The sequence below is a fragment of the Nostoc sp. NMS2 genome, from assembly GCF_017115105.1.
Taxonomy (GTDB): domain Bacteria; phylum Cyanobacteriota; class Cyanobacteriia; order Cyanobacteriales; family Nostocaceae; genus Nostoc.
This window is the reverse complement of the sequence record NZ_JABXKH010000054.1, coordinates 1-57671: the sequence shown is the minus strand read 5'-3', so window position 1 is coordinate 57671 and position 57671 is coordinate 1. Positions and strand designations below refer to the sequence as shown.

Here is a 57671-nt window from a genome sequence, read left to right as displayed (position 1 = left end):
AGATAGTCGTCTCAACTGTGAGTTACAGTATCGGCGAAACAAAGCGTTACAAAATAAAGTTTTAAAAATTGCTGTTCTGGAGGAAAATCCAATGTTACACCTGCTTTACATTCTGGCTTTTACAATCCTTGCATTTATGGCTGTTGGCAACTTAATTCGTAACCTGATAATGTTCAGTTTTGATCGGGAGCGAACTTACCCAACGAATTCCTCGCCAATGAATAATCAAGGTAAATACGGTTATTATTCATCAAAAAAACAGTTTGTACCCCATCCAGAGTTATTAGATAGCGCGGGGAACTTAATTAAAGAGCCGCTTTTGGTAATGCGTTCCATTAACGTTGAAGATGCACGTCAACATCTTGATGCACTTTACGAAGCATCCCCAGGACGTAAGAGTGAAAATTCAGAAGAAGCATAAAATTTAGGACTTAGGAGTTTGGGTGTAAATTATTGTTGTTTTACATCCTTAACCCTTTTTTGAGTAGAAATTTATTACCATCCTTGAATTTGAAGCGATCGCGTAGTTAGGCTAGTAAGTTGATATTTTGTTGTTGTTTACTTGACACAGGTTTAAGTTGTTATTGCAGCTATACGGGAAGGGTTTAACCAGATTTACTAAGGGCAGAGGATTCCAATTGAGCAGGTTGAGCAGATAATGGATACATAGATTACCAAGTAATTCTGTCACTAAAATCACTTGGAAATTTACAAAAAACTGTATTGACAACGTAAATACATCTTGCCTAGACTATTAGGTATGGATGTATTTTTCATGCTTAATGGTGTCACCTTCGTTTGGAACGAGGAGAAAGCTAGGATTAATCCTAGCAATCATGACGGCACAACATTTCAGCAAGCCGTAGAAGCTTTCTTCGACGCTAAGTTAACATTATCTTGTCCACTTGGCACAGTTTTAAGGCTTTTTTGGTTAGAATTCATTCTGACTCCTGAATTCTGCTCGATAAAAAAAGGAGCCTGACTCAGACTCCTTAATATAAAAATTGGTAATCGAATTGTGACTACTTGATAGTCACCTTACCGCCAGCTTCTTCAATGCGCTTCTTAGCATCTTCAGCAGCATCCTTAGCAATACCTTCTTTAACTGCCTTGGGCGCAGCTTCTACCAAGTCTTTCGCTTCTTTCAGACCCAAACCGGTCAATTCTCGGACAATCTTCAGCACGGCAATCTTCTTATCAGCTGGGACTGAATCGAGAATCACTTCAAACTCAGTTTGCTCAACAACTTCCTCAGTAGCAGCAGCACCACCAGGGCCAGCCATCATCATCATGCCGCCAACAGGTGCAGCAGCACTTACGCCAAAAGCTTCTTCAATTTGCTTGACTAACTCAGAAGCTTCTAGCAAAGAAAGGGTTTTTAGTTGTTCTAAAATTTGATCGGTTGCAGCAGACATTGATATAACTCCTGTAATTTTGATTATTTATTTGTCATTGGTCATTAGCTTTTGACTGTTGACTGTTGACTGATAAACCATGAAGTCTATTCAGCAGCAGTTTCAGTACTGCTATCAGCTTCAGTAGTTTCGCTACTGCTATCTTGGACAGCAGAGGTTTCGGTGCTACCACCACTTGGTTCTTGGTCGGACACAGCCTGCAAAGCACGAGCCAGTGAACCAGGAACTTCGTTGATACCCACAGCAATCTTGGTAGCCAAGGCGTTGATAGCCCCAGCAATTTGCGCGATGAGTTGTTCCTTAGATGGCAAGTCTCCCAGTACCTTGACATCAGGTTCTTTGAGTAGGCGACCTTCCAGGACACCACCACGAAGTTCTGTCTTCTTGCTGACTTTTTGGAATTCTTGGTATGCCTTAATTGCTGATGAAAAATCTTCTTTTACCAGCAAAAAGGCGGAAGAACCATTGAGCAATTCCGACAAAGGCTGCCATTTTTCATCATCTTTAATGGCAATGCCCATCAGGGTGTTCTTTGTCACCTTACAAACAGTGCCACTCGGACGCAGCCGCCGCCGTAAATCTGTGATTTCCGAAACTGTTAGCCCCTGATAGTCAATTACCAGTGCCAGAGTTGACTGACTCAAAGTTTCTTTGAGGTCAGCTACTATTTCTTTTTTATTTTCTAGTGTTCTACCCATTCCAATCTCACCTCCTTAAAATAATCGGTGATTACCCTACTTGTACGTTTCTTCTAAACCTGAACCCCAAATAACAAACCCCAGCTAATTTATTTAGCCGGGGTCGAGTATTAAGACTCATGATGCCATAGTTATCACGCCTTTAGGGGTGGTAATTTTGACAATTAGAAGTTTTAACCTCGGCAGGATATTTAAGCTATTAGCACCTGCTGTCTCCGGCTTTGCCTATTTGATTTTGTCATTTGTGTTTTGTCATTAGTCATTTGTCCTTTGCCTTTACAAATGACTAATGACTAATGACCAAAAATTAACCTACTTCGCTCAGTTTTAAATCTCGTAGGGCGGTGACATCAATTTTAATCGATGGCCCCATTGTGGCTGACACATAAAATGTGCGCCAATAACGACCTTTAGCTCCTGAAGGACGGTTACGGTCAATCGTCTCCTGCAATGCCTTCAGGTTGATTAACAAATCTTCAGGCGAGAAGGTTGTCTTACCAAACATAACATGAACAATACCAGTTCTGTCAGCTCGGAATTCTAGTTTACCAGCTTTGAATTCTGCGATCGCACTTCCTATATCAAATGTTACGGTTCCACCTTTGGGCGATGGCATCAAACCACGTGGACCAAGTAACTTACCCAGCTTTGCCACCTGTGGCATCACATCTGGTGTGGCAATCAGCTTGTCAAAATCCATTCTACCTTTCTGGATTTCGTCAATCAGTTCTTCTGATCCGACTATATCAGCCCCAGCGTTGCTGGCTTCGTTTACCTTTTCGCCTCTGGCTATCACCGCCACCCGAACGATTTGCCCTGTACCTTTAGGCAGTGCTACTGTTGTCCGCAACTGTTGGTCTGTATATTTGGGGTCAATTCCCAACCTGATATGCGCTTCCGCAGCTTCAACAAATTTAGCTGTTGCTGTGTCTTTGAGAAGGGCTAAAGCTTCTAAAGGATGATAATCCTTATCTTCTACTTTTGCTTGCAGCGTCTGCAAACGACGCGATATTTTTGCCATTTTTTTCTCCTGGGGTAATTCCGAAGCCTCGCCTCTCCCCCGATAATTTTTTTATGAGTCCTTTGTCATCTGTCTTTTGTCATTTGTCATTTTCTATTTTTTTACGAATGACCAATGACTAGTCTTTGACTGTTATACCCATATTCTTAGCCGTTCCTGCCACAATCTTCATTGCCGCGTCGATGTCGTTGGCATTGAGGTCGGGGAGTTTCGTTTGGGCTATTTCTTGCAATTGGGCTTGAGTAATTGACCCAACTTTCTTTTTGTTGGGTTCATTCGAGCCTTTTTCAACTTTCGCCGCCTTCCGAATCAGCACTGATGCTGGTGGCGTTTTGAGTACAAATGTAAAACTCCGGTCTTCAAAAACCGAAATTTCTACAGGTATCACCATTCCAGCTTGGTCTGCTGTTTTGGCGTTGTACTCCTTGCAGAACATCATGATGTTAACGCCATGTTGACCCAAGGCGGGCCCCACTGGCGGTGCTGGGTTGGCTTTTCCAGCATTCAGGGCCAGTTTAATGACCGCCACTACTTTCTTCGCCATTTGTATTTAACTCTGTTTCTCTACCTGATTAAATTCCAATTCTACTGGTGTATCCCTGCCGAAAATTGAGAGTAAGGCTTTAAGTTTACTCCGTTCTGGAGAGACTTCAATTACCTCGCCTTCAAAGTCTTTAAATGGGCCAGAAAGCACCATTATCTTATCACCAGTAGCCATGTCAATTTTGACAACAGCTTCTTGTTCACTGGTTTGTTTGAATATACGTTCAACTTCCGAAGAACTTAGTGGTATGGGGTGGACATGACCGCGACCCTTGCTGCTACCACGTTTTTGTTCTGAACCGACAAAGTTAATTACATGAGAGGTGTTTCGTACCACCTGCCAGGTATCATCATCCATCATCATCCGCACCAGCACATAGCCAGGAAAAACTTTTTCTTCTGTATGCTGGCGACTGCCATCTTTGCGGATTTTCACCGCCGGCGTTTGCGGAATTTCTACCTGGATAATTTTGTCAGCCACATCAAAAGTTTGAATGCGTTGCTCCAAGTTAGTCTTTACACGCTTTTCACAGCCTGAAGCTACTTGCACCGCATACCAGCGTGCTTCTTTTGACGCTGCTTCTGCTGTTTCTCCTGTTTCCTCCGACTGCAACGTGGAGTTGCGAGGTTCGTCTGTTGCAAAAGTCATCAGAACACCTGTTTTGCTGCCCAACCAAACAATCCATCGACCAAGTATATCAAAGATGCGGAGAGTGCCACCATTAACAATACAGCGGCGGATTCGCTCACTATCTGTTTCCGACTGGGCCAAACTACTTTGTCAAGTTCTTCTTTGGTTCCCTGTATGAAGTTGCCTAAGCTAAACCCATTTGTATTTTCTGGCAATTCTGCTTCATTTTTTTTGGCCACGACCCTTTACCCCCCGTTTCTTACTCAATTTTAGATTTTGAATTTATCCCATGCCTTAAGGCAAAGGCACTCAATTTTAGATTTTGGTTTGTTGATTTTAGATTTTTTCTGAATCTAAAATCCAAAATCTAAAATCTAAAATTCGGTCATCCAGTTTTGCAGTTTCGACTCTATTTTACTTAACTGAAAGCAAAACTACTGCAAATACAATAATTTTACCCGAAATTATTATCGCTAACTGCTAATATAGCAACTGCGTAATTATTTCGGGCTTTATTTTTTGCTCTTGAGCGCGCCCTGGAGGACTTGAACCCCCGACATCAGGTTTTGGAGACCTGCGTTCTACCAACTGAACTAAGAGCGCACAAGCTGTTTTTCACTTATTGCGCTGAACTAAATTTTAGTTTAACGCAACACGCGATTTCTATCATACTTCAATTTCGTTGAGAAAACAAGTTAGCGGCAGATGCCGCTTGAGATTTCTCCCATAATGAAAGAAACACGAATCACAAAGGGCGGTCAAACCGTTGCTTAATCCGGGTTGCTTTACCTACGCGATCGCGGAGATAATACAGTTTAGCACGGCGGACTTTACCGCGACGTAATACCTTAATGCTGTCAATCCGGGGAGAATGCAACAGAAATACGCGCTCAACGCCTACACCTTGAAAAACCTTACGGACTGTAATAGTTTCGTTGATGCCACCATTGCGTTTGGCAATCACTACTCCCTCGTAGGGTTGTACCCGGTATTTTTCGCCTTCTTTAATTTTCACTCCGACTTTTACGGTGTCGCCCACATAAATGTCGGGCAAATTTGATTTTAGCTGTTCCGCTTCAATGGAGCGGATAATCTCTTGAGCGCTCATAGTCTTTCTGTCTACTTAAAAAAAACTCACGATCATCAATCATAAATCGATAATCCTATTTCAGTCTACTTCTACTTATTGGAGATTGATAATTTTACTGAGACAAGACTCCGTAGATCGAAGCTATATTGCAAAATGCTGTACCACAGGTGGAAATTTATGAAATTTAGCGTCGTCATCAGTACTTATAATCGCTTGAACTTGTTGCAAAGAGCAATTGAGTCGGCTCGGAACCAAACAATTGAGTGTGAGGTGGTTGTTGCCGATGACTGTTCTTCTGATGATACCCAAACATATCTCAAAAGCTTAGGGGATAAGGTTGTTTACCATCGGAATGAAGTGAACCTTGGCCATGCAGCAACGGTAAATGCTGGAGTTGCCAAAGCTAGCGGCGACTGGATTAAGTTTTTAGATGATGACGACTATTTAGCGCCTAACTGCATAGAAGAGATGGCAAAGGCGATCGCACTTCGTCCCGATGCTGTAATCTGCTCTTGTGTGGCGGCTCAGGTGGATGGCAATGAAGTTGAACTCTCTCGTACCCCGCAAGTTGGCCCTGGTTTAGCTTTTTATATCCCCCAAGCTGATATTCACTACGGTATGCTTTTAGAGCTTGTACCCTTTGGCACACCTGTACAAGTAGCTTGCCGACGTGATGCTTTTCTACAAACTGGTGGTTGGGATTCCACACTTGATGCTAACTGTGATGACATCGATTCGTGGATTCGGATTGCTCAGTTTGGCGATGCTATTTTCTTCAACCAGTGTCTAGCTTACCGGACTATTTGGCCGGGTGCGTATAATCAAAAGTTTTCTTTGTCTCGGCGGTTGGCGACAAATATTTTGATGAAAGAAAAAATTTACGCTTTGGTAAATGAGCAACATCGCTCAAAGATTCCCGGATTTCAAGATATAAAAAATTACTTGAAACTTCATTGGATTTTAGTAGCAGTGAAGCAAAAAAATCTCAAGAGTTTTCTGTCAATGATAGATTTTTCTATACTTTCTCTTCAGTCGTGGAAGTTTTTGCTAAGTGCTGCCTCATCACGCCGCTCTCAGGGAAACAATTCTCAAGTTCGTAAACTTGTGTTGATTGAGTCGTAATTTATGATGTCTGGCAAAATACCCAGAATAAAAGCGCCAGTCGCCAGAATTTAGAATTTAATTCTGGCGACTGGTGGACTTCGGCGTGAGCGCTCAGTCGAACTCTGATTGCTAGATGAGGACGTTACTACCAACTACCAGATTTGTCGCGGTGAAATTATCCAAAGTAGCGAAGGTGTCAAAATGAGAATACTCAAAGACTTGAACTAGTGTAGAGGTATCTGATTGCACAAACTGTAGGTAGCCATCTTTCATCGGATTGCTGCCGTTGTAACCCAGACTCTTAAACAGGTCAGTCAAGACTAACTTATCCTCGTTCTGATTAAAGTCAGTGATTGTATCACCGATATAGCTATAGGTTTGGCAGATGAACTGGTCATTGCCGCTACCGCCAGTCAAGGTATCGTTACCTGCACCACCAACAAGGGTATCATCGCCAGCACCACCAATCAGGGTATCGTCACCTATACCACCGCGTAGTAAGTCGTTGCCACTCTTGCCATCGATACGGTCATCACCACCTTGACCATTAATAACATCCGCAGAGTTGTCAAAGCCATTGACATTGTAGCTTAGGTCATTGAGAAAGGTGACTGTGTTTTTGTTGAAGATGGTGCTTTGGGTGGAGTTAGCATTAAAGACATCAAAGCTGTCACGAATGCTGCTTTGCCCATCAAATAGGATATTGCCCAGTTTTGATATGTTGTCTAGGTTCTCTAAGGCAAAGTTTTGTAGGATAACTTTGTTATCAGCCGCTCCTTCAAAGGTGATTTCCAGATTGTTACCATTCTGGGTGAGTAGGAGATTTCGAGCAGTCAATCCAGCACCTTGGAATTTCAGGGTATCCAATTCGCCAATAACTGCTGCTGATGGATTTGAGCCTTTACCTAACCCACCGAAATCGGTGATGGTATCAACACCGTCACCTAAATTGTAAACAAATTTATCTTTGCCCCCGCCACCAGTGAGGATGTCGTTGCCTTGATTACCTGTGATGGTATCGTTTGCGGCTTTAGCGTCAATTATGTCACCATAGCTTTTGCCCACTAGATTATCAGCGCCATTGGTTCCATTTAGCCCGTTGAACTCTAAGGCACCAATATCAACTGTACCCTCAGATATTCTGTCAAATCCAGCGCCGCGCTGGTCGGTGGTGATACCTGTTGGAATCAGAGCATTATTACCAGCGTTAATGGCGGGACTATCTTCAAGTAAGGCATTAGTAAAGGTTGTACCACCGTTATTTTGCAGGGGGCTAAGTTTGGGGTCAATGGGGTTGACGCTAGTACCAACAAGGGTACTGGTGGTAAAACCAGTGCTGCCTGTGTTGTCGCCAATCAGGTTGTTGCCGGTGTCGGTGAAGTCGCCGGAAACGTCGGGATTGATATCGCCGCCGTAGACATCCCTGTCGTTGAAGTTGCCTGCAATGATGGTATTCGCAACGTTGACAGTACCACCAGCAGAAACACCTCCACCAGTGCCACTTCCCCAGTCGTAAAGGTATTCTGCGGTGTTATTGGTAATCGTGGTGCTATTCAGATTGAGGATGCCTGAGCTAGAGATGCCGCCACCTTCCCCTCCGCTTGCCCTATTGCCAGAGACAGTACTGTTAGTAATGTTAAGGATGCCTCCGCTATAGATACCACCTCCAGAGAGTGACCCGTTACCAGAGATAGTGCTATTAGTCAAGCTGACACTGCCAGAGTTAAAGATGCCGCCACCGTAAGAGGGGTAAGGGTCAGGTTGATAACGATTAAGACCACTGGCGTAAGCCCCATTATTAGAGACAGTGCTTCCCGTTATGCTGATAGTACCTGTGTTAAATATGCCTCCACCGGCGGCAGAGGAGTAGCTGCCAGATGCACTATTATTAGAGACAATGCTGTTAACGAGGCTGAGATTGCCTTTGTTAAATATGCCTCCGCCTAAGGATGACCCACTGTTATTAGAGACAGTGCTTCCTGTCAGGCTGAGAGTGCCTTTGTTAAAGATGCCGCCTACCGCCCCGCTATTATCAGAGACAGTGCTTTCTGTCAAGTTAAGGCTAGTATTGTTATTAAGCAAAATACCGCCAAAGGCATCATTAGCATTAGCAATCTTCAAGCCATCAATGTTCGCATCTGTCCCTGTTCCTGATATCTCAAACACGCCAAAGGCATTATTTCCACTCACGGTGAGGTTTGCTGCCCCAGTCCCCAGAAGGCTAATATCATCGGTAATTGTTAGTTTGCCGGTGGTGAGGGTGATGATATCTGGAGTTGTATCACCAAAAACTCCTGCAAAAGTAATAATATCTGCTCCAGCAGTAGCATTAGCATTGAGGATAGCTTGCCGCAACGACCCATCTCCAGAATCGTTGGTATTAGTCACGACTAAATCATTGGCTGCGATCGCTACTGTAGCGGTATAATCCACATTATCGATTTGGTAAGCTGAATCTGCTGCCAAGCTAAGGGTAAGTTTTTCTGCCGCTTCTGCCTGAATATCATTGACAGGTGTCAGGGTGATATCTACATAGTTTTGCCCATCAGCAATCACGATACTGTTGCCGTTGACAAGCTTGCCACCCACGCTTAGGTTGTAGTCTGCGATACTCGCATTGCCGTTGGCAGAGAAATTGACTGTTAATGCCCCACTGCTGTTACTGCGGCTAATGCGGTAAGTACCAGTCTCACCACTGTTTTCATCAGCAGTGTTATCAGTGGCGATGATGCTGATGGTGGGGGCAAGGGGATTAGGATTATCAGGTGGCGTAATTATAATAGTAGGCTGGACTTCATAAGAACCAATATCAACTGCAACGCTGGATATCCGATCAAATCCAGAGCCTCTTTGATCGGTAGTTACACCAGGAGGAACTAGGGAATTATTGCCAGCATTAATGGCGGGGCTATCTGCAAGCAAGGCGTGAGTAAAGGTTGCACCACTGTTATTTTGCAGTGAACCGAGTTTTGGGTCAATGGGGGTGGTGGTTGTGCCAACAAGAATGCTGGTGGTAAAGTCAGTACTACCAGTAGTATCGCCAATCAAGTTATTGCCAAAGTCAGTGACACTACCGGACACGTCAGGTTGTATATCACCGGAAGGGGACTTGTCAAAGTTGCCTGCAATGATGGTGTTACTAATCTTCATAGAACTAAACCTATACTTGGCAACACCCCCACCATTGCCAACACCATTGCTATCTGAGTCAGCTATGTTGTTAGTAATTGTGGTGTTGATCAGAGTCAGGTTGCCGTTATTGCCGTAGCTGCCCGAATCAAAGATGCCACCGCCTTCGTCATTGGCTGTATTACCAGAGATGGTGCTGTTAGTTAGAGTAGTTGAACCACCAACATAGCCACCATCATCTCCGTTAACGATGCCGCCACCGTTATAGTTTGCCGTATTGCCAGAGACAGTACTTGCCGTTAGGTTGAGAGTACCGCCTTTATTGTAGATGCCGCCACCGTAGTTTGCCGTATTGCCAGAGACAGTACTTGCCGTTAGGCTGAGAATACCGACGTTTGCAGTGGAAGCGTCGTTATAAATGCCACCGCCGAAGTCACCCGTATTTCCAAAGACACGACTTCCTTTAAGGCTGAGGATGCCACCGTTATAGATTCCGCCTTTTGTGTTACCAAAGACACTACTTTCCGTTAGACTGAGGATGCCGTTATTAGAGATGCCGCTTTCCTCTGTATTGCCAGTAATACTGCTTCCCGTCAGGCTGAGAATGGAATTTAAATTGACTTGAATACCGCCGCTAGCGATCGCCAAACCACCAATACTAACACCTGTTGCTAGTCCCGATATCTCGAATACTCTGGAAGTATTATTCCCACTGACAGTAAGTTTAGATGCTCCAGTTCCCAGGATGGTAACATCATCGGTAATGGTCAGTTTTCCAGAGGTGAGGGTTATTACATCTGGCGTGGTATCAGTAAACACTCCCCCAAAGGCGATCGCATCATCCCCAACAGTAGCATTCGCTAAGTTAATAGCCTCGCGTAAGGTAGTGACATCATTATTCGGATTGCCATCATCTGCATCCTTGGTACTATTTACCGTAAAGGTTGCCAGTACTCCTGCGTAAGCTTCTCGCGTCGTTTCTGCAAACGCTAGAGTTACTTCCATATCAGCAGTGCGGACTTCCAGATCCCAATTGCCGCCTAATGCTGCATTGCCTGTACGCTGACGGGAAGCGGCAATATTTGCTCCTGTAAGTTGGTGCAGTTTAGCAATAAATTCTTCCCCTGCATCACCGTCAGCTACGTTACAACCATAGATGAGTAATTTAACTGGAGATTCTGTAGCAGATTCAACGAAGAGGCAGGGGGACAAGGGGAAGAACTTCACCCTGCCCCCGGCTCCCTGCTCTCTGCCCCTTTTCTTCTTCTTCAACCGATAACCCAACGGTTTTTGACGAGGCGGTAAATATTTTCTGCCACTGTTGTAGTTGCTGACTATATTCGTCTAGGGTATCAAGTCCCAAGCGGGTGTTACCCAGTTGCAAGCTACCGGGAAGACCGTGGCAAACAATATGGACGCTATTAAGATTTTGGTTAGCGCGAGTTGCCAAAACCTCCGTAATTTGCTCAACACCGTTCTGTGTTGGATCGATTACGAACACCTCAGTGTTGGAGATAACACCTTTGACTAAACTCTGATAGCCTTCCACTGCCATGTCGATAAAGACCAGGCTGCGTGTGTAATGTGTGGAAATTAAGGAATTTACTTGGAAGTATGGGGTATGTAGCGTTGCCATTTTTTTACTTCAAGCTAAGGTTTAAGGTTATAAGCTCAACTCAAACTGACTGAAGCCTTGTCACTACAGAGTTTTCACACAATTATTGACAGTAACAGTGAACTATTTTTTACTATTAATTTCTTTCTTATCGTCACGCAAGTTGCTGCTTTTGTAAAGCTATACAAAGTATGTAATTTTACTCAGAGGAAAAACATCTAATTTGCATAACCAAATTAAACATAACTCTTGCAGGGCAGGCAACATAAGCCCCCTAATTATGTAAGTTCAATGTGGAACAGCCTACTGTCCTAGCCATTGGGGAATCGAAAAATAAGGGTATAAGGCAATATGGTTGAGTTAAGCAAAGCGCAACCCAACAAAGTCCCGGAAATGTTGGGTTTCGTTCCTTAACCCAACCTACATAGGTTTAGATTTTTGGCGCTAACTGAACTGTATTGCGGTATAACGGCTGAAATAGCAGATTCAGTCTTCAGAATTTTGGAGTTTTACCCCGATTTATTGAGCCGTTACTGAATAAGTCTTTAAGCTAAGTAACTAGTTAGAAGCGCTATTGGTCAATTTTTCGCGCTGCTGACTACTAGACATCTCCGAAAAAGAATGTAGAGACGTAGCAGTGCTACGTCTCTACAAGGGTTCTGGGTACCGCATATTTAATTTCTGGAGATGTCTACTCTTGAGTAGTCACTGAAGATTTCAAGAATTATCTTGATTTACACTCAGTTGCTTATCTTGATTTTTTATACATATCTCAAAGATTATGCGAATTATACATATTTTGAACCACGTTCAAGAAATAGGTAACGGTATTGTGAATGTGGCTGTGGATCTGGCTTGTTTGCAGGCAAAATCTGGTTATGAAGTAGCGGTTATTTCTGCTGGAGGTGAATATGAGAAATTACTAAATATATGTGGTGTTAAACACTACCAATTAGACCAAACTAGAAAACCGAACAGTATTATCAAAGCGGCTGTGCGTTATCGGGCGATCGCAGCAGAATTTCAGCCGGATATCGTTCATGCTCACATGATGACGGGAGTTATTCTAGCACGCATTTTTAAAGGAAATAAATATACTTTAGTTTCCACAGTCCACAACGAATTTCAGCGTTCCAGTCTGCTGATGGGTTTAGCTGACAGAGTAATTGCGGTCAGCAAGGCGGTGCGAGATTCTATGGCAAGGCGTGGTATCCCAGAAAACAAGTTGCGGGTAGTATGCAATGGAACTTTGGGCAGTCCCCGCACCCGACCAATCCAAGATTATCAACCTTTAGGGTTACAACGTCCAGCGATCGCTACTGTAGCCGGTATGTATCAACGCAAAGGTATTGCTGAGTTAATTGCTGCCTTTGAACAAATTGCCCCAGATTTTCCCCAAGCGCATCTTTATTTGGTAGGAAATGGCCCGGATAAACAGCTATTTGAGGCACAGGCAAAAGCAACTTCTGTAAAAGAACGGATTCATTTTGAAGGCTTCCAGCCAGAACCTCAACGCTACTTGATATCTAGTGATATATTTGTGTTGGCTTCCCATCGCGATCCTTGCCCTCTGGTGCTTTCAGAAGCTAGAGAAGCTGGAATTGCGATCGTTGGCACTCAAGTAGATGGGATTCCTGAAGCTTTGGACAATGGGCAAGCAGGTCTTTTAGTGCCAGCAAAAGATAGTAATGCTTTAGCCGGGGTTTTAGTGCAATTACTGAGTAATACCGATATGCTCCATGAGTGGAAAAATCGGGCAAATCAAAACCTACAGTGGTTAAGTGTTGCCCGCGTTCATCAGGAAACACTGGCAGTATATCGTGAGTTAATTACAGGTTAAAGAACATGGGGAATTGGGCATGGGGCACTTGTACTGAGCGAAGTCGAAGTATTGGGAATTGGGCATTGGGAATTGGGAATTGGGCATGAAGAAGAGACAAGGAAGAGGCGGGAGACAAGGGAGAGACTTGTTCAATAATTCCCCCTGCTCCCCTGCTCCCTGCTCCCCATCTTCCTCATCCCCCTCATCCCCAATCACAGAGGATGATAGAAAGAATTAATAGTGTAGCGATCGCTTTAATTTTAAAGCTACACCTAAAGCACCAAGGACTAATACACCCAAAACGTTAGTTGATTCAGGAATGGCGGTGGTGTAATAAGCAGCCACTCTGATCGGCCCATCTTTATCCACTTGCTCTGCTGGTATTGCTGGAATGATTCCACCACCTGGTGTTAAATCCGGCTGAGTAGCAAATCGATTGAAAAACACGGTTCCGTCTGGGATTACGCCACCATTATAAGTAAGAAGGCTGCCTTCGACAGAAACGTTTGTAAAGATATCCTTGAGTTCAGGAATACTAGAGAAACCAATCTTTCCATCTCCATCAACATCTCCCCACTGCACCAATTCATTATCAAATGAGGGAGTAGAATCTGGATTACTATAAGACAGCGTTTTTAAGTCAAAAACCAAGCTTCCTATATTATTCCCAGTGCCATTTAGCAAGTTGTTAGCTCGATCTGGTACACCATATTCTATTATTTCTCCGGGTAAAATAGCTGGCCCAAGGGTTCTTGGATCTCTCGTTTTGAATATATCTTCATTCACAGTCGTTACAATGGGTTCTACCAAAATAACGGCTTTCGCTGGTGTCAAAGACAAAAAACTAATTCCTGCTGCTCCTAGAAAAGACAAGGCTATTTTGGTTACGATTTTAGTCATATTTCTGTCCTCTTCATATTGATTGAGAGAATGCTTACCGCGTGGGTTAAATCAAACAGCAAAACCTCATTTTTAAACTGCTATGTATTTGCTAGATAAATAGCGGTTAATGTGTGCTTGCTCAGTGAGTTTACATATACCCATAGGTTGATTTATAAAGCAATTCTTGTAATGCTTTATCACAATAATTAGTAATTTCACGCAATCTTTATCAAAAATCTAAGTTAGAACTTATTCATTGACAGATTAGACAATGTGTGTACTTAAATACAAGAATCTTTGCAACACAATGAATAGTAGGGGCGTACATCTGTACACCCCTACCAAAATACCTAGTTTTATGTAACTTACAGCCATTTTTAGGTAATTAGACCACGCGGTAGGGGCAATTCATGAATTACCCCTACTACAGATGTAGTTTAAATACATAAAAACTGCTGTAAATGCACATTAAACCTCATCTAAGTTGAGAACCGTAATTTTCGCCCTCACCCTAAATCCCTCTCCCAGATATGGGAGAGGGACTTTGAAATTCTAGCTCCCCGAATCCCATATCTGGGATTCGGGGTTGGGGGATGAGGGCAAATCCTTATTCATTAGAGTTGAACTACAGGTTTCAAGATAGACGTGGTTTAGCTTATAAGTTTTTTGGTAAATCCACGTAACCGAATTAACACTGGCTTCGCCCAATTTCCACCCATCAAATCGTGTAGCAGGGTATAAAAACAGGGGATGATAAACAGCGTCAGCACTGTTGCCAAAGATAAACCCGAAAACACTACTACACCTAATGGTTGCAGAAATTCTGAGCCTTCCCCAATTCCTAATGCTAGGGGTAACATACCTAAAACAGTGGTAATAGTTGTCATTAACACTGGCCGTAGGCGTTGAGGTGCAGCTTTCAAAATGGCAGTTTTCCGGTCAACTTTTTCTCGTTCCAGAATTTGATTGGCCAATTCCACCATGATGATGGCGTTATTGACTACAATACCCACCAGCAAAACTGCACCGACAATCACTGTCGCCCCAATTGCAGTTTTGGTAATGTAAAGTCCGAAAATCCCCCCAGCTAATGCCAAGGGAATTGTAAACATAATTACTAAAGGGTCAATAAGGGAATTGTATTGCACCGCCATCACTACAAAAACTAGAAAGGCAGCTAATCCACCTAAAAGTTGCAATGAGCTTTGCAGCTGCTGATTAGATTCAGCTGCTGCACTGGGCAAGATGGTAATCCCATCAGGTAAATCTATGCTATTTAGTACCGTACTCACCTGTTCTAGGGCACTACTAAGGCTAGCTCCCTCAGTCAAGTTGCCAGCAATTAATAAAACCTGACGCTGGTTAATTCGCTGAACTTCTCCAGGCGCTTGAGCTTCGGCAATTTTGGCAACATCGCTCAAGCGGACTTGGCGATTGTTATCCACAAATAAAGGCAACCTTTCTAATTGAGAAGGTACTTGTACTGATGCTTCATTCAACTTTACCCGGACATCGACTAAACGGTTGCCGCGTTGTAACTGAGTTGGTATGCTGCCTTCGATCGCAGTTTGAATTGTTTGCCCTATCTGTGTAGCAGTTAGCCCCAAAGCCGAAACCCGCTCCCAGTCAGGAAGAATTTGAATTTCTGGTTGGCGATCGTCTGCATCGGGACGAAATCTTGCTAGGGTGGCTTGTTCTTCTAAGGCTTTTAGTACCTGACGACCAGCTTCTTCTAAAGCATTTACGTCATTTCCCTGAAGGATTACGTCAACATCAGCACCACGGACAGGAGAGTTGCTGAGAATCAAACCCCGCACTTGACCGGGGGTAAGGCGCAGGCGAATTCCTGCTAAATTTAGCTTGTTCAACTCTTGGGTAACTCGTTCTACATAAGCTTGCACATTAGTACCCGTTTTCAGGGTAATATTGCTGGAAGCTCGTAGGGCATTAGCATTGGTAGTGTTGCCAAAGAGAGAGCCACCAATTGTAGAGAAAACATATTCCGTTTCTGGCTGCTTGCGGATAATCTCATCCACCGCAACCATTACTTTTTGGTTGGTTTCTAAAGGTGTACCGGGAGGAAACTGGGCATTTAAGTTAGCTTGTCCGGTGTTGATGCGCGGGAGAATTTCTTGGGGAATTTGGGGAGCCATCCACAAACTAGCGCCACCGAAAATGATAATAGCGATCGCTACTGTTGCCCACCGCCAGCGTAATATCCTAGTTAAAAAACTGCCATAACCTCTGGTAGAAGCATCAAAACGGTTATTAAACTCCCGCAACAGCCAAAATCTGCTCAAACCGCTAGAAAACTTCCATGCCAACATCCGAGAGGCGAACATCGGTACAACGGTTACGGCAATTAAAATTGAAGCCGCTACAGAAAAGGTGATGGTAAGAATTAACTCATTGAATAGTAGTGCGATAAAACCACCAATGAGCAAAAATGGCAACACCGCCACCAAGTTCGTACTAGTGGATGCAACCAAAGCTGATTCTACTTCTTGGCTACTTTTTTCTGCTTGAGAAATTAGTTGCTGCGAATTCAAGCGGCTTTGATTATCCTTACCGGGAGTCATCCCAGCCCCCTCGGCGATGTTCTCCAACATAACGATGGAGTTATCTACCACAATACCTACACCCAGTGCCAGACCACCCAAACTAAAAACGTTGAGAGATAAGCCAAATAGCCCCATCAAGATAATGGCAGCTAGGCTTGCTAGGGGGATGGCGAGGACGATGATAAAAGTTTGCCGCAGAGAACCGAGAAATAACAGAACTGCGATCGCTGCTAGTGCAGTACCGATCAACCCAGAACTGGTAACATTTGAGATCGAGTTCCGAATAAACCGCGACTCATCTAAGGTTGGTGTCAGAACTGTCCCTTCAGGAATTAGACCGGACTTGCGAAGTTCTTCCAAGCGTTTTTTCACACCCTCGACAACGTTGATGGTATTAGCATCTGGCTGCTTTTGAATACTGACTTTTACAGCTTGTTGCCCGTTGAGTAAGACGTAAACCCGTTGTTGTTCTGAGCCATCAATGACTTCGGCAAAGTCGCGCAAATAGACGCGGCGGTTGGGAGTAGTGGAGGTGGGAGGGGATGAGGGGGATGAGGAAGAGACTTCAAAAGAAAGATTGCTGATTTCATTAGCATTTGGGAATCGCCCGACGGTACGGGTTAAGGGTTCAGCATTCTGCCCTAAAAGCCGACCGCCAGAGATATCTAGGTTGCGATCTCTGAGTTCATCTAGGATATCGGTCAAACCTACACCTACAGCTTGCAACCGATCCAAATCAATATTTACCCTAACTTCTTCTAGAACTCCACCCGATATGTCTACCCCTGCGACTCCGGGAACAACACCCAGATCGCGGGCTAGTTCTTCTTCAGCAAAAACACGCAAATCCACACCTTCTAAGGATGGTGAAGTTAATGCCAATTCGTAAACGGGTAACTGAGAAGGATCGACTTTAAATAAGCGTGGTTCTTCGATGGTTTCTGGTAATGTGTTTCTCGCTCTGTTAAAAGCAGCTGTGGCATCGTTTAAAGCTTGGTCAATATTGCCACCTGGTTGAAAATATAGATCCAAATTTATCTGTCCCTCACGAGTTTGAGAAAAAATTTGAATCACGCCCTCGGTAGCACTAAAGGCTTCTTCCAAGGGTCTTGTAACTTCATCAACTGCTACCTCTGGGGAAATTCCAGGTGCTTCTATTCGCACACCAATCCGAGGATAGGTAATTGATGGTAGTAAATCCACTGGTAACTTGAGGACAAAAAAGACACCCATCACTATCACTGCCAGCGTCAGCATCAGTGTACCGATGTGTTGGCGGATTGATATGGCACTGATACTAAATCCGCCACTTTTGTTTACTTGTTGCATTACTGTTTTTTTGCTCCAATTAAAAAGGCAAAATGAAAAATTCTCAAAGAGATTTAGAATTTTTAATTTCCTTTAGGGGCTAACTCTGCTGTTTCAGAAATAATCGATAAACGTACAGTGTCTCCATCTTTTAAGGGTTGACCACTGCGAACAACATAGCGTTCTCCCGATTGCAAACCAGATAAAATTTCCACTTTGCCATCGGCTCTTTTTCCTAATGTCACAGCACGTGTTGCCACTTTCGCTTTGCCTTCTGTGTCTTTGACCACAAATAGCGTCCCAGCAGGGTTTTCTGCCCCGGCGGTATTAGCTTTGGGCGAGGGAGATGACTTACCTGTACTCTTGGTGTTGTTGCTCCCTGCTTGTTTCTGAATAGCTGTTTGCGGTACGACTACGCGCTGTTGAGTCTGGTTTTCAAAGTTGACTCGCGCCAGCAGTCCACTGCCAATCTTGCCTTGAGCATTGGGAATCACAACCTCTACGGGTATTAAGCGAGCGATCGCATCCGCAGCTGGAGAAATGCGCGTAACTCTCCCAATTAATGTTTCTTTGGGAAAGGCATCTAAGCGCACTTGTACAGACTGTCCAACCTGAATTTGCGCCAGTTCTAATTCGGAAACTTGCACAACGACTTTGACACGGTTAAAATCGCCAATTTTTACGACTTCATTACCTGCTTGCAGAAGATTGCCCGGTTCTGTCACCTTTTCTGTAACTATGCCAGTGATGGGGGATGTCAGCCGAGCGTAAGACCTACGTTCTTTAGTTTGGGCAACCAATGCCTGCTGGGCCAAGACTCTACCTTGGGCGGCGGCAACGGCTTGTTGTTCTGTACGGACTTGCTCTTGGGCTGCCCGCAGTGCCTGGGCTGCTGTTTTGGCCTGGGTACGTGCTTGTTGGGCAGTTTGTTCAGCGATCGCTCCGGCTTTAAACAACCTCTGTTGCCGTTCTGAATCTGCCTGAGCTTGTACCACTTCTAGCCGCGCCCGTTCAACGTCAGCACGGGCATTGCTTACCTGATTGTTTGTCCTAGCTACTTCTGATTTCAGGGCTGCTAGTTCTGCTTCTGCTTGCTTTAATTCAGTCGAAAGTATGGCATCATCTAACTGCCCGACGTTTTGCCCAAGCTTTACTGTATCACCTACATCAAGGTTCAAAGCCAACAAGCGGGCTTCTACCTGCGATCGCAGTGATACGATGCGGAAGGGTGTTGTATTACCTGTATATTCTGGTTGTTTTTGCAGCAAGTCAGTTCGAGCGATCGCTACATCTACAGGTGTTACACGACTACCTTCCTTATTACCAGGACTCTGAGATTGTGCATCTGCTGATTCTTTGGGCGAAGAGCCGCAACTCGCCGTCAGCAATCCTATAGCTACAAAACAGGAAATTAATAAACTTCTTACAGAAGTGCAGGAAAGGAAGTAATTTTTCCCTTTCGCTTTGTCATAAGTACTGTTTGCAAGAAATCTACTTTTGAAATCTGCGGTCGCCACCTCAGTCTTCACAACTGAATCTAACTGGATAATTATTAGTTGGTTAGCGACTACGGGATCTTTCATTTTCACCTGTTTGTGCGGCTTATTTTTTTCCAAAATCATTTATTTTTCTCCTATTGGGGAGCTTTTGGGGGTAAACAGCCGTGTTTTACCAAGTAATTTTGAGAGATATCATTAACAAAAAACGGCGAGAATGAATAAGCTGTATGACAGTAATTTTTGAATCAAAAACTACTGTTTTCCCACAAAAGTCCAAAACTTCTCACCGCTCTACTTCTCACGCAGAGGTAGATAATCTTCTTGCAGTTAACAAATTATAAACATTTAGTATAAATATTTGTCCGTTTTCTGGAATCTACCCATAGGGGAAACTTGGCTTTTTCCAAAGATATGAAGCTTTTTTGTTGAATATCATTATTTAGGCAGTATTACAATAATTACCCTTGTTTTTACTTATTCAACTTATCCTACTATAACTATCTGTCTTTACAGGTGTTTCTCATTTAGTTAAGAATATTAAAGATTTATTGCTTAATTGTGTCTATAATGTAGTAGAAAACACTATTTCTTCTTACCCTCCTTGCATAATATGGCAAGAAATAGAGCGATAAGTACCATAGCAACATCAGGTAAGAATGAACTTTTTTGCCAGAAATATATTTGCATTAGGTGAGGAAAGTAAGGCGTGACATCTCTGTTCAAAATTGCACAAACCACTGATGAATCCCAGATTTCCGAATTTTTCCAGGAATCAGGAGGTAAATGGCGATCGCAACGACGCTACTACACCCTACCAGAGGGAGAAACTAAGGAGATCGAGAGTATAGTTACGATCAATTTTTTAGAGCAGGGCTGTGATGAATTGCAAAAGCTAGCTCAGATGCACAATTTGTCTGATATAAGTAGTTTAATCTGTGGTGCAGCAGTTGTCTGGGAAAGTACGGATGTGCTAAAGACAAAGAAAGAATCGCAAGGTTCAACAATATTTGGCGTGATGGGAAGTACCTTGTACCGCGATCGCGGTTTTGCCATATCCAAACCAGTCACCGCCCAGTATTATTTCTCCAACCCGAAAACACTATGTTTGCGAACTGAATACAACGGTTCAGTGTTTGAAGAAGAGTTAAAGCTAATTGGCAGTAAATACCGCACCAGACAGACTATTATCTCTCGTGCTGGTGAACAGTTGATGATTGGTCAATATTTAGAAAATAGAATAGAGAGTTAGTTTATCGAACAGAATTCAGGAGTCAAAACGGGCTAAACCCTAGCTATCCGCTAACAGAATTCAGTTAAGTATTCTTCTGACCGAAAAAGCAGATAATTAGTACTCCTGCAAAGAAGTAAGCTAGCAAGAGCGTAGCGTCTTGATTCTGAATTCTTCTTCAACGGGTAGGCGTAGCTGACGGCTATAGTCTCACCCGTTTTGGAACTACCCAGCACCTAGCTATCAACCTGCAACATAACTTTTTATAACAGTTTTTCAAACTTTCCCCCAGAAAGTCAGTCGCCATGTAAAAATGGGAAGTGAAATGAGAATTAATTCGGCGACAGTGTTTGTTTTTAGTATTGACAGGCTTTTCCCTTTTGGTATTACAGACTTCTCTCCGAAATCTAAATCTCTACAAACTTATGATTTTGGAGACATTTAATGTCAATTTACGTTGGTAACCTCTCCTATGAAGTTACACAAGATGCGCTGAGTGCTGTTTTTGCAGAATATGGTGCTGTAAAACGTGTTCAGCTACCTACAGACCGTGAAACAGGTCGTTTACGCGGCTTTGCTTTCGTGGAAATGAGTTCAGAAGATGAAGAAACAAAAGCCATTGAAGCTCTTGATGGTGCTGAATGGCTGGGTCGTGACCTTAAAGTGAATAAGGCCAAGCCCAGAGAAGACCGAGGTGGTTCCTTCGGTGGTGGTGGTAATCGTGGCGGTGGTGGCGGCGGCTACAACCGTGGTGGTGGTGGTGGTCGCTACTAAACTTAGGCGAAAACCATTTAGTTGAATCTAGAAAAGGCTCAGGCAGAAATGCTTGAGCCTTTTTTATGTAAAACTTGCACTATTAGGACTTACGTAAAGCTATACGCTGTAGGGGCAATTCATGAATTGCTCCTACAGTAAATCAAGGCTTTCACTACTTTTTTGCGTAAGTCATAACTATGATTCTCTAACTAGAGTACCCTGATGAAAAATCATTTTCCATCGATCATTATTCAATTTCCAGATGGAACTTCGCAGCGAATGAACAGGCTGTTCGCCAGATATATGTTTGACTATACGATAGGTTACTAAAACAACTCCTGTTGCCAAAACTAAGGTTTTAAATTCTGTTATGGATCTTTGAGTTAGGGGTTCAATGGGTTCATTCTGCAAGCTGTTGATAGTTTGCTGTTTATCGAAAACACGTCCTGAACTACCGAACTCAATAAACTCGTCAGCAAGTAAGTTCATAACATCTTTAGCTGACTTGCGTACATCCGGTTGAAGCAAACGCTCCTCCAACTTACGGAGAAGCGATTCCTCTAAATAGTCTGCTTTCATTTAGTTGCTGGGGCTGATTATACCTTTGATAAGACGGCTTGCAACTCTCCAATACAACCAGGTTATCAGGCTGTCTCACCGTTTGCGGTTTGTGGCATCGACATCAATCAAGAACTTTTCAGTCATTCTGCTACATTAACCGATTTCTCATATCTTTAGTAATCCAGGGTGTTTCTCTCAAGAGCATAACAAGCAACACAAGACCGATGATCGCTATCACAATGAGGACTAGGCAGCCACCTAACCCCAGCATAAAATCCTTAACACTAGATGCGGAATTTTCTTCAGAGTTTTTTCTTTTGATCACAAATTCGTCTTTTCAAGATTTGCTTCTCAAAGCAGCTCAACCCTCTACCCAAAGGCTTCTAGCTACCCCCTTTTCTAGATAACATCCACAGTTGGAAATTATACAGAATTTTTCCGCGTAACTACCCTTTATGGGGGATTATCCAGAATTTTTCTACAATAAAATTAATAATGAGTTGCCGACTTGCGATGATGCACGGCTGTAACGCCATCATTATCTAACAATTTGCCATTCTCGACGGTCGCATAAACCAGCCAATGGTCGCCAGATTCCATCCGGTTTTGTACAGAACATTCCAGATATGCCAAGGCATCTGTAAGTATAGGAGAACCGTTTTCAGCTTCTTGGGCGGCGACATCAGCAAATCTATCTTGTCCTGGGCCAAAGGGTTTGAGGAAGTGCTTCATCAATCCCAAGTGATTCCCTTCTTTAAGGATATTTAGGACAAATTTGTTTCCTGTATGAGTCAGTGTTTCTACTGCCCGCTCTTTAGCAACGGCTATGGTTAAACCAGGCGGATTAAAGCTAGCTTGAGCTACCCAAGAGGCTAACATGGCACTGGAGCGATCGCCTTCTTTGGCAGTCAGAACGCAAAGAGAACCGACAATGCGACCAACTGCTTGTTCTACAGTAGTAGCAGGTTGACTTGGCGATCGCACTTTTCTAGCTTTTTTTAATGCTTGGGCAAAGTCGGTTCCCGCTTCTTCACACAATTGTAAGGTGGCATCGTCGGGTTTAAATTTCACGCGGATGGTGTCAAAACCAAACCGATAGCCAGCATCTTTTAATTTCCCTTCAATTAAATCAACTGCTTCCCCACTCCAGCCAAAGGAACCAAAAACCCCCGCGAGTTTGTTGTTAGTAGCGGTAGATAGCACAATTCCTAAAGCTGTTTGCACAGGTGTGGGTGCATGACCGCCGAGAGTTGGAGAACCCATAATGAAACCACCAGCTTTTTCCACAGCTGCCCGGATTTCTTCTGGTTCAGTAAATTCGCAGTTAATCGATTCTACAGCAACACCCGCTTTGGTGATGCCACGAGCGATCGCTTGGGCTAATGTAGCTGTATTTCCATAAGCTGATGCATAAATTAACGCTACTGTCAAGTCAGCAGAAGTTTGCTGTTGACTCCATTCTCGATAAGCTTGAGTTAATTCAATTAAGCCATAGCGCACCAAAGGCCCGTGTCCAGTGGCATACATTCTCACGGGAAAATCGGCTAGTTTTTCCAGCGCTGTTTCTACTTGACGGGCGTGGGGAGCCATGAGGCAATCAAAATAATAGCGCCGATCTTCGTTATATATTTCCCAGCCTTCATCAAATACCTGATCTCCGCAAACGTGCGCCCCAAATAACTTATCTGTGTACAAAATTTCTGTTTGCGGATCGTATGTGCAAAGTTGATCTGCATAGCGGGGATTAGGGGTAGGAATAAATTGTAAATTATGCCCGTTACCCAAATCTAGGGTTTCTTCGCCCCGCATAATAAGAATTTGCAAATCTGGATTTTCCAGCGCCCCACGTAAATTTTTCGCCCCTGGATTAGAACACACAAAGGTGATTTGCGGGGCAATTTCTAACAAAGCTTTTAAAGTTGCAGCCCGGTTAGGGTTGACGTGTCCCAAAATTACATAATCTAAGTCTTCGAGATGGAAACGCTGCTGCAACGCTTCTAAATAAATTTCTGTAAACGTTTCCCCCGGAGGGTCAATGATGGCAGTTTTATCGCTTTCGATTAAATAAGAATTAGCAGTTGTACCCTTGGCAAGGGCATATTCAATTTCAAATCTGAGCCTTGACCAACTACGCGATCGCAGTATTCTTGTATCTGTCGCTATTGGATAAACTTGAACATCACGAGGTTTATTTTTTGACATAGGGAGTAGGGAGTAGGTAATTAAGAAGTTCGCAATCACCACTCTCTATGGAAGTAGGGAGTAGGGAATGGGGAGTAGGGAATAAGAAGTCGCAATCACCACTCCCTATTCCCTTTTTTTTATAATGCTTTCTGACATGACTTTTGGGGTAAGGGCAATAAGAAGTAGGAAACACCACTCCCTACTCCCTACTCCCCACTCCCCCTCTTAATAATGATTACCAACTTTGCGGTGATGCACAGCAGTTAAAGCATCGGGTTTAGAAACTCGTCCGGCGTAAACGGTGCTGTATACTGCCCAATGGTCGCCGCAATCCATTCTACTGACGACTTCGCACTCCATGTAGGCGAGGGCATCGTTGAGGATGGGGGCACCGTTTTCGGCTGGCTGGGTTCTCACTCCTTCAAAGCGATCAGCACCAGGGGCGAATCGTTTCAAAAAGTGCTTCATGAGTGGTTGGAAATTGCCTTCTTCTAAGACGTTGAGAACAAAGCGATCGCCTACTTGCATGAGTGATTCAATTGCCCGATCTTTGGCGACTGCAATAGAAAATCCCAAGGGTTTGAAGCTGGCTTGATTTACCCACGAGGCTAGCATGGCACTGGATACATCACCTTTTTTGGCAGTAATAATATACAGTCCGCCACTGAGTCTACCGAGTGCTTTATCTAAGTCAGCACCAAGAGATTTCATAGCTTTGATGCTGCGATCGCGTGTTACCCATTGAGCTAAGTCTGTACCCGCTTCTTCACATAGCTTGTAGGTATTCTCTGTAGGCGTTTGTTTAATCCGAATGGCTGGAAAAACTGTTGTCAAACCCAAATTGCGAAATTTACTCAGCAAAGGATCTATCGGCTCATCATCGCCACCACCACTTTCAAACACGCCAATAGCTTGCTTTTCTTTGGCAGATCCTAAAACTGTGCTGAGTGCAGATTGGATGCTGGCAGCACCAGAAGCCGGAGGTAAACCAACAATTAGCCCTGCACAACGGCTAACTAGTTCCCGCAGTTCTTGTAAATCGACTTCAGATCCCAAATCGACAATTTCCACGGCGACACCGGTTTTACCGATACCGTTGGCAATTGCTTGGGCGAGGCGATCGCTATATCCGTATTCGGAAACGTAAAATATGCCAATTACCGTTTCTGGCTTGGCTTGCGTTTGACTCCAAGTGCGGTAACGTCCAACTAGTTCCTCAACATTGTGAGATAATAATGGGCCGTGTCCTGTGGCAATCATATTGATGGTTTTCAATTCCGCCATCCGCTTCAGGGCAGACAAAACCGACCGGGCATTTGGCCCCATCAAGCAATCGTAGTAATAATGAAAGTCTTCTTCGATCGCAGCTAAGTCTTCATCAAAGGTGCTATCTGAGCAATAGTGCAACCCAAAAGCATCGCAGGTGTAGAGAGTTTTAGTTTTGTGGTCGAAGCTGAAAATGGTATCTGGCCAGTGTAAATTTGGGGCAATCACGAATTCAAATTCATGACCATTGCCCAAATCTAAGCGATCGCCATTTTTCACAATCCGCCGCTTAAATGGCTGATGTACGAAATCCTCAAGAAACTGAATCGCCACCTTAGAACCGACAACGGTAATTTCTGGAGCTATTTGCAGCAAATCTTTAACCAAACCGCTATGGTCTGGCTCAGTGTGGCTGATAATCAAATAATCAATATCGATTGGGTTGATTAGTCCGGTGAGCGTATCAAAATATAGTTGACGAAACTTTTCGTGGGAGGTATCAACTAAAGCAGTCTGCTCCCCACGGATGAGAAACGAGTTATAAGTAGTGCCGTTTTGCAAACCAAACTCAATATCGAAGCGATCGCGATCCCAGTCCAAAGAGCGAATAGCCGTCGTCTCTTGACCGATTTCCACAGTCTGTATGGTGAGCCGTTTTTCAGTTTTTTCGGTGAGCGCTACCATAACTCCCTCCTTGACACAATGAGTATTTGTTCCTCTTCTTTATATTGTTACACGGGATGAATGTTAATTTTTATTAAAAAATCTATAGTTGACTTAAAAAAGTTAAAAGTGTGAAACCGGAGAGGGATTGGGGGGATGAGGGGGATAGAGGAAATTTGGCTAGCTTTGGAAATTGGGAACTCTCGGCTACATTGGGCGTTATTTATTAGGGAGACGCTTTACTCAGCTTGGGATACTGACCATTTTCCTGAGCATCTTATACAACAGTTGGCTGAATGTCAAACCCTGGATCATTTACTACTGGCAATTTCTCCACCCCATCAGAAAATTAGGGTAGAAAATACTTCCTCATCCCCCCCTCCCTTAGTTATCGCCTCCGTAGTTCCCAGTCAAACTGCTATTTGGCAAACTTACCCAAATACTCATGTTATTACATTAGACAAAATACCACTAAAAGGTGTTTATACCACACTCGGAATTGACCGCGCCTTAGCTTTGTGGGGTGCGGGGAAAACTTGGGGTTTTCCAATGTTGGTAATTGATGCTGGGACAGCGCTAACTTTTACGGCTGCGGATGCTAATGAGTGTCTAGTTGGAGGTGCAATTTTGCCAGGATTAGGTTTGCAATTTGCAAGTCTTGGTCAACAAACAGGACAATTACCATTAGTAGAGACGCGGAATTTTGCGTCTTTACCCCCACGTTTTGCTCTAACTACTATAGAAGCTATTCAAAGTGGGGTAATTTACACATTAATAGCTGGAATTAAAGATTTTGTTGAAGCATGGTGGAATTTGTTTCCTAATGGAAAGATTGCGATTAAAGGGGGCGATCGCATTTTATTACTAAACTATCTACAAGCCTTACATCCTGAAATTACAGCACCTTTAATTGTAGAACCGAATTTGATATTTTGGGGAATAGGGGAAATAGTAATGGGGAATAAGTAATCTTGAAACACATATCACGGTTTGAGAGCGAAGAAATATGTGTAGTGGATTGGCAACAAACCCTGAATGAGCTAGTTTAATTCGTTTAAATTATGGTTTTTTAAAATACCTTGAATAAACTCCCCAATCTCAATCGCTACAACCCCAGCGCAAGATTCTGGTAAGTCGTTTCCAGCATGGGAAATCATTTTCAACTCAACTTTCGGCATCAGTTGAGCATAAACCCGACCTTTGGCTAAAGCTTCTGGCGTATCTTGACCACCTTGTAAAATAAAACCCGGCACATCTATCATATAAAGCCGCTTTTGCACTAATTCCGCTTCAATTTCTATTTGTCGCCGTTTGAAAAGTAACTGGCAACCTCTGGGATAAGGCAATAGCGACTGACGCAGCTGCAAGTCTTGTGCAATTTTTTCATGCCAACCCAGGATTTTAGTGAACGGAGTTAGCGATCGCAACAATTGAACTATTAGTGGTGGATAATTCAATAATCGCCGCATCTTCTGGCAATACTCTTCCTGTCCTGCTATCTCTACGCCTTCTGGTGCAAGCAGTACCAAACCATCAATTTTCTCAGGGTATTTTAAAGCATAACTAGCAGCAATCCAACCCCCAAGAGAATGTCCTACTAAATATACTTTTTCTAGCTTGACAGCTTGCAGAAATTCAGCTAGACACTCTACTTGTAAATCTATCGAATGGTGGATATTTGGATTCTCTGACTCACCAAACCCTAACAAATCAGGTGCAAAGCAATGGAAATCTTGTGCAAGGGACTCCATCACAGATAACCATTGACTGCTTTCATTCCAAGCACCATGCAAAAAAATTATAGGAGTTTTTTCACCAATTTCACGCCAGAATACCAGCCCTTGAGAGAGCTTTATCCGGGAGTTACGGAATAGTGTATTCATTTTAATTTAGTAGTTAACTTTTAGCACCATAATAAATAGTCATTGGTCATTAGTCATTGGTCATTAGTCATTAGTTTTGGACAAATTATAAATAGAGAAGTCTGAGCCGAACGCGAACAGCGTCTCGTTGGCGCGGCCTCTCGTAGAGAAGAGAGGCTTCTTAAATCAGAACTTTGGCGGCGGCAAATGACAAATACTTCGGCTTTGCCCTTCGGCTACGCTCAGGACAGGCTCGGCACGAGTCGCTCAGTACAAATGACAAATGACCAATGACAAATGACAAAATATTGTTATGCCAGTGTTGTCAAGCCATTTAAGTAGTCTTGCAACTGCCTAGTATGGTCATGAGACATCTGTCCTGAAGGTAGCAAATTAGGAGAGAAAGCTTGGATTTCCATGACTTCCAAAGTATCTTGAATCTCCATTGTCCCATGCACCTCGGCTTCAACCACAATACAAATTGAATGGATTCTGGGATCGCGGTCTGGTGCGGAGTAAACTCCTACCAAACGGTTAATTTTCACCAATTCTAGCCCTGTTTCCTCGATCAATTCCCGGCGGACTGTTTTGGGAATATCTTCTCCCCAATCCACTATGCCTCCAGGCAATGCCCAAAGACCATCATCACGCCGTCGGATCAGTACTATCCGACCATCGGGTAAAATTGGAATGATACTAGTACCAGTAATGGGATGACGAAATATAATACCCAGTACTGTTTGTCCAATACGCCATAAGTTACGTGTGGACTGGACAGCTGCCGGAAAAAAAGCAATAACGTTCAATCTTCAAAATTTATATGTTGTATTCTATATTTCTCTAACACTTACATAAACTCAACTCATAAAATTTCGTTGAGTTTTATTTTATACAAAAATGTTTGTGGTTTGAGATTTTATTCTCACGATTTACGTAGAATATTATTAATCTTAACATTAAGTTTCAATAGAAGCACTGTATTTATATATACATAGTATTTGTTAAGTCAGAAAACTTTTCAGTTTATAAATAACATTAGTCTTGCTCAAACCAGTGATAATTAATATTTTTTCAGCACACTTTTACTTAGCTAATTTACATATCTTTGGTGTATTTGAATCTAAGAAAAGGTATTTTTCGTCTAGCTCGTGGGAATAATTCTAAATTGTTATTGACAAAATAAGGTAAAACGCGGTAGACTAGTACACTGTTTAAAGCGTATTGATTGCTGCACTAGGCTACAAGTATATCAATAATATTGGTAGCTAATATTGCCTACGTGATGCCTAGTTGCTACTCTTTTGTTGTTTATTAATGAGGTGAACATGGCCAAGCGCCGTAACCCGAAAAAAGAAAAGGCGCTACGGAACCAGGCGTATGCCAGAAAGTTTCGTAAACGAACTACGACAGGAAGAATGCAGAGAAGGTTCCAACAAAGACCACCTAAGAGTGAAGAAGAAGAAGGAGCAGCAGCAGCTGACACTGAATAAGCTGTCTGCTTAAATCCTTTTTATTTAGATTATTTATTGTTTAGGGCGTACAAATGTGCGCCCTTATTTATTTTTGAGAATGGGGCATGGGGCATCCCTTGTTACCTCGGCTCCGCCCTTCGGCTACGCTCAGGACAGGCTCGGCACGAGTCGCTCTGTGCAAGTGGGCATTGGGCATTGGGCACTTGTACTGAGCGAAGTCGAAGTATTGGGCATGGGGCATGGTTATTTTCTTTGTCCTCCTTGTCTCCCTTGTCTCCCTTGTCTCCCCACTCCCCACTCCCTGTATTAGTCAATTTGAGCGCGGGCGGCTATGAGTGCTTTGCTAACCTGTACAAAGCCAGTACCACCATAGCTGTTGCGGGCTGCCACAACTTGACGGGGGGATATTGCCTCATAAATATCTGCTGCAAATGCCGGATGTAGTTGCTGCCATTCTTCCAATTTCAAATCTTTCAGGAGTTTACCTGCGGCAATACTAGTTTTTACCACTTTACCCACAAGGTTGTAAGCTTCCCGGAAAGGAACGCCCCGTGCTGCTAGATAATCTGCTACATCGGTAGCGTTAGAAAAATCTTCGGTTACGGCTTCTGCTAAACGCTGGGTACGAAACTCTAAGCCCTCCCTGAGCAAAATTGTCATTGCTTCTAGAGAGGCTTTGACTGTGTTGACGCTATCAAATAGACCTTCTTTATCTTCTTGCAGGTCTTTGTTATATGCCAGAGGTAGCCCTTTCATAATCACCAACATCGCTTGTAGATGACCAAATACACGCCCTGTTTTCCCCCGCACGAGTTCTGGTACATCGGGGTTTTTCTTTTGGGGCATGATACTGGAACCTGTGGCACAGCTATCTTTGAGGATGACAAAACGGAATTCTTCAGATGACCAAAGAATGACTTCTTCTGCAAGGCGGCTGAGGTGAACCATAATCAAGCTAGCAGCACACAAGAATTCGATCGCAAAATCGCGATCGCTCACTCCATCGAGGCTGTTAGCATAAATATCGTCAAAATCCAATAGTTTGGCTGTGTAGTGGCGATCGATAGGGAAAGTGGTTCCCGCTAAAGCACCGCACCCTAAAGGTGAGATATTGACGCGGCGAGAAACATCTCCTAAGCGTTCCCAGTCGCGTTGCGCCATTTGAAAGTATGCCAAGAGATGGTGAGCTAAACTCACTGGTTGAGCGCGTTGGAGATGGGTATAGCCTGGGATCAAAGTTTCGACGTGCTTTTGGGCTATATCGAGTAGAACACCTTGAAATTCTCGCAATTCACTTTTGATTTGCTGGATTTGGTCGCGGAGGTAGAGTCTAGTATCAGTACCAACTTGGTCATTACGCGATCGCGCCGTATGCAGTTTTTTACCTACATCGCCGACAATTTCTGTCAGTCGTTTTTCAACTGCAAAATGTACGTCTTCAGCATCGACACCAGGCTGAAATTTACCCTGGCGGTATTCTTGGCGAATTTGTTCTAAACCTGCAACCAGTTGCTCGCCTTCTTGTTGGGAGATTATGCCCGTGTGAGCAAGCATTTTTGCATGAGCTTGAGAACCAGTCAGGTCATATTCTATTAATTCAATATCAAAACCTATACTGGCATTAAAACGAGCGATCGCCGGATGCAACGCTGATTCAAACCTCTGGCTCCAAGTTTCTTTTTTGGTCATAAATGATCGGGGAGGGGCATCAATTTTGGATTTTAGATTTTGGATTAATCTAAAATCTAAAATCCAAAATCTAAAATTACTTTAACCGTAGCTAGTTAGATTCCGAATCATATAGCCAATGACTAAACCAATCAACAATGCCCACACTTGACCTGTTTGTATAAAGTGGCTCCAAGATTTTTGAAACTGACCCATTAGGTCTGGGTCGGTTATTGTTTGTGCTAATGTCCAATTTACAGGCAAATGCCAAATAAACTGAGATATCAAATCGCTGTAATGGCTCATGTTTGGTGATTATAAGTTAAGGGTGGCAAAATCCAGCATCAGTTTATTTTTCAGATAAATTACTGATAACGTACTGAAATATTGCGTGTAACTTTAATGTCTTAACTCAAGATTCAGCCGATGCCAACCGCAATTTCTCGGCAGTTCGCAAAATTTGCCCCGCCAAAACTGCTGCACCAAAACCATTATCGATATTTACTACGCCTACTCCCGCAGCACAAGAGTTAAGCATTGTCAATAAAGGTGCTAAACCGCCAAAACTTGCGCCATAGCCGATGCTGGTGGGTACGGCAATCACAGGACAACTCGCTAAACCCGCGACAACGCTGGGTAAAGCGCCTTCCATCCCTGCCACGACAATTAATACTGATGCTGACTCAATCAGATGGCGGTTACTCAATAAACGGTGAATCCCCGCAACGCCAACATCCCAGAGGCGCTGGACGCGGAAACCAGAAAGTTCAGCAGTGACGGCGGCTTCTTCAGCAACGGGTAAATCGGCAGTACCAGCAGAAAGAATGGCAATTTCACCCGCAAATTGTGGTTCGATGTTAGGAGGAGCGATCGCACAAATTCGCGCCGATTCGTAATATCGCAAATCGCTAACTTTTGATTCCAGTGCGGCATAAACTGCTGGTTCAATGCGAGTTGCCATCACTACTGGGTTGCGGAGGCGCATTACTTCCATAATTTGGGCAATTTGATCGGGAGTTTTACCAGGCCCCCAAATCACTTCGGGGAAACCAGTTCTTAGCTGGCGATGGTGGTCAATTTTGGCAAACTCACCCACGGACTCATAAGTTAAGTCTTTGAGTGAGTCTAATGCCGTATCTGGCGTAACTTTACCATTGGCGACTGCTTCGAGGAGCGATCGCAAAGTTTCATTTTGAGACACTGGTCAGTTGTTTTGATTTTATAAATGTTGGCAAAGGTGCCACCAAGGGCGGAGATTTTAATACTTTAAACTCTATTCTGTTACTTTCAGTTCATATTTGTTCCACATCGTTCCTTTTTGAGAACCTAGTGCAGAAAATTTGACGTTTTGGATGCGATCGCGCACTGCTACCAAAGATAAAGGATTCACTAAATAAATGTAAGGCAAATATTCCTGAGAGAGACGTTGAGTTTTAGCGTAAATTTCTTTGCGCTTTCCTTCGTCTAACTCTCGTGCTGCTTGAATGTAAAGACGACCAATTTCCGCCTCCCAATCTGCAACTTCCCAACCAATAAGTTGTTCTTGTCCTGCTTGAAGTTTCTGATTGAAGGTGTGTAATCCGCCTGACGGCAACCAAACATTAGCCCCGTCATTTGGTTCAATCCCTCCAATAAAGCCTAGCAGATAACATTCCCAATCGAGGGAATTAGAAAGTTTGTCTGTGAGAGTATTGAAAGCAATTGGATTAAAATCAACTTGAATGCCGATTTTACTCAAATCTTGCTTAATTTGCGCTCCCATTAACACACGAGTTTTATTTTCAGCATTCGTTAATAAACTGAAGCGCACACGATTACCATCAGCATCTAGTAACTGTTTATTAAGATTATATTTAAAACCTGCACTTAATAGTAATTTTTTAGCCTTTTCTTGATTATATTCATAAACTTTGAGACCTTTTTCTGGAGGAAAATAGTAAGGACTTTGAATTTCTATCGGCGAATTTTGCAACACACCAATTCCCCGGAAAACGTTATTTAGCATTGCTTGACGATCGATTGCATGGGCAACGGCTTGCCTAAAAGCCAGGGTATTAAACCAACGGGATTTAATTGAGTCAATCACAGGCTGTCCATTTTGCCGCCGACCTTTATTGAGATTAAATGAAATATAAGTATTGCTAAATTCTGGCCCCCCATTGTAGATAGTAAACTTTCCTCGCTTTTCTTCGCGCTTAAGTAGTGAAAAGTTTTCAGGAGAAACAGTAACTGTATCCAATCCTCCAGAGCGAAACTGAAGAATTATAGTATCTGTAGATTCAACAATTTGCCAAACAATACGTTCAACATAAGGTAACTGATTCCCTTGGCTATCTTTGCGCCAATAATAAGGATTGCGCCGAAATACCACACGCTGACTGGAAGTATAACTTTCAATTTTATAAGCACCGTTGACAATAATTTTACTGGGTTCTGTATCAGTTCCCCAAGTAGATAGAAACTTGGAATTACCTTTAGCATCTTTAGATTTCAATGATTCAGCTAAAGCATGTTTTGGCAAAATTCCAACTGAATTTGTTGATGCTCCGCTTGTGGTAGAAAGGAAAGGAGCAAAAGGCTCAGGTAGAATAAATTCAATTTGGCGATCGCCGATTTTTCTGATTTTAGGAAAACTACCACTAGAACCAATTTTAAGACTATCTTTCCAATCGGTAGAAATCTGTGGATTGAAAATCACATCCTCATAGGTAAAGATAACATCATCTACGGTCAGTGGTTCGCCATCTGACCATTTCAAGTTTTCTCGTAAAGTAAAAGCGACTCGCTTTTGATCATCAGAAATATCCCACGATTCAGCTAAAGCTGGCTCAATTTTGCCTGTAATTCCATTGAGGGTAGTTAGTCCTTCCGTCGTGAACAAAAAAACATGAGGATATTCCTGATTGAAGGCATAGTTAAAAGTTTTTGGATCGCCAATAGTGCTTGTAACCCATTGGGATACTTGCGCCGCCTTACTCTTAAAATTAATTGGGTTGCAACTGATCAGAGCTATCTGACAAATCAAGAATAGACTGAGTGTCACTAAAACCGTCAACCCACGGTGGCGGGTAGGCAAGAGGGCAAAAATCATGGGACTGAAACACTAAACTGTTTGCATGATACACCTCATCAAAGCAATGCTGAGTCCTGAGTAGGAAGAAGAAGAGTCAAGAGGCGCAGAACTGGCTCTCCCATTGTCCATGAAAATTAACTAGCTTTTTTATCGGCTACTTTGAATTCATAAATGTTCCAGTTGTAACTTGAAGGTGAAGGGGCAATGGCAGAGTATTTTACGTTCTCAATGGTATTACGCACGGCTACTAAAGCTAGTGAATTGAATAGATGAATAAAAGGCAGATACTCTTGTGAGAGTTGTTGTGTTTCTGCATAGATAGCTTTGCGTTTTGTTTCATCGAACTCTCTTGCCCCTTGGATGTAGAGGTCTTCAATTTTCTGCTCCCAATCGGTAGCTTTCCAACCTAGCGTTGGGGATTGTCCGGCTTGAGCTTTCTGATTAAATACATGAAAGTTACCTTCTACAGACCAGACATTGAAACCATCTTGCGGCTCAATACCACCAGTGATGGCTCCATACCAACATTCCCAATCTAGGGTGTTAGATATTTTTTCTCCAATAATACTGAAGTCAAGAAATTGTAAATCAACTTTAATACCTATCTTGCCGAGATCCTGTTGGATTTTTGGTGTGATTGTCGGTCTATTACCAGCAACAGCCATCATTGTGAAGCGCACTCGATTGCCATCTGCATCTAACAGTTGACCTTTATCATCGTATTTAAATCCCGCTCCTAATAAAAGTTGTTTAGCTTTTTCTGGATTGTAGTTATATGTTTTTAAACCTTCTTTTGGAGACAAATAATAGGGACTGGGAACAGAAATTGGAGAGTCTTGCGGTTCACCCAATCCCCGCAAAGTATTATTGATCATCGTTTGACGATCAATAGCGTAGGCGACAGCCTGTCTAAAAGCAACGTTGTTAAAAAAGCGGGACTTAATGGGATCTACAACAGGCTTGCCATTGCGACTACCTTTGTTGAGATTGAAAGTTATAAAACTTGTTCCAGAGTCAGACCCAGCATTTTTAATAGTAAAGTTACCCCGTTTTTCTTGACGCTTGAGCAATTGAAAACTTCCAGGGCCAATTTCTAGTAAATCTAACCCTCCAGAACGAAATTGCAGCAAAGCTGTATCAGGCGATTCCACAATTTGCCAAATTACACGTTCAATATATGGCAGTTGTTTTCCTTGTGCATCTGTGCGCCAGTAGTAAGGGTTGCGCCGAAATGTTAAGCGTTGATTGGTTGAATAACTCTCGATTGTGTAAGGGCCATTAACAATAATTTTTTTGGGATCTGTGTCGGTTCCCCAAGTGGACATAAACACTGGCTTACCGTCAGAGTTTTTGCCTTCCACTGCTGCACGCAGGGCGTGTTCTGGTAGGATTCCTACCCCTGCTGCGATCGATCGCAAAAAAGGAGAAAACGGTTCTGGTAGAATAAATTCTACTCGGCGTTCATCGACTTTGCGGACTTTGAGAAAAGCCTTACTGATACCAATGCGGAGAGCATCTTGGGTATAAGTGGGAATGCGCTTGTTCATGTAGATGTCATTGAAAGAGAAAACGACATCATCGGCTGTTAATGGCTTGCCATCCGACCACTTCAATCCTTCTCGCAAGGTAAAGACAAACCGCAGTTTGTCTGGGGAAAGTTCCCAAGATTCAGCCAAAGCTGGCTCAATTTCCTTAGTTATTCCGTTTTGAGTGGCTAATGCTTCATAAGTGAAACTAGAAATATTGGGAGATTCTTGGATCAAGGCGTAGTTAAAGGTTTTAGGGTCAGTCGTAGTAGAAACCACCAACTGGGGAACTTGTGCAGCTGCGGTTTTAAAGTTAGATGGATTGCACGCGGTAACTGTAGTTGCTGTTGCCAAAACCAGAATTATTGGTAAGCAAAAACTTTTAATTGCCAGAAATATTTTGCTAAAAAATTTCATACCTTTCAATACGCAAATAAATGTAATTAATTTGATTGAGATTGTAGCCAGCCAAGGAAGTTTTGAGTTTGATTAAAATACTGAATGCCACTATTTCGTAAAATCTCTATAACTTCACGCCTGCCAAATTCTTTAGAATTGCTACTTAAAAATGATTTATTTTCATTAATATGCAAGCCAGCATGATAAATTATACACTCCAATATTATTCTATCTATAATATGCTTATCAAAAATTTCTCTATTTAACGTTTCTTGAAAAATATCCGTACTTAATGTAATCATTTCTGATTTGCTGATAAGCTGATTAAAAGCTACATCAAAACGTTCTTTAACTTCGTTATTTCGTTCAAGAAAGCTAGTTCTTGATTGCTCTAGGCGAAAAAGCAGTAATCGTGCATTATCTGAATTATCTCGCTCTGCTTGATTAATTTGTATATCTAACTTGCCGAGGAAATCTAGATTATATTTTTCTTCTTGTTCCAATGTTGTTAATGATTCTACAAAACAAATACTTGGTACTACATACGTAAAGAAGAGGGTGTATTTTGCAGTAATTCTTGTGCTTGTGAATCTTGCCCTTTAGCAATACTCATCAAGAAATTAGTTTCAACGTAAATTATCACTGCTAATCATTAATAAAGTTGAGTTGTTCCGTCTTCTAGTAGTTGAAACAAACCAATTTCTGTCATTTCCTTTGTGAAAGGTGGTAATGCAGATTTCCAATGATAGGCCAAGTCACGTAGCCAAGCTTCTGTAAGACCTTTAAGGTAAAGACTAAATATTCTTTTGTCGCGGAATTTTGGCTCGTAATGACTCAGCACATCAGCAGTATTAAGACTGATAATCGGCTCTGATAAATTCTTGCCATCCCATTTAAAAATCAGAATGTTATTTACATCAATAAGCATGGCAAAGGGAATCACTATCTTTGTAGCTTGTAAGTAATCAATCAGCCGTAAAATAGCATATTTTTTGGCTTTTGGATCTTGGAAATTGAATGGTAAACCTTTGACTTCAGCTATGAGAATAATTTGTTCCTCTTTGTCTAAAGCAACTAGATCGGGAAAGTCTATATCTTCTATGTTTGTAGCTTGTAAGGCTCTAAGTTCCCACCAAGTTAAGGTTTGTTGGTTGCTATAAATCATTAATCTCAATCCTTGTGAGTCTTCGATATTTTTACCGATGTTTCCAAAGAAAAGTTACTCTGAAGCCACTAGCAAAACGACAGCATAAGCACATATACCTTCTTCGCGGCCAACGGGGCCTAATTTTTCGTTGGTGGTAGCTTTGATCCCAATTTGATTTGGTTCTAATTCTAAAATCGCCGCTAGTTTATCGCGCATATTATGAATATGCGGTTTTAATTTTGGACGTTCTGCTACTACCACCGAGTCAATATTTCCCACTTCCCACCCTTGATCCCGAATCAGTTGATGTACTTGAGTTAATAGTACTAAACTATCTGCTCCCGCCCATTTGCGATCGCTAGGCGGAAAATAATGACCAATATCCCCCAAAGATAATGCCCCAAGCATGGCATCCATAATTGCGTGCGTTAACACATCAGCATCACTGTGCCCTAATAAACCCAATTCATGAGGAATTTTAATTCCACCTAAAATCAAAGCGCGATCGCTCACCAGTTGATGGATATCGTAGCCGTTACCAATACGAATTTTTGTCATTTGTCATTTGTCATTTGTCATTGGGCATTGGGAATTGGGCATTGGGAATTGGGCATTGGGCATTGGGCATTGGGCATGGGTTATTTATTCTCCTTGTCCACTTGTCTCCCTCATCTCCCTCATCCCCCTCATCTCCCTCATCCCCCTCATCCCCCTCATCCCCCTCACTCCCCCATCTCCCATTTCTCCAAAAGATCGGGGCGACGATCGCGGGTTTTTTCAATTTGCTGTTCGTAACGCCATTGGGCGATCGCTGCATGATTCCCACTGAGCAAGACATCAGGTACTTTCAAACCGCGAAAATTGGCAGGACGAGTATATTGAGGATAGTCCAATAACCCCTCCTCAAAACTTTCTGCGGTGAGGGACTCGGTTTTGGCCACGGTTCCTGGTATTAGTCGCACTACACCATTAATCAAAGCCATTGCTGGAATTTCTCCGCCAGTCAGAATAAAATCGCCTAGAGATACTTCCCGCGTTACCAAATGCAGCACCCGCTCATCGACTCCTTCGTAATGCCCGCAAATAACCACTAATTGGTCATAATTTGTCACCAATTCTTTCAAAAGAGGTTGATTAATTGTTTGACCCTGTGGACTCATCAAAATTATTTCTCTTCGCGGTAGAATCGGCAGCGACTCCACGGCGGTAAAAATTGGTTCTGGCTTCATTAGCATCCCAACGCCGCCGCCGTAGGGTTCATCATCCACCTTTCGGTGCTTATCAGTGGTAAAGTCCCGTGGATTAACGAGATGCACTTCGGCAATCTGTTTGGCTAAGGCTTTACCCAGTAATCCAGAATTGAGAACAGAGTTAAAACAGTCAGGAAAAAGTGTAACTATATCAAAGCGCACAGTTATTCGTATTCAAGGACACTAATCTTAAATTTGGATGTCTAGCAAACATCGCCAAGCCAAGGTCGAGTCAAACTCCAGTTAAACTTTATCAATAGTATCTAAAACTACCAGACCTCTTGGATTTTAGATGGGATCAAAAGTTTTTCTAATTACTTAATTTATGTTTAAATGTTGTCACAACTACATTTAAATTAATAATCATATCAAGTTAACAACTTCCAGGATGCATCGAGCCAGCCTCAGAAAAAAGCGTAGTCTTACCTGCTCGTCCCCAGCCCCAGAGTGGGAATCTAGCCCCCTAAAGACTATTTTGCCCTGCTGCAAGTGGACAGGTGAAAAACAAGGCCCTGGCTTTGAGGAATGGGAACAAACACGTTTAGACTGAGGCAACGCGAGCGTTAAGCGAGAATTCAGAGAGTAGCTGCCCAGTTCCAAAACTTCCCAAAAGTTTCCTCTCTAAAGTTGCAAAGCGCAAAAATCATCAGCCAACTGATCCTTGTTAAATTCACCTGAAGTTGTTGACAGGAGAAACAAAATGCCGCAATTACAAGCTAAATCGCTAGAAATGAGGACACCCCAAGCAACTAAAACCGCCGTTCTGGTTATCGGAGGCGCAGAAGACAAAGTTCATGGGCGCGAAATCCTACGAACTTTTTTTGGACGTGCCGGTGCTAGTAAGGCTTATATTACAATTATTCCATCTGCCTCTCGCGAACCTGCCATCATCGGTGGTCGGTACATTCGCATTTTTGAAGAAATGGGTGCCCAAAAGGTAGAGATTTTAGACATCCGCGAACGCGAACAGTGTGAAGCCTCTCAAATCAAAGCATCCTTAGAAGCCTGTAGTGGGGTATTTTTGACAGGAGGAGATCAGCTGCGTCTCTGTGGCGTATTGGCAGATACGCCAGCAATGGAAATTATTCGGCAGAGGGTAAGGGCGGGGCAGCTGACGTTAGCAGGAACCAGTGCAGGAGCGGCAGTGATGGGGCATCACATGATTGCTGGCGGCGGGAGTGGAGAGTCGCCAAATCGTTCCTTAGTCGATATGGCAACAGGTTTAGGATTTATTCCTGAAGTCATCGTTGACCAACATTTTCACAACCGGAATCGGATGGGGCGGCTAATTAGTGCGATCGCTGCTCACCCCGATCGCTTAGGTATTGGCATTGACGAAGATACTTGTGCTGTGTTTGAACGTGATGGTTGGTTACAAGTTATGGGTAAAGGCAGTGTTACTATTGTTGATCCCACTGAGGCCACCCACACCAACGAACCCCATGTTGGTGCTAATGAACCATTAACTGTGCATAATTTACGTCTCCATATCCTCAGCTACGGCGATCGCTTCCACCTGTACCAGCGCACTGTATTGCCTGCTGTACACAGGATCTCCAGCTGACGGGATAGAGTATCTGAGGTTACACTGAGTTGACCACAAATTTTAGATTTTGGATTTTGCGAAAAGTTGTAGGGAGGGTTTCCCGACCTAACAAACTTTTCAAGACGGATTTTAGAAAAAGAAGAGCTTTTCGGCAGATGCCGCCAGAAAGTGGGTAAAACAAATCTAAAAACCCCTCGATGACTCGTTGACGCTACGCTATCGTAAATCTAAAAATTACCAGAGCTAAGTACCCTAATTGTCTCTTTTAATCCAAAATCATAAATCTAAAATCCAAAATCGGTTGACCGCACATTTATTTCTTGTTGTAGAAAAATGATGAGAATACTATGTAAAAAGAAAAAACTGTTTGCAACGAACAGTTTAGCGGTCAATTACAGTAAGAAACTAGAATTTTGGTTCCGAATCTCCATCTACCTATTCCCATGAGAATCCTCAAGATCCAGACCTTACGCGGCCCAAACTATTGGAGCATTCGACGCCACAAGCTGATCGTCATGCGCCTCGATTTAGAAACCCTTGCCGAGTCGCCCTCGAATGAAATCCCAGGCTTTTATGAAGGACTAGTTGAGGCGCTGCCGAGTCTGGAGGGTCATTATTGTTCGCCTGGCTGTCGTGGTGGTTTTCTGATGCGAGTCAAAGAAGGCACGATGATCGGCCATATCGTAGAACACGTAGCCTTAGAACTCCAGGAATTAGCTGGTATGCATGTCGGCTTTGGTCGCACCCGCGAAACTGCCACACCCGGAATTTATCAAGTAGTAATTGAGTACCAGAATGAAGAAGCGGGACGCTACGCTGGACGAGCCGCAGTGCGGCTATGCCAGAGTATCGTCGATCGCGGCCGTTATCCCAAGGCAGAACTAGAGCAAGATATCCAAGACCTGAAAGACTTCACCCGTGATGCTTCCTTGGGTCCTTCCACTGAAGCGATCATCAAAGAAGCAGAAAAAAGAGGTATTCCCTGGATGTCTCTAGAAGCCCGCTTTTTGATTCAGCTAGGCTATGGCGTGAACCAGAAGCGGATGCAGGCCACAATGACCGACAACACCAGCATTCTGGGCGTAGAACTAGCTTGCGATAAAGAAGCCACTAAACGCATCCTCGCGGCAGCAGGTGCGCCAGTACCCAGAGGTACAGTAATCAACTTCTTGGACGATTTGGAACAAGCTATTGAATACGTTGGCGGCTATCCCATCGTCCTCAAGCCTCTGGATGGCAATCATGGACGTGGGATCACTATTGACATCAGAACTTGGGAAGAAGCAGAAGCCGGCTACGAAGCTGCTAGGCAGGTTTCTCGGTCAATTATTGTCGAAAGATATTATGTTGGGCGTGACCATAGAGTATTGGTGGTAAATGGCAAAGTAGTCGCAGTTGCTGAACGTGTCCCAGCTCACGTTATTGGCAATGGCAGATCCACCATCTCCGAACTGATTGAGGAAACAAACCTCGATCCAAATCGCGGTGAAGGACATGATAACGTCCTGACCAAGATTGAACTAGACCGCACCAGCTATCAACTCTTAGAAAGACAAGGCTATACCCTAAATAGCGTTCCACCCAAGGGTACTATTTGTTATCTCAGGGCAACAGCCAACTTAAGTACAGGTGGTAGCGCCGTAGACCGTACCGATGAAATTCACCCAGAAAATCTGTGGTTGGCACAACGGGTAGTCAAGATTATCGGTTTGGATATCGCCGGACTCGATATCGTCACCACGGATATTAGCCGTCCCCTACGGGAAGTAGATGGCGTGATTGTTGAAGTTAACGCCGCTCCCGGCTTTCGGATGCACGTTGCCCCAAGCGTGGGTATTCCCCGCAACGTCGCCGGTGCAGTGATGGATATGCTGTTTCCCAACGAGCAATCTAGCCAAATTCCTATCCTCAGTGTTACTGGTACTAATGGCAAAACCACTACTACCCGACTACTAGCACATATTTATAAACAGACTGGTAAAGTAGTTGGATATACTACAACCGATGGAACATATATCGGTGATTACTTAGTGGAAGCTGGCGACAATACAGGCCCCCAAAGTGCCCACGTCATTCTCCAAGATCCCACTGTAGAAGTAGCGGTACTAGAAACGGCTCGCGGTGGCATTCTCCGCTCTGGATTGGGTTTTGAAGCTGCAAATGTGGGAGTGGTATTAAATGTAGCCGCCGACCATTTAGGAATAGGCGATATAGAGACTATTGAGCAGTTAGCTAACCTCAAGAGTGTAGTAGCGGAAGCCGTATTCCCCGATGGCTACGCGGTACTTAACGCCGACGATCGCCGCGTCGCTGCCATGTCAGAAAAAACTAAGGCTAATATTGCTTACTTCACCATGAATCCCGACTCGGAATTGGTGCGAAAGCACATCCAAAAGGGTGGAGTAGCGGCAGTTTATGAAAGTGGCTATTTGTCAATTGTTAAAGGTGATTGGACACATCGGATAGAAAGAGCAGAAAATATACCTTTAACAATGGGCGGACGTGCGCCGTTTATGATTGCCAACGCTTTAGCTGCTAGTTTGGCAGCATTCGTGCAAAACGTCACAATTGAGCAGATTCGCTCTGGTTTGAAGACTTTCCGGGCTTCAGTTAGTCAAACGCCGGGACGAATGAATTTATTTAATTTAGGCAACTACCACGCTTTAGTAGATTATGCCCACAATGCAGCTAGTTATGAAGCTGTAGGTTCCTTTGTACGGAACTGGACTACAGGACAACGGATTGGCGTAATTGGTGGCCCGGGCGATCGCCGCGACGAAGATTTTGTGACTTTGGGCAAATTAGCAGCACAAATTTTTGATTACATCATCATCAAAGAAGACGATGATACACGGGGACGTTTACGAGGTTCAGCCGCCCAATTGATTATTCAAGGCATCACCCAAGTGAAGCCTGATAGCCGCTATGAATCAATTTTGGATGAAACCCAAGCCATCAATAAAGGCTTAGATATGGCTCCCGATAACAGCCTGGTGGTGATTTTACCTGAAAGCGTCACTAGGGCTATTAAGTTAATTAAGCTGCGTGGTTTAGCCAAAGAAGAGACACATCAACAAAATACTGGCACAACTGCCATTGAATCTCAAAATGGAATCGCACCTTCTTCTGTGGTGAATACACTTTTGTAGTCAAAAGTCAAGAGCCTCAAGTTCAGCATTTAAAACTTTTTCACCTTTGACCCTTGACTCTTGACTATTGTTTTTTTTCTTCTGGATTAGTTTCATCACTGGGGGTTTTCATCTCCTCCTTAAAACCTCGTAGGGTTTTGCCTAGTGCAGTCCCCAATTCGGGAATTTTTTTAGGGCCAAAAATTAGAATAGCGACTATGGTAATTACAGCGATTTCTGGCCATCCTAGTCCAAACATATAAATTTCCTCTAATGCATCTGTAATTAAATATAGACATTGATGGCTCAAATCTGATGATTTCGCCACTGATCAGCGCTCGATCCTCTTGTAGAAACAGGGTATAAACAAAATAAATACTGCACACAATTTTTACATATAGCAATACTGGTATCGCCAAATAAATATATCAACTGTTATCATTTATTTCATCTTCGATAGCTTCAGCCATCAAATCTTCTTCCTGTTCAATTTCATTTAACTCTTGGTCAGAGACATCGAGTTCTTTCTTCGCAAATACTCGCCTAGCCTTTCTGTCGAAAATTTCAACAATATTGGTCTTATCTCTTTTAATTGCTTCAATATCATCTTTTTGTAACAAAATCATATAATAGCGGGATACTTCCATCATTCTGTAAGCATATTGATAAGCATCCCTTGTAAACTCACCAGTGGTTACAACCATTACTACGTCTGCCCCTGTAACAAATGTCAGTCCGATTTCTTTGGCTAAAACATCAATGTCAACCTTATTTGTGTTTTTGCATTGAATCTGCCACCGACTATAAACAAACCTATCTGAAGCTGCCAGAACATCTACTTCCCCTTTGCCATTTTCTCTACTGCGCCATTTTGTAAAACGCAGACTGGTTAGGCGTATCATCCAGACTGCCAGAAGCTCTAACGCTTTGCCTTTAATATGTTTATCTGGATGATTTAATTCATTTACAACATCATCAAAGGTGCGGTTGAGTTCAATTTCCGAAAGCCTTGTTTCATTGGCAATGGATTTTAGAAGGGGTGCTAATAGTTCAGACTGGGCTTTGCTGGTTAATTTGACTTTATTCGGTTTAGCTCCTCTGCCACCTGTGGTTTTTTCTGTTTCTATTAAACCAAGAGTTGCAAGAGGTTCAATAACATCTTTGACTAAATTTTTAGTTGTGAGTCTTAATTTATAAATACTTCTGGTATGTTGGGCAACTTTATTAGCTGGTATAAGTTCTTTAACATCAAGATTCAGCAGACTCAGAAGAAAATGTTTTTGTCCAGGAGTCAGGGTATAAATCTCGTCGATAAAATCTTTATTGATTCCTAAAATTTCCGAAACAACATCCCAGTTTATTTCATATTCCCGTTCAAAAACACCTGCCAAGGATAACCAACTTCTCATGGTACTTGTGTAAATGGCGTTGGGCGATATGGCATATCCCCTTTCTTGCAATTCATAAGCTATCGACTCTAATTGTGGTTCTTCTCCTCTGGAATTAATTGCGTCGATAGCTTTTAATAAAGCCATGCCTGACAGATTATTTAATATGTGATCTGCAAACCGTCGATTTACAGAATAAGTATTGTTGGACTTTGATAAAATTTCCTCAACAAGAGGAGTAATTTTATATTGGCGTGGCTGTTCCAAATCCCCAATCAGCTGATAGGCTCTGAGTGATAAGAAACAATTCATTGCCAATTTGCTGATATTTTCTGAAGCTAGCCTGGATGAAGACCGTTTAGAATGTTGAGAAAAATAACGTTGGGCAATATTGGCTTCCAGTGTGTCTCTACTTGGTTGGCACTCTTTACATAATTCCAGAATTTCAACTAAAGAGAATTTTGCTGGCTCAAACTGATGTCCATAAGTAAACCTTTTTAATTTATTAGACTCCATTCTGCACTTTCCTTAAAACATCTGATTAGTTGTAGCGATTTCTTTAAAACAGTCCTAACTGTACTGACTTGTTTTTATCAACATTTTCTGTTGTTATTGGTGGTAAATCTGCTGGAGGTTCAACAACCAAAGGAGCATTTGCTTCAAATCTCAGTTTTGAGCTTCTGATGTAGTTTTCATCAATCTCAAAAGCTAACCAGCGCCTTTGTAAAGTTTCTGCAACTCGACCTGTCATATTAGAACCAGCAAAAGGTTCTAAAACAATATCACCTGGTTCTGTACAAAGGTTGATAACAAACTCTGGTAAAGCTTGAGGGAATCTTGCCGGGTGTGGCTTAAAACCTTCTTGTTTGCAACGCCTTTGGTAATAATCGTTGGAAGCAGTATTCGAGGCAGAAATCACATTTACAGGCTGGACTAAATCTTCAAATAAAGTTTCTTGTATAAGAGTCTGTTGCCCTATTTCTTCTTTGTCTGTACTACAACGTCCATCAATAATATTCGGGGGGATAGCTCCTCCTCTGTCCTTACCAAATTTATCAGAAATATCATGACCTGATGGTCTAACTTTGGCTTTATACCCATTCTTTAGAAGGTTTTTCATCGCATCACTATAAGGCTTTAAAACCCTTCTATTATTAGCTTTAGGATGCGGTTCTTTTGATAGCCACCAAATTGTATTTACCGAATCTTTAACTCTCTCCCTGCGAACTGTTACCCATTCAGCAGGGGTGGGTAGTTTTGCTGGATTATACCAATACAATTCTTGTGCCAGATAAAATCCCAGTCCACCTTTTTCTTTTGCTTTGCACAAAGCAACAACCAGTTCAAAATGATAAAGAGAACGAACTGGCATTCCTTTAATCCAACTGCCACCTATATCAATAACCAGTGAGCCTGTTGGTTTAAGAATACGGTAAAAGTGGGCCGCATAATCTTTAAACCATTCAACATATTCATCAGCATCAACGTTTCCGTATTCTTTTTTCCGAACCAGTGCAAATGGTGGAGAAGTGCAAATTAGGTCGATACTTTCGTCGGGAATACGTGTCATTAAATCTAGGCTGTTTCCTAAATAAGCAGCACCAAATTTTGTTTCGTAGTAAGGGTTACAATCAAGTCTCATCTAAACTTTGTTAGTACAACTGTACGGTCTATGAAGACAGTATCATCCATAAAAGCATAAGTTTTCCAATTGTTAGCTATTTTTTGCGATCAATTTGCTGGATGAATAGGGCAATGTGCCAAGTTTCTGCCACGGTAAGTACATAAATCTCATCTAAGTTGAGAACCATAGTTTTCGCCCTCACCCTAAATCCCTCTCCCATATCTGGGAGAGGGACTTTGAAAGTCTAGCTCCCCTTCTCCCATATCTGGGAGAAGGGGTTGGGGGATGAGGGCAAATCCTTTTCATCAGAGAATAACTACAGGTTTCAAGATAGACGTCGTTTAGTTACTACATTGAGTTTGATTGAGACAAAAGTGGACACCTTGAACAAAGCGATCGCTAGCTCAACTAATTTCCCATTGGATTGGTGATTGGTAAACCCAACCAATCACTTAATTCATGAGCTAACCATTCAAGTTCTACTTCAGATTTAATACCGACATCGTTTCCACCAAGCTGATATTTTTGTACTCCTGAGCAAATATATAATTGTGCTGGAACGCCAACTCTAGTGCCATCAGAATTTTTAGTAAAATGTTTGGGAATGTAAACTAACTTATTAATACTTTGTCTTGACGATGCACGAGGGCGATAAAATTTCCAACTAAACAACTTCCAGGTTAGGGAAATTTGTTCTGCATTTAGGCGTAAGCTGATGTGTCCAAATAAATGAAAGATAAATTTATACACCATCATAAAGCCAGCACCCCAAAAAGGAAGTGAAAACAAAGCAAAGGGAATGTTGACAGGAAAAGGTGCTGAGAGTGCGCCAATTGTCCAAAATAAGATAAATGAATTCCAGACGATCGCAAATAAACCTGTGAAGACTATTGACGGATCAAAACCAGATGGTGGAACGATAATTTCTAGAGAATCCCCATTTTTGGTTAGTTGAATCTTACTCCCATCTGGTTTGCTCATAACCAAAGTAGGCAAGTTTGTCGTTTGTGGTTTGTCTAAAGCTGCAATCGCAGCAGCAGCAGAATTAAAACGCCTTGCTAAACTGGGTTCAGTCATTTGCTGCAACCAGCGAGTCAATTCAAAACTTAGATTAGCCACTTGTTCAAACTGAATCCGAAAATCCTTTTGGGGTAAATCGGCTGGATGAGTACCCGTCACTAAATAAATTAACGTTGCACCTAAGCTATAAAGATCAGAAGCTGGAACCGTGCGTCCGCCAAATTGCTCCTGTGGCATATACCCATAACTTCCCACCACAGTCATAGTTCCACCTTCTGTAGCGAGGACAGTTTGCACTGAACCAAAATCTACCAGGTAAACTTGACCAACACTGTTACCTGAACGCTCTCCCAATAAAATATTGCTAGGCTTAATATCACGATGGATAACAGGCGGATATAAACCATGTAGGTAAATGAGAATTTCTAAAAGTGCTTTGGCTATCTGTTTGACTTCAGCTTCGGTAAAAGTCCGCCCAGATTGGCAGTATTGCTCTAAAGTTTGGGCTGGGATATAACTTTGTACTAGGGCAAATCCTTTGATGGTGGGTGAATTTACCTCAAAATAGTCTAAATAGCGAGGTATTAAGGGATGTGACAAAGATTTTAGAGTTTCGGCTTCTCGCTCAAACAGCTTGAGTGAATCCCATTCAAAGTCACCACCAAAAGAGAGTAACTTAATAACAACTAATTCCTGAGTGTTAAAATCACGAGCTACAAGCGTCCGCCGCCCTGCTTTTTTGCCTAATAGCTGCTTAACTTGGTAGCGATCGCTTAATATTTCACCAATCATTATGGTTTCTTATAATGCTACGTTTGAAAAGTTTTTATAGCTTATGACTTTTCAATTTCGGCAAATCCATATCTTTAGTATAATTGCGTAATTCTATGCCCTCCCAACTTTGGCCTTATATTACCCCTGGTATTCCTGATGAATTGTTCGAGCATTTGCCAGGAATTCCCTTGAGTCAGCGAGAAGTCCGGCTACTGTTAATTGCCCAACTGCGACTAACATCAGATTCTGTGTTGTGGGATATTGGCGCAGGGACAGGTACAATTCCCGTAGAAGTGGGGCTATTGTGTCCAAAAGGTCAAATTATCGCTATAGAAAGGGATGAAGAAGTAGCTAACCTGATCAAGCGCAACTGCGATCGCTTTGAGGTGAAAAACGTCGAAGTTATTGAAGGTAGCGCCCCAGAGTGTTTACATAACCTCAAGGTTGCTCCTCACCGCGTTTGTATTGAGGGAGGAAGACCTATCCAGGATATTCTGCAAGCAGCATGGCATTATTTGCCACCATCGGGTCGGGTTGTAGCTACAGCTGCTAATCTAGAAAGTCTGTATGCTATTTCTCAGAGCTTTTCTCTGTTAAGAGCTAGAAATATCGAAGTAGTGCAGTCTGCTGTTAACCGCTTAGAGACGCGCGGCTTTTCTCAAACCTTTACCGCCGTTGATCCCATTTTTATCCTCAGTGGTGAGAAACTAGACTAAATCCAAAAGATTTTAGATTTTAGACTTCGACTACGCTCAGTCGAACGATTTTAGATTTTAGATTAGGGATTTAGGTCACAGGTCATAAGAAACCAAGCCACAATTACTAATCCCTAATCTCGAATACCTAATCTCTAATCCAAAATCCAAAATCCAAAATCCAAAATACTTCTATGCCTTGGTCTCGGATTATTAGTGGAATTGTTGCGATCGCTCTTGCTCTTTCTGTTACCCTTTTGGGGGGCTGGTATTTTACCATCATGTTTGCGGTTGTCATCTTTTTGGGTCAACAGGAATATTTTAATTTGGTGCGAGCCAGAGGCATCGCTCCTGCCGCTAAAACCACTATGGCTGTCAGCCTAGTTTTGCTAGTAATTTGTACCATTGATGGTAGTTTAGCTGACGCTGTGATGCCCTTAGCTGGCACACTTATCTGTTTTTACCTGTTATTTCAGCCCAAATTTGCCACGATCGCTGATGTTTCTGCTTCTATCATGGGGCTATTTTACGTAGGTTATTTGCCTAGTTACTGGGTGCGATTACGAGCAATTGATAGTGCCGTTTTTAGCAATCTCCCTTTAGGAGGTTACTGGCCTACAACCTGGACAGACTTCTGGGAAAAAGCAAGTTCTGCTTCTTTACCACAAGGTTTTACAGCCACAATGCTGACTTTTTTGTGTATTTGGGCAGCCGATATTGGCGCTTACACCATTGGCAAATTCTTTGGGAAAACCCGTCTATCTGAGATTAGCCCGAAAAAAACTGTAGAAGGTGCTGTCTTTGGCATTACTTCAAGTGTTGCCGTAGCTATAGCAGGAGCCTATTATCTCCACTTGCCAAGATCCCTGTTTACTGGTTTAGCATTGGGTTTGCTGATTGGCATTGCTAGTCTTTTAGGGGATCTTACCGAGTCTATGCTGAAGCGGGATGCTGGAGTTAAAGATTCTGGACAATTAATTCCCGGTCACGGTGGTATTTTAGACCGTACTGATAGTTATATTTTCACCGCACCTTTGGTTTATTATTTTGTGACACTACTGTTGCCGCTACTATAAAGCTTTTGGGTTGAGTTCAATACACAACCTTTATAGGCAGGGGAGCAGGGGGACTCGGGGCCCCCTCTGGGGATAGGGGGAAGAGGGGGCGGGGGGAAAGATAGTGGAATTACCCCTGCCGGACTCAATACTACTATTTCTAAGATACAAGGTTGGGTTTCGTTCCTCAAACGAACCTACCCTGGAGTGGTTTTTTAAGCAAAACCTACGCAGTATTTCTGCCGGACTGGATTTCAGAGCAAATAAATTTATTTATGCCCAGAAGTAAAAATATTTAATTTTTCACGATCAAGGATTAACGTTAATCTGCCCTCGACACACCAGCTTACCTGGGATCAACGTTAGTTCTTGGATATCGACATCTGAGCCAAGATCCAGATTGTACTCATGATTGTCGTCTAATATATTTCCCTGGTTGGGCTTGATTTTTATTTGTGCCAGTTGTAACTCATGCCCACTGAGTAACTTTAAACCGCCCAGACAAATCTCTAGAGGCGTTGTTTCAGTATTGGTTACTCTCAAACCTCGCAGTATAATTTGATTGTTATCAAGGATAATTTCTTGCCAGTTTATTGGTTGTGAATTTGGGAAATGTGTTGGTAAAACCTTAACCAGCAAATCGCTCAAAGCAGTCGATAATAGGTCAGATGAGAGAGAAGCATTTAGATCCTTCTCGTCTACGATCAAATCGCCGACCACTGGTACTGTTTCTAACAATCGTAAGGGCTTTCCCTTAAGTACGGAACCAATGTTTATCTGAATATTTTCTGCCGTTAATTGAATTTGTGTAATTAGGAGACCTTGATATACTGCATGAGTAGCAAAAATAGATACAAAGGGGATACGCCCAGAGAGAAGTTGGCGATCGCTGGCTTTAATCTCTACTTCTAATTCTGATATTTGGCTCACTTGCGCTCTTAACCAGAGCTTTAGGGCTTTGGTGAGTACCTGCGTAATTATACGGATTTTATTTGCATTTGTCGTTTGGGAATTTTGCTCTGGCATCTAAGCAATCTGTTTATGAGTATTTGCTCAACAACTGGACAAAAATTAAACAAGTCTTAAATGTAACATTTATGCCTACTCGCTACAAAATGCAAATATCATTTAATTGTTAACAGTAAATCAGCAATTCCAGATGGAGGAACGGTTACAAAAAATTCTTGCTCAATGGGGCATCGCCTCACGTCGTGAAGCTGAAGAAATGATTAGGCACTCACGGGTGCAAATCAATGGGGTATTGGCACATTTGGGTCAAAAAGTTGATCCCCAAAAAGATGCGATCGCAATCGATGGTAAACCTGTATCCGAAAAGCAGCGTCCGGCTTTAATATATCTATTGCTGCATAAACCTGCGGGAGTAGTTTCGACTTGCTACGATCCTCACCGAAGAACAACAGTCCTGGATCTATTACCGAAAGAATTGCGGGAGGGTTCAGGGATTCACCCAGTTGGGCGTTTAGACGCAGATTCTACAGGAGCCTTAATCCTCACAAATGACGGAAATCTGACATTTGGACTAACCCATCCCCGCCATAGCATTTCCAAGACATATCATGTTTTGGTCAGAGGACATCCCCCAGAAGCAGTACTGCAAATGTGGCGTGAGGGTGTGGTGTTAGAGGGTAGAAAAACTAGGACTGCTGAGGTACACCTAATAGAACATCGTGCCGAACAAAGCTTTTTAGAAATAGTGTTGCAGGAGGGAAGAAACCGCCAAATTCGCCGGATAGCTCAACAGTTAGGATACCCAGTAATCAAGCTGCATCGAACTGCTATCGGCCCAATTCAATTACAAACTCCAAAAGAACCCTTATTGTCAGAGGGTAAATATCGTTCCCTTAGCGATCGTGAAATTCGCTTTTTGCAAGATCAGATAACGCAACCTAATTAGTGATTCAGTGGAGTTAAGGAGTGTCAGTAGGCATGAAATGGCTAAGAAAGAAGAATAATCACCAGCCATCAATTTCATTAGAGCAACAACGAACCGAAAAGTTGGCAGAATTGGGCGCTCAACTTTGGGCTTTGCGTCAAGAACAAGGACTATCTCTAGAGCAAGTGGTTGTATTAACCAGAATTCCCCAACGATTATTGCAGGCGATCGAAGAAGGTAATTTAAACGAACTCCCAGAACCAGTCTATATTCAGGGTTTGATCAGGCAATTTGCCGATGCTCTAGGCTTGAATGGAGTAGAATTTTCTGCCACCTTTCCGATCAGTTCTGCCCAATTAAACCCTCAAGGCATGGGGAATACTTCACGCATTAATCAACTACGTCCGATTCATCTTTACTTTCTTTACATATTGCTAATTGTATGCTCTGTAAATGGCTTATCTCAGTTATTAAATAACGCAGTACTACAAGCAAGTAATAGCCAAAACCAACTATACCCAAAACAAAAATCCATTGTTAATCCAGAGCCAACCCAACCAAAAGATTCCCTAAAAGTTCAACCTGCCAGTAATCCCCATGACGGCGGACAACAGGGACAGGTTGTCCAAATTGGTGTCACTTTGAAAGCGTCATCCTGGATTCGCGTAATAGCCGATGGCAAAACCGAGTTTGAGGGTATTCTTCCAGAGGGAACTCACCGGATTTGGAAAGCTCAAGAGCAACTGACAGTGAAAACTGATAATGCTGGTGGTGTGTTAATGAGCGTCAATCAAGAGAAAGCCAAGGAAATGGGAGAGCCAGGGAAAGAGGAAGAAGTTAGAATTGCTGCCAAGCCTAAGTTTTGAGATGAGGGAGATCAGGAAGATGAGGGGAGAAGGAGACAAGGAGGACAAAGAGGCATTTACGCCTTCCTCTCCCTTGTCTCCCCCATCCTCCTCATCTCCCCACTCTCAATGGTCTTGCGGGGCGCGTCCATTCAGTCTGGTAAGAACTTTTAAGCGATCGCCTAATTCTTCTCTCAACGCTCCTGCTTGATAGCGCCACTCCCAGTTACCCTCAGCAATACTGGGAAAATTCATCCGCGCTTCGTTTCCTAATCCCAAGATATCTTGCAAGGGAATAATCGCTTGGTTAGCTATAGAACTCAAAGCTAGTCGAATTAAATCCCAGTGGACACCTTCAGGACTAATACAACCTAAATAAAGCCATAAGTTTTGTTTTTCGTTGTCGTTAGCTGAATTGAACCAGCCTACAGTTGTGTCATTATCGTGAGTGCCAGTATAAACTACAGCATTTCGCGGGTAATTGAATGGTAAGAATGGATTACCGGGATCAGAACCAAAGGCAAACTGTAAAACCTTCATCCCCGGAAATTCATACTTATCTCGTAGCGCTTCTACTTCTGGTGTAATTACTCCTAAATCTTCCGCTAAGACGGGTAGCTTGCCTAATTTGTGTCTAATCGCTTCAAAAAAAGCGTCTCCAGGCGCTTCTACCCATTGGCCATTCATGGCAGTTTCTTCGCCTTTGGGTACTGACCAATAAGCCTCGAAGCCCCGGAAGTGGTCAATGCGAATTATATCTACATAATCCAGCATTGCCTCAAAGCGTTGCACCCACCATTTAAAATCTTGTTTTTGTAATTCTTCCCAGTTATAAACCGGGTTGCCCCACAATTGACCGGTGGCGCTAAAGTAATCTGGTGGGACTCCCGCCATTTGAGCAGCAACTCCTGTCTCTTCGTCTAAGCAAAAGATGTCGGGATGGGCCCACACGTCAGCACTATCATGAGATACGTAAATGGGGATATCGCCGATAATGTCAATACCGCGCATGTTGGCGTAGCTTTTCAGGTCAGACCACTGCCGGAAAAACTCAAATTGGACGAACTTGTAATAAAAAATATCTCCGTTGAGCCGATCCTCTACTTGAGCTAATGCTTCTGGTTCACGCTTGACAAATTTTGCTTCCCATGTATGCCAGCTTGCACCATTGTGGGCATCTTTCAGAGCCATAAATAAGGCGTAATTATCTAGCCAGTAGGCTTTGCTGTCGCAAAAACCTTCAAACTCTTTCTGCTGGATAGGCGTAGCATTGACTCTAAAGTTTTCACAGGCTTTTTTTAGTAGCCCAATCTTAATCGGTACAACTTGGTCGAAGTCTACCTTTTCTACCGGAAATCCTGGTAGATTAGCAAAGTCTTCTTCAGATAGCAAACCCTCATCTTGCAGTTTTTCTGGACTAATCAGCAGGGGATTTCCCGCCATTGCCGAGTAGCACATATACGGTGAATTACCGTATCCAGTGGGGCCCAGGGGTAAAACTTGCCAATATTGTTGATGACTCTCTTTGAGAAAATCAATAAAGCGATAGGCTTCTAAGCCTAAATCTCCAACGCCAAATCGACTGGGAAAAGATGTAGGATGCAGCAAAATACCACTGGATCTAGGAAAAGGCATAACTAACCTGAATTATGAGAGAGAGCAATTGTTTGATGCACATACGCGATCGCCCAAGGGGCAGTGGCAAAGCCAATCGCATCGAATTTATCACGGAACAGTATTTGCAGGGTAAAGTCATTTGTCATTTGTCATTTGTCATTTGTTCTTGGTTAATACCCAATGCCTGATGCCCACCTAGTTAATCCAAAATCGTTCGACTGAGCGTAGCCGAAGTCCAAAATCTAAAATCTAAAATTCCATGCCTTACCGAAATCCTGCACCGACAGTTGATATCATCATTGAACTAGTAGATCGACCTCATCGGCCAATAGTGTTAATTGAAAGACATAATCTTCCTTTAGGTTGGGCTATTCCTGGTGGGTTTGTAGATTATGGGGAAGCGGTGGAAGTGGCGGCCCGGCGAGAAGCTGAAGAAGAAACGGGTTTGCAGGTGGAGTTGGTTGAACAATTACTGGTGTATTCTGACCCCAATCGCGATTTGCGTCAGCATACGATTAGTATCGTGTTTTTGGCGACAGCTACGGGAGAACCAAAGGCTGGGGATGATGCCAAGGGTGTAGGCATTTTTGAGTATTGGTGTGTGCCTGGTAATTTATGTTTTGACCACGATCGCATTTTGCGCGATTATTGGCGATATCGGCATTATGGGATACGTCCGAGGTTGGGGTAAGAGGGACGAACCGCCAAGGCGCAGAGGGCGCAAAGGGAAGAGGGGAGGAATACCTGTGACACAAAGTTTTTGTGATTATACTGTGTCAGTGGTATTTAAAGGTGCATTATGGACGCTGAGTCGTTGTTGGAGAAATACGGCGAAGGACAAATCCAATTTCACAACGAAAATCTTAGAGGAGTAGACCTCAAATATGCAAATCTGAGTGGAATAGACCTAAAAGGTGCAGATTTGACGGGAGCAGATTTAAACGATGCCAACCTGAGTAACGCTTCTCTTCAAAGTACTAACCTCACTAGGGCATCTTTGACAGGTGCAAATTTGAGTAGTTTAGTGAAAAGTTCTAGTTTAAATTTGAGTTGGGCAGACCTAAGTAGTGCTGACTTGAGTAAAGCAACCCTGGATAACGCTAACTTTAGTAACGCCAACCTAGATAACGCCAACTTGAGTGGAGCAAACTTGAGGGGCGCTAATTTCAGTAACGCCAACCTGGATAATGCCAACTTGAGTGGAGCAAACTTGAGTAGCGCTAATTTCAGTAACGCCAACCTAGATAATGCCAATTTGAGTGACGCTACACTCGACTGTGCAAACTTAACCGAAGCATCCTTGAATGAGGCAAAAGTTGTTAGAGCTAACCTTAGTACTGCTAATTTAACTGGGGCTAAATTGTTTAAAGCTGATTTGAGTCAAGCAAACCTAACTCGTGTGATACTCAAAGACACTAACTTGCAGGGAGCCAAGATTCGGGGTGTTAATTTATCTGAAAAGGATTTATCAGGGATGAATCTGGCTGAAGCTGATCTAGGTGCAGCAAATCTCATAGGCGTAAATTTCAGAAAAGCCTGCCTCAAAGGGATAAATTTAGAGAAAGCAGAACTGCAAAAAGTAGATTTGATCAACGCGAATCTGAACGAGGCAAACCTGAAGAAGGTAGATTTAACTGGCGCAAATATCTACGGTGTCAACTTTAAAAATGCTGACCTGACTGGTGCGATAATGCCAGATGGAGAGGTTTACAAACCGATCGCAGCTGAAGCGGAAATCGGTAAACAGGAAACATCGTTAGAGAAAGTAATATCTATGACCCGTAAAGTAATTAATACTGATAACGCACCCGCACCAGTCGGCCCTTATAATCAAGCGATCGCAGCTTCAGGTCAATTTGTATTCGTCGCTGGACAAATTGCCATCGATCCCCGCCTTGGTGATGTCGTCTACACTGATGATGTCAAAAAGCAAACTGAGCAGGTATTAGCTAATCTTGAAGCCATCCTGACAGCCGCCGGAGCGACTTTTCAAGATGTGGTAAAGACTACTGTATTTTTAGCTGATATGAATGATTTCGCGGCGGTGAATGCCGTTTATGCTAAATATTTCCCGGAAAATACAGCCCCAGCGCGGGCTTGTGTGCAGGTATCGCGCTTACCTAAAGATGTATTGGTAGAAATTGATGCGATCGCTGTAATTAGCGGTTAAAAGAAACGCATCAAGGAGCAAAATTTTAACGGTTACATTTGATGGTTCTTTGCGATACAAATTCCATGTTCCTACTCTAAAAACTCCATCACTTCTTGTAGCACATCGGCTATGTGTGGCTTTTCGCAATCAATTACGTTGTCGAAAAGATGTTTATGGTGCGGGAAGCTAGGCAAGTTGGGAAAGTGTGGTGTACTGTCATAACGGAAAATCAGACTATTTTGCTCATCTTGAAAGTGATAGCGGTAATCGATATATGTAATCTGATTATCTACAATAACAAAGGCTTCACTGACTGCCAGTAAATATTTGAGAGCGAAACGTATCCTAATGCGGAGATTTGCTCTCTCTGTCGTTAAAATTACTGCACTATATTCCTCAACGTATGTGTTAGAGCAATTGAGTAAAAGTTGCTCAATTTCATCTAAATAGGCTTGGATAAGTTTACGCGACATCTCTGAGTTTGCTCTTTATATCTTGGTGTAGAGCTAGATAATGTTGGTAGTTTGCTGCCCATTCGACAAACACTTCATCGTCAGAAGTTTCGCCTTGGCTATATTTAGCAAAAAAATCTTCTGAATTCATTTGGTACTTTATTTCATAAGTATTTAACTGTTTGGTAAGGGCAATCAGCGCATCTAGTGGAGATGTATATTCAATAATTTGTTTACGCATTTATTTCTGCATTCAGTTTCATTAGTTTATCCTAAGCGTCTTCTTCTAAACTCCCGTCTCTTTTTTGCAAATCTAGATAAAATTCTATTAATTACCTTTCAACAAACGCGATCGCTTCTCCAACTTTGGGAATACTGAAATTAAGTACCCTAGAGGAGTATTAAAAATGGCAGAAAATCGTATCAGTGCCAGCCTATCCCCAGCCGATAAAGAAGCAGTCATGCAGGCGATCGCTACAATTAGAGAAAAGTTACCGTTTTTAATTGATTTGACCCCTGAAGACCGGCGAACAATGCTGAAGATGGGAGATAAAAGTCGGGCTTTTGTAAGCAAAGCCTTAGAAGTGGCGACACAAAACCCTAACTTTTTGCCCCGTTCTTTTGATTTAGAAGAGATGCGCCGAGATTTGGCGCTGTTTGAGACGTTGTATCCAGTGCTTTTGTCTCTAACGCAACTGCAAGAATTGGTGGATGATACCTGTATAGCCTCTGCTAGCGAAGCCTATGCAGCAGCATTAGCAGTTTATAGCTATGCCAAAGCTAGCGGTGATGTCACAGGTTTAGATGCAGTAATTGATGAGATGGGACGCAGGTTTAACCGCCGTTCTAAGAAAAAGCAACCCGAAGTCCCAGTTAGCTAAACCTTGAAATAAGCAATTATACCAGTTGTCTATTTAGTAAAATACACGTCATTTGTAGGGGCATAACAATGTTATGTCCTTTTCGCGTTTTGTATCCAAAGATTTTTAAACCCGCGCAGGCGGGTTTTGTCTGTGTAGCCGCGACTTCTAGTCGCCAGGGCATTTTTGAGCTTCAAAAGGTCAACGTCGAGCCTCAAAAGGTCAACGTCGAGCCTCAAAAGGTCAAC

At 42.9% G+C, this 57671-nt stretch carries 52 protein-coding genes, 1 tRNA gene and 1 other annotated feature; of the genes, 17 read left to right on the top strand and 36 right to left on the bottom strand.

Features of this window, described 5'->3' with window-relative positions; all coding sequences use genetic code 11:
- The first annotated feature begins 91 nt into the window (after positions 1-91).
- Positions 92-421, top strand: coding sequence for a DUF2973 domain-containing protein (locus HWQ36_RS10245; RefSeq protein ID WP_292701523.1), 330 nt, complete (start codon positions 92-94; stop codon positions 419-421).
- 321 nt (positions 422-742) lie between these two features.
- Positions 743-982 carry a hypothetical protein gene (locus HWQ36_RS10240; protein WP_292701520.1) on the top strand — a complete coding sequence of 80 codons (240 nt, stop codon included), beginning with the start codon at positions 743-745 and terminating at the stop codon, positions 980-982.
- 40 nt (positions 983-1022) lie between these two features.
- Here the strand turns inward: HWQ36_RS10240 and rplL are convergent, their stop codons facing one another.
- The 8 genes from rplL to rplS all read right to left on the bottom strand — a co-directional run bounded on the left by rplL (position 1023) and on the right by rplS (position 5416).
- Entirely contained in the window at positions 1023-1415 is a 393-nt protein-coding gene (gene rplL / locus HWQ36_RS10235; RefSeq protein ID WP_292701517.1) for a 50S ribosomal protein L7/L12, read from the bottom strand.
- An 86-nt stretch (positions 1416-1501) separates the two neighbouring features.
- A complete protein-coding gene (rplJ, locus tag HWQ36_RS10230; RefSeq protein ID WP_292701513.1) occupies positions 1502-2113 on the bottom strand; it encodes a 50S ribosomal protein L10 in 612 nt (203 codons plus the stop codon).
- 63 nt (positions 2114-2176) lie between these two features.
- Positions 2177-2350 (bottom strand) — a sequence feature (ribosomal protein L10 leader region).
- Between the two features lie 70 nt (positions 2351-2420).
- Positions 2421-3134, bottom strand: coding sequence for a 50S ribosomal protein L1 (rplA, locus tag HWQ36_RS10225; RefSeq protein ID WP_292701510.1), 714 nt, complete (start codon positions 3132-3134; stop codon positions 2421-2423).
- A gap of 118 nt (positions 3135-3252) precedes the next feature.
- Positions 3253-3678 (bottom strand): 50S ribosomal protein L11, encoded by a 426-nt coding sequence (rplK, locus tag HWQ36_RS10220; RefSeq protein WP_292701508.1) that lies wholly within the window; start codon positions 3676-3678, stop codon positions 3253-3255.
- Positions 3679-3684: 6 nt separating this feature from the next.
- On the bottom strand, positions 3685-4326 hold the full coding sequence (gene nusG / locus HWQ36_RS10215; RefSeq protein ID WP_012412091.1) for a transcription termination/antitermination protein NusG: 642 nt from the start codon (positions 4324-4326) through the stop codon (positions 3685-3687).
- Positions 4326-4547: a preprotein translocase subunit SecE gene (secE, locus tag HWQ36_RS10210; RefSeq protein ID WP_292701502.1), complete on the bottom strand. Its 222-nt coding sequence runs from the start codon at positions 4545-4547 to the stop codon at positions 4326-4328. Before secE ends, nusG begins: the two co-directional genes overlap by 1 nt.
- A gap of 291 nt (positions 4548-4838) precedes the next feature.
- A tRNA-Trp gene (locus tag HWQ36_RS10205) sits at positions 4839-4911 on the bottom strand.
- Between the two features lie 142 nt (positions 4912-5053).
- Positions 5054-5416, bottom strand: coding sequence for a 50S ribosomal protein L19 (rplS, locus tag HWQ36_RS10200; RefSeq protein ID WP_012412089.1), 363 nt, complete (start codon positions 5414-5416; stop codon positions 5054-5056).
- 159 nt (positions 5417-5575) lie between these two features.
- On the opposite strand from rplS, the gene HWQ36_RS10195 reads away from it, so the two are divergent.
- Complete coding sequence (locus HWQ36_RS10195) at positions 5576-6520, top strand: glycosyltransferase family 2 protein (RefSeq protein WP_292701497.1); 945 nt, start codon at positions 5576-5578, stop codon at positions 6518-6520.
- Positions 6521-6631: 111 nt separating this feature from the next.
- Here the strand turns inward: HWQ36_RS10195 and HWQ36_RS10190 are convergent, their stop codons facing one another.
- Together HWQ36_RS10190 and HWQ36_RS10185 are read right to left on the bottom strand one after the other, a co-directional pair.
- Positions 6632-10843 (bottom strand): choice-of-anchor Q domain-containing protein, encoded by a 4212-nt coding sequence (locus HWQ36_RS10190; RefSeq protein WP_292701495.1) that lies wholly within the window; start codon positions 10841-10843, stop codon positions 6632-6634.
- The gene (locus HWQ36_RS10185) at positions 10821-11267 is read right to left on the bottom strand and encodes a DUF4347 domain-containing protein (RefSeq protein WP_292701492.1); all 447 of its coding nucleotides are present in this window, start codon (positions 11265-11267) and stop codon (positions 10821-10823) included. Before HWQ36_RS10185 ends, HWQ36_RS10190 begins: the two co-directional genes overlap by 23 nt.
- A gap of 760 nt (positions 11268-12027) precedes the next feature.
- Between HWQ36_RS10185 and HWQ36_RS10180 the strand changes: the two genes are divergently transcribed.
- Positions 12028-13086, top strand: a complete 1059-nt coding sequence (locus tag HWQ36_RS10180; protein WP_292701490.1) for a glycosyltransferase — start codon at positions 12028-12030, stop codon at positions 13084-13086.
- A gap of 216 nt (positions 13087-13302) precedes the next feature.
- Here the strand turns inward: HWQ36_RS10180 and HWQ36_RS10175 are convergent, their stop codons facing one another.
- The 3 genes from HWQ36_RS10175 to HWQ36_RS10165 form a co-directional block, all read right to left on the bottom strand.
- On the bottom strand, positions 13303-13968 hold the full coding sequence (locus HWQ36_RS10175) for a hypothetical protein (RefSeq protein WP_292701488.1): 666 nt from the start codon (positions 13966-13968) through the stop codon (positions 13303-13305).
- 632 nt (positions 13969-14600) lie between these two features.
- Positions 14601-17840 carry an efflux RND transporter permease subunit gene (locus HWQ36_RS10170; protein ID WP_292701485.1) on the bottom strand — a complete coding sequence of 1080 codons (3240 nt, stop codon included), beginning with the start codon at positions 17838-17840 and terminating at the stop codon, positions 14601-14603.
- 62 nt (positions 17841-17902) lie between these two features.
- Positions 17903-19441, bottom strand: a complete 1539-nt coding sequence (locus HWQ36_RS10165; protein WP_292701482.1) for an efflux RND transporter periplasmic adaptor subunit — start codon at positions 19439-19441, stop codon at positions 17903-17905.
- 583 nt (positions 19442-20024) lie between these two features.
- On the opposite strand from HWQ36_RS10165, the gene HWQ36_RS10160 reads away from it, so the two are divergent.
- Both HWQ36_RS10160 and HWQ36_RS10155 read left to right on the top strand, forming a co-directional pair.
- Positions 20025-20567: a phycobiliprotein lyase gene (locus HWQ36_RS10160; RefSeq protein WP_292701480.1), complete on the top strand. Its 543-nt coding sequence runs from the start codon at positions 20025-20027 to the stop codon at positions 20565-20567.
- A 423-nt stretch (positions 20568-20990) separates the two neighbouring features.
- On the top strand, positions 20991-21320 hold the full coding sequence (locus HWQ36_RS10155; RefSeq protein WP_292701478.1) for an RNA-binding protein: 330 nt from the start codon (positions 20991-20993) through the stop codon (positions 21318-21320).
- A 177-nt stretch (positions 21321-21497) separates the two neighbouring features.
- On the opposite strand, the gene HWQ36_RS10150 is transcribed toward HWQ36_RS10155, so the two are convergent.
- The 3 genes from HWQ36_RS10150 to HWQ36_RS10140 all read right to left on the bottom strand — a co-directional run bounded on the left by HWQ36_RS10150 (position 21498) and on the right by HWQ36_RS10140 (position 25997).
- A complete protein-coding gene (locus tag HWQ36_RS10150) occupies positions 21498-21881 on the bottom strand; it encodes a DUF4440 domain-containing protein (RefSeq protein ID WP_292701476.1) in 384 nt (127 codons plus the stop codon).
- 471 nt (positions 21882-22352) lie between these two features.
- Positions 22353-24065 carry a diflavin flavoprotein gene (locus tag HWQ36_RS10145; protein WP_292701473.1) on the bottom strand — a complete coding sequence of 571 codons (1713 nt, stop codon included), beginning with the start codon at positions 24063-24065 and terminating at the stop codon, positions 22353-22355.
- Between the two features lie 207 nt (positions 24066-24272).
- A complete protein-coding gene (locus tag HWQ36_RS10140; RefSeq protein WP_292701470.1) occupies positions 24273-25997 on the bottom strand; it encodes a diflavin flavoprotein in 1725 nt (574 codons plus the stop codon).
- A gap of 135 nt (positions 25998-26132) precedes the next feature.
- On the opposite strand from HWQ36_RS10140, the gene HWQ36_RS10135 reads away from it, so the two are divergent.
- Positions 26133-26945 (top strand): pantothenate kinase, encoded by an 813-nt coding sequence (locus HWQ36_RS10135; protein ID WP_292701466.1) that lies wholly within the window; start codon positions 26133-26135, stop codon positions 26943-26945.
- A 71-nt stretch (positions 26946-27016) separates the two neighbouring features.
- On the opposite strand, the gene HWQ36_RS10130 is transcribed toward HWQ36_RS10135, so the two are convergent.
- Positions 27017-27859 carry an alpha/beta hydrolase gene (locus tag HWQ36_RS10130; protein WP_292701463.1) on the bottom strand — a complete coding sequence of 281 codons (843 nt, stop codon included), beginning with the start codon at positions 27857-27859 and terminating at the stop codon, positions 27017-27019.
- Between the two features lie 290 nt (positions 27860-28149).
- Complete coding sequence (locus HWQ36_RS10125) at positions 28150-28644, bottom strand: NUDIX hydrolase (RefSeq protein WP_292701461.1); 495 nt, start codon at positions 28642-28644, stop codon at positions 28150-28152.
- A gap of 519 nt (positions 28645-29163) precedes the next feature.
- On the opposite strand from HWQ36_RS10125, the gene HWQ36_RS10120 reads away from it, so the two are divergent.
- Entirely contained in the window at positions 29164-29328 is a 165-nt protein-coding gene (locus tag HWQ36_RS10120; RefSeq protein ID WP_167407613.1) for a hypothetical protein, read from the top strand.
- Between the two features lie 288 nt (positions 29329-29616).
- On the opposite strand, the gene argH is transcribed toward HWQ36_RS10120, so the two are convergent.
- From argH to trmD, 9 genes are all read right to left on the bottom strand, one after another.
- Positions 29617-30999 (bottom strand): argininosuccinate lyase, encoded by a 1383-nt coding sequence (gene argH / locus HWQ36_RS10115; RefSeq protein ID WP_292701450.1) that lies wholly within the window; start codon positions 30997-30999, stop codon positions 29617-29619.
- Between the two features lie 81 nt (positions 31000-31080).
- Positions 31081-31284: a hypothetical protein gene (locus HWQ36_RS10110; protein ID WP_292701447.1), complete on the bottom strand. Its 204-nt coding sequence runs from the start codon at positions 31282-31284 to the stop codon at positions 31081-31083.
- A gap of 106 nt (positions 31285-31390) precedes the next feature.
- The gene (gene larB / locus HWQ36_RS10105) at positions 31391-32179 is read right to left on the bottom strand and encodes a nickel pincer cofactor biosynthesis protein LarB (protein WP_292701444.1); all 789 of its coding nucleotides are present in this window, start codon (positions 32177-32179) and stop codon (positions 31391-31393) included.
- A 72-nt stretch (positions 32180-32251) separates the two neighbouring features.
- Positions 32252-34069 (bottom strand): ABC transporter substrate-binding protein, encoded by a 1818-nt coding sequence (locus tag HWQ36_RS10100; protein ID WP_292701441.1) that lies wholly within the window; start codon positions 34067-34069, stop codon positions 32252-32254.
- A 116-nt stretch (positions 34070-34185) separates the two neighbouring features.
- Positions 34186-35994, bottom strand: a complete 1809-nt coding sequence (locus HWQ36_RS10095) for an ABC transporter substrate-binding protein (protein ID WP_292701439.1) — start codon at positions 35992-35994, stop codon at positions 34186-34188.
- A 26-nt stretch (positions 35995-36020) separates the two neighbouring features.
- Positions 36021-36479, bottom strand: coding sequence for a hypothetical protein (locus HWQ36_RS10090; RefSeq protein ID WP_292701436.1), 459 nt, complete (start codon positions 36477-36479; stop codon positions 36021-36023).
- Between the two features lie 149 nt (positions 36480-36628).
- On the bottom strand, positions 36629-37141 hold the full coding sequence (locus HWQ36_RS10085) for a hypothetical protein (protein ID WP_292701433.1): 513 nt from the start codon (positions 37139-37141) through the stop codon (positions 36629-36631).
- Positions 37142-37195: 54 nt separating this feature from the next.
- Positions 37196-37681: a 2-C-methyl-D-erythritol 2,4-cyclodiphosphate synthase gene (gene ispF / locus HWQ36_RS10080; protein WP_292701430.1), complete on the bottom strand. Its 486-nt coding sequence runs from the start codon at positions 37679-37681 to the stop codon at positions 37196-37198.
- A gap of 164 nt (positions 37682-37845) precedes the next feature.
- Positions 37846-38535, bottom strand: coding sequence for a tRNA (guanosine(37)-N1)-methyltransferase TrmD (trmD, locus tag HWQ36_RS10075; protein ID WP_292701428.1), 690 nt, complete (start codon positions 38533-38535; stop codon positions 37846-37848).
- Positions 38536-39073: 538 nt separating this feature from the next.
- Between trmD and HWQ36_RS10070 the strand changes: the two genes are divergently transcribed.
- Positions 39074-39937 carry a cyanophycinase gene (locus HWQ36_RS10070; RefSeq protein ID WP_012412065.1) on the top strand — a complete coding sequence of 288 codons (864 nt, stop codon included), beginning with the start codon at positions 39074-39076 and terminating at the stop codon, positions 39935-39937.
- Positions 39938-40362: 425 nt separating this feature from the next.
- Positions 40363-43068 (top strand): cyanophycin synthetase, encoded by a 2706-nt coding sequence (gene cphA, locus HWQ36_RS10065; RefSeq protein ID WP_292701547.1) that lies wholly within the window; start codon positions 40363-40365, stop codon positions 43066-43068.
- Positions 43069-43132: 64 nt separating this feature from the next.
- Here the strand turns inward: cphA and tatA are convergent, their stop codons facing one another.
- The 4 genes from tatA to HWQ36_RS10045 form a co-directional block, all read right to left on the bottom strand.
- Positions 43133-43306 carry a twin-arginine translocase TatA/TatE family subunit gene (gene tatA, locus HWQ36_RS10060; protein ID WP_292701545.1) on the bottom strand — a complete coding sequence of 58 codons (174 nt, stop codon included), beginning with the start codon at positions 43304-43306 and terminating at the stop codon, positions 43133-43135.
- 169 nt (positions 43307-43475) lie between these two features.
- Positions 43476-44951 carry a restriction endonuclease gene (locus HWQ36_RS10055; RefSeq protein ID WP_292701419.1) on the bottom strand — a complete coding sequence of 492 codons (1476 nt, stop codon included), beginning with the start codon at positions 44949-44951 and terminating at the stop codon, positions 43476-43478.
- A gap of 43 nt (positions 44952-44994) precedes the next feature.
- Complete coding sequence (locus HWQ36_RS10050; protein ID WP_292701416.1) at positions 44995-46077, bottom strand: site-specific DNA-methyltransferase; 1083 nt, start codon at positions 46075-46077, stop codon at positions 44995-44997.
- Positions 46078-46467: 390 nt separating this feature from the next.
- On the bottom strand, positions 46468-47871 hold the full coding sequence (locus HWQ36_RS10045) for a serine/threonine-protein kinase (RefSeq protein WP_292701415.1): 1404 nt from the start codon (positions 47869-47871) through the stop codon (positions 46468-46470).
- Between the two features lie 95 nt (positions 47872-47966).
- On the opposite strand from HWQ36_RS10045, the gene cbiT reads away from it, so the two are divergent.
- Both cbiT and HWQ36_RS10035 read left to right on the top strand, forming a co-directional pair.
- Positions 47967-48569 carry a precorrin-6Y C5,15-methyltransferase subunit CbiT gene (cbiT, locus tag HWQ36_RS10040; protein WP_292701412.1) on the top strand — a complete coding sequence of 201 codons (603 nt, stop codon included), beginning with the start codon at positions 47967-47969 and terminating at the stop codon, positions 48567-48569.
- A gap of 173 nt (positions 48570-48742) precedes the next feature.
- Positions 48743-49624 carry a phosphatidate cytidylyltransferase gene (locus tag HWQ36_RS10035; protein WP_292701409.1) on the top strand — a complete coding sequence of 294 codons (882 nt, stop codon included), beginning with the start codon at positions 48743-48745 and terminating at the stop codon, positions 49622-49624.
- A 288-nt stretch (positions 49625-49912) separates the two neighbouring features.
- Here HWQ36_RS10035 and HWQ36_RS10030 read toward each other — a convergent pair whose 3' ends face one another.
- Positions 49913-50629 carry a DUF2993 domain-containing protein gene (locus tag HWQ36_RS10030; RefSeq protein ID WP_292701406.1) on the bottom strand — a complete coding sequence of 239 codons (717 nt, stop codon included), beginning with the start codon at positions 50627-50629 and terminating at the stop codon, positions 49913-49915.
- Positions 50630-50762: 133 nt separating this feature from the next.
- Here HWQ36_RS10030 and HWQ36_RS10025 point away from each other — a divergent pair, with 133 nt between their 5' ends.
- Positions 50763-51518 carry a pseudouridine synthase gene (locus tag HWQ36_RS10025; protein WP_292701404.1) on the top strand — a complete coding sequence of 252 codons (756 nt, stop codon included), beginning with the start codon at positions 50763-50765 and terminating at the stop codon, positions 51516-51518.
- A gap of 32 nt (positions 51519-51550) precedes the next feature.
- Positions 51551-52363 (top strand): RodZ family helix-turn-helix domain-containing protein, encoded by an 813-nt coding sequence (locus HWQ36_RS10020; RefSeq protein WP_292701401.1) that lies wholly within the window; start codon positions 51551-51553, stop codon positions 52361-52363.
- 105 nt (positions 52364-52468) lie between these two features.
- Here the strand turns inward: HWQ36_RS10020 and malQ are convergent, their stop codons facing one another.
- Positions 52469-53977 (bottom strand): 4-alpha-glucanotransferase, encoded by a 1509-nt coding sequence (malQ, locus tag HWQ36_RS10015; RefSeq protein WP_292701398.1) that lies wholly within the window; start codon positions 53975-53977, stop codon positions 52469-52471.
- A gap of 2 nt (positions 53978-53979) precedes the next feature.
- The gene (locus HWQ36_RS10010) at positions 53980-54105 is read right to left on the bottom strand and encodes a hypothetical protein (protein WP_292701395.1); all 126 of its coding nucleotides are present in this window, start codon (positions 54103-54105) and stop codon (positions 53980-53982) included.
- 113 nt (positions 54106-54218) lie between these two features.
- Between HWQ36_RS10010 and HWQ36_RS10005 the strand changes: the two genes are divergently transcribed.
- A complete protein-coding gene (locus HWQ36_RS10005; protein WP_292701392.1) occupies positions 54219-54650 on the top strand; it encodes an NUDIX hydrolase in 432 nt (143 codons plus the stop codon).
- Positions 54651-54758: 108 nt separating this feature from the next.
- Positions 54759-56129, top strand: a complete 1371-nt coding sequence (locus tag HWQ36_RS10000; RefSeq protein WP_292701390.1) for a Rid family detoxifying hydrolase — start codon at positions 54759-54761, stop codon at positions 56127-56129.
- Positions 56130-56200: 71 nt separating this feature from the next.
- Here the strand turns inward: HWQ36_RS10000 and tumE are convergent, their stop codons facing one another.
- On the bottom strand, positions 56201-56584 hold the full coding sequence (gene tumE, locus HWQ36_RS09995) for a toxin TumE (protein WP_292701387.1): 384 nt from the start codon (positions 56582-56584) through the stop codon (positions 56201-56203).
- Positions 56574-56804 carry an antitoxin TumA gene (tumA, locus tag HWQ36_RS09990; RefSeq protein WP_292701384.1) on the bottom strand — a complete coding sequence of 77 codons (231 nt, stop codon included), beginning with the start codon at positions 56802-56804 and terminating at the stop codon, positions 56574-56576. The genes tumE and tumA overlap by 11 nt, the downstream gene beginning before the upstream one ends.
- Positions 56805-56970: 166 nt before the next feature.
- Here tumA and HWQ36_RS09985 point away from each other — a divergent pair, with 166 nt between their 5' ends.
- Entirely contained in the window at positions 56971-57444 is a 474-nt protein-coding gene (locus HWQ36_RS09985) for a hypothetical protein (RefSeq protein ID WP_292701381.1), read from the top strand.
- Positions 57445-57671 lie beyond the last annotated feature (227 nt).

Coding starts and splice junctions, on each gene's coding strand:
- HWQ36_RS10010 (WP_292701395.1), bottom strand. CDS start 54,105: ATGACAAATGACTTTACCCTGCAAATACTGTTCCGTGATAAATTCGAT.
- ispF (WP_292701430.1), bottom strand. CDS start 37,681: ATGACAAAAATTCGTATTGGTAACGGCTACGATATCCATCAACTGGTG.
- HWQ36_RS10030 (WP_292701406.1), bottom strand. CDS start 50,629: ATGCCAGAGCAAAATTCCCAAACGACAAATGCAAATAAAATCCGTATA.
- HWQ36_RS10085 (WP_292701433.1), bottom strand. CDS start 37,141: ATGATTTATAGCAACCAACAAACCTTAACTTGGTGGGAACTTAGAGCC.
- HWQ36_RS10100 (WP_292701441.1), bottom strand. CDS start 34,069: ATGATTTTTGCCCTCTTGCCTACCCGCCACCGTGGGTTGACGGTTTTA.
- HWQ36_RS10150 (WP_292701476.1), bottom strand. CDS start 21,881: ATGAAAGCAGACTATTTAGAGGAATCGCTTCTCCGTAAGTTGGAGGAG.
- HWQ36_RS10035 (WP_292701409.1), top strand. CDS start 48,743: ATGCCTTGGTCTCGGATTATTAGTGGAATTGTTGCGATCGCTCTTGCT.
- tatA (WP_292701545.1), bottom strand. CDS start 43,306: ATGTTTGGACTAGGATGGCCAGAAATCGCTGTAATTACCATAGTCGCT.
- HWQ36_RS10180 (WP_292701490.1), top strand. CDS start 12,028: ATGCGAATTATACATATTTTGAACCACGTTCAAGAAATAGGTAACGGT.
- HWQ36_RS10050 (WP_292701416.1), bottom strand. CDS start 46,077: ATGAGACTTGATTGTAACCCTTACTACGAAACAAAATTTGGTGCTGCT.
- rplA (WP_292701510.1), bottom strand. CDS start 3,134: ATGGCAAAAATATCGCGTCGTTTGCAGACGCTGCAAGCAAAAGTAGAA.
- HWQ36_RS10195 (WP_292701497.1), top strand. CDS start 5,576: ATGAAATTTAGCGTCGTCATCAGTACTTATAATCGCTTGAACTTGTTG.
- HWQ36_RS10055 (WP_292701419.1), bottom strand. CDS start 44,951: ATGGAGTCTAATAAATTAAAAAGGTTTACTTATGGACATCAGTTTGAG.
- rplK (WP_292701508.1), bottom strand. CDS start 3,678: ATGGCGAAGAAAGTAGTGGCGGTCATTAAACTGGCCCTGAATGCTGGA.
- HWQ36_RS10170 (WP_292701485.1), bottom strand. CDS start 17,840: ATGCAACAAGTAAACAAAAGTGGCGGATTTAGTATCAGTGCCATATCA.
- rplS (WP_012412089.1), bottom strand. CDS start 5,416: ATGAGCGCTCAAGAGATTATCCGCTCCATTGAAGCGGAACAGCTAAAA.
- HWQ36_RS10120 (WP_167407613.1), top strand. CDS start 29,164: ATGGCCAAGCGCCGTAACCCGAAAAAAGAAAAGGCGCTACGGAACCAG.
- HWQ36_RS10175 (WP_292701488.1), bottom strand. CDS start 13,968: ATGACTAAAATCGTAACCAAAATAGCCTTGTCTTTTCTAGGAGCAGCA.
- HWQ36_RS10135 (WP_292701466.1), top strand. CDS start 26,133: ATGAGGGGGATAGAGGAAATTTGGCTAGCTTTGGAAATTGGGAACTCT.
- HWQ36_RS10165 (WP_292701482.1), bottom strand. CDS start 19,441: ATGATTTTGGAAAAAAATAAGCCGCACAAACAGGTGAAAATGAAAGAT.
- HWQ36_RS10045 (WP_292701415.1), bottom strand. CDS start 47,871: ATGATTGGTGAAATATTAAGCGATCGCTACCAAGTTAAGCAGCTATTA.
- HWQ36_RS10145 (WP_292701473.1), bottom strand. CDS start 24,065: ATGTCAAAAAATAAACCTCGTGATGTTCAAGTTTATCCAATAGCGACA.
- HWQ36_RS10155 (WP_292701478.1), top strand. CDS start 20,991: ATGTCAATTTACGTTGGTAACCTCTCCTATGAAGTTACACAAGATGCG.
- HWQ36_RS09985 (WP_292701381.1), top strand. CDS start 56,971: ATGGCAGAAAATCGTATCAGTGCCAGCCTATCCCCAGCCGATAAAGAA.
- argH (WP_292701450.1), bottom strand. CDS start 30,999: ATGACCAAAAAAGAAACTTGGAGCCAGAGGTTTGAATCAGCGTTGCAT.
- HWQ36_RS10005 (WP_292701392.1), top strand. CDS start 54,219: ATGCCTTACCGAAATCCTGCACCGACAGTTGATATCATCATTGAACTA.
- HWQ36_RS10020 (WP_292701401.1), top strand. CDS start 51,551: ATGAAATGGCTAAGAAAGAAGAATAATCACCAGCCATCAATTTCATTA.
- HWQ36_RS10140 (WP_292701470.1), bottom strand. CDS start 25,997: ATGGTAGCGCTCACCGAAAAAACTGAAAAACGGCTCACCATACAGACT.
- HWQ36_RS10130 (WP_292701463.1), bottom strand. CDS start 27,859: ATGAATACACTATTCCGTAACTCCCGGATAAAGCTCTCTCAAGGGCTG.
- cphA (WP_292701547.1), top strand. CDS start 40,363: ATGAGAATCCTCAAGATCCAGACCTTACGCGGCCCAAACTATTGGAGC.
- HWQ36_RS10110 (WP_292701447.1), bottom strand. CDS start 31,284: ATGAGCCATTACAGCGATTTGATATCTCAGTTTATTTGGCATTTGCCT.
- HWQ36_RS10070 (WP_012412065.1), top strand. CDS start 39,074: ATGCCGCAATTACAAGCTAAATCGCTAGAAATGAGGACACCCCAAGCA.
- HWQ36_RS10245 (WP_292701523.1), top strand. CDS start 92: ATGTTACACCTGCTTTACATTCTGGCTTTTACAATCCTTGCATTTATG.
- rplJ (WP_292701513.1), bottom strand. CDS start 2,113: ATGGGTAGAACACTAGAAAATAAAAAAGAAATAGTAGCTGACCTCAAA.
- HWQ36_RS10025 (WP_292701404.1), top strand. CDS start 50,763: ATGGAGGAACGGTTACAAAAAATTCTTGCTCAATGGGGCATCGCCTCA.
- HWQ36_RS10000 (WP_292701390.1), top strand. CDS start 54,759: ATGGACGCTGAGTCGTTGTTGGAGAAATACGGCGAAGGACAAATCCAA.
- tumA (WP_292701384.1), bottom strand. CDS start 56,804: ATGCGTAAACAAATTATTGAATATACATCTCCACTAGATGCGCTGATT.
- rplL (WP_292701517.1), bottom strand. CDS start 1,415: ATGTCTGCTGCAACCGATCAAATTTTAGAACAACTAAAAACCCTTTCT.
- HWQ36_RS10095 (WP_292701439.1), bottom strand. CDS start 35,994: ATGAAATTTTTTAGCAAAATATTTCTGGCAATTAAAAGTTTTTGCTTA.
- tumE (WP_292701387.1), bottom strand. CDS start 56,584: ATGTCGCGTAAACTTATCCAAGCCTATTTAGATGAAATTGAGCAACTT.
- cbiT (WP_292701412.1), top strand. CDS start 47,967: ATGCCCTCCCAACTTTGGCCTTATATTACCCCTGGTATTCCTGATGAA.
- nusG (WP_012412091.1), bottom strand. CDS start 4,326: ATGACTTTTGCAACAGACGAACCTCGCAACTCCACGTTGCAGTCGGAG.
- HWQ36_RS10185 (WP_292701492.1), bottom strand. CDS start 11,267: ATGGCAACGCTACATACCCCATACTTCCAAGTAAATTCCTTAATTTCC.
- malQ (WP_292701398.1), bottom strand. CDS start 53,977: ATGCCTTTTCCTAGATCCAGTGGTATTTTGCTGCATCCTACATCTTTT.